Here is a 56,698-nt window from a genome sequence, read left to right as displayed (position 1 = left end):
CACGTGATCATGATGCGGGCGAGCCAGCGGCGTGCGCCGAAGCGGTACAGCGCGAGATTGCTCGGCACTTCGAACACGCAGTAGCCGGCAAACATGATCCCCGCGCCCCAGCCGAACTGCGTCGCCGTCAGCCCGAGATCGCGGTTCATCGTGAGCGCGGCGAACCCGACGCTCGTGCGATCCAGATAGTTAAAGAAGTACGCGAGCGCGAGCAGCGGGATGAAGCGCCACGCGGCCTTGCGCACCGCGCGTTGCTCGATCGACGCGTCGGTGTCGCGATCGGCGGCCAGCGCCGGGGAAGCGGATGTCATGGTTGTCTCCGTGGATGCGGCGATCCTCTGCCGCGCGGCGCGCGGCCGGGACGCCTTTGTTCGTTCGATGAATCGCGGCTGCGCTACGCGCTCGCCACTTCGTTCGCCGACGGCGCACCGCCCGGTCCGTCGCCGTGCGCGGCGACGTCCGCGCCGTACCGCCCCGCGACGACGCCGGCATCGATCAGCGCACGCGCGTCGTCCGGCGTGTAGCCGAGCTCGCCGAGCAGCGCGCACGTGTCCTGGCCGAGCGCAGGCGGCGCCGAGCGCAGCCGCAGGCGTTCGCCCGCGAGCGTCAGCGGCAGCAGCGCGGTGCGCGTGTCGATCGGCCGCCCGGCGCTGCTCGCGTCGGCTGGCAGCGTCACGGCTTCGAGGCCGCCCGTGGCGAGCAGATGCGGATCGTCGAACAGGTCCTGCGGCTTCGTGATCGGCGCATACGGCAGGCCGGTCGATTCGAAGATCGCGCCGATCTCCGCGGCCGAGTACGGCGCGAGCCGCGAACGTAGTTCCGGCAACAGCCATTCGCGCGCCTGCACACGCAGGTTGTTGGTCGCGAGGCGCGGGTCGTCCTTCAGCGCGGCGAGGCCGAACGCATCGCAGAACAGCGCCCACTGCGTATCCGACACGACCGCGAGAAAAATCTGTTCGTCATCCTTGACGGAGAACACGTCGTAGACGGCCCACGCGGAAATCCGGCTCGGCATCGGCGATGCGGCCTGCCCCGTCACCGCGAACTGCATCATGTGCTGCGCGACGAGAAACACGTTGTTCTCGAACAGCGAACTCTGCACCTGCTGGCCGCGGCCCGTGCGCTCGCGCTGCGCGAGCGCGGCCATCGCGCCGATCGCGCCGAACATGCCGCCCATGATGTCGTTCACGCTCGCGCCCGCACGCAGCGGCCGCCCTTCGGGGCCCGTCATGTACGCGAGGCCGCCCATCATCTGCACGACCTCGTCGAGCGCGGTGCGATGCTCGTACGGCCCCGGCAGGAAGCCCTTGTGCGACACGTACACGAGCCGCGGATTCAGCGCGTCCAGCTGCGGGTAGCCGAGCCCGAGCCGGTCCATCGTGCCGCTCTTGAAGTTCTCGCTGAAGACGTCCGCCGTCGCGACGAGCCGCCGCACGATCTCCAGCCCGCGCGGATCCTTCACGTCGACCGCGACGCTCTTCTTGTTGCGGTTGAACATCCCGAAGAAGCCCGCGCCGGACCCGCGCAGCGCCCGCGTGCTGTCGCCCGCGATCGGCTCGATCTTGATCACTTCCGCGCCGAGATCCGCGAGCAGCATCCCGCACGTCGGGCCCATCACCATGTGCGTCATCTCGATCACGCGCACGCCTGCGTACGGCAGCGCGGCAACCGGTTGCCGATCGTTCATCGTGCGACTCCCGTCATGCATCCTTCCGGTTGCGCCGCCGAGGGCACGCGGCCATCCGCATAGCGAAAGCCCTTCGGCAGCCCGGCGTCCGGCACGTGGCCGTACAGCGCGTCGGACGGCAGCGCCGCATGCAGGATCGCGCGCGCGGCGAGCAGCGCGTCGACGTCGACGCCGGTGTCGACTCCCATCGCTTCGAGCAGGAACACGAGATCCTCGGTGACGATGTTGCCGGTGGCGCCCGGCGCATACGGGCAGCCGCCCAGGCCGCCTTGGCTCGCGTCGATCGTCGTCACGCCCACGTCGAGCGCCGCGACGACGTTCGCGAGCCCCTGCCCGCGCGTGTTGTGGAAATGCGCGCCGCCGGCCCTGTCGCCGACTTCGCGTTGCAGCCGCGTGAACAGCCGGCGCACCTGCGCGGGATTCGCATAACCGCTGGTGTCGGACAGGCCGATTTCGTCGACGCCGCATTCGGCCATCGCGACGGCCATCGCGATCGTCTCGTCGTCGGAGACCGCGCCGGCAATCGTGCAACCGAACGCCACCGACACGCCGGCCTCGATCTGCACCGACGGAAACCGCGCGTCGCGCAGCGCGACGATCGCGCGCACCTCGTCGATCATCTGCGCGGGCGTCTTGCGGATGTTGGCCAGCGAATGCGCTTGCGTCACCGAGACCGGCAGCGTCAGCTTGTGCACGCCCGCGTCGAACGCACCCTCGGCGCCGCGCAGGTTCGGCGCGAGCGCGGCGACGTGCAGCCCGGGAATCGCGAGCGCGTGCGCGACGACTTCGCGCACGTCGGCCATCTGCGGCAACAGCGTGGCCGGCACAAACGACCCGACCTCGATCTCGCGCAGGCCGGCCGCGGCCAGCGCGGTGATCCAGCGCAGCTTGGCGGCCGTCGGCATCACGGTCTTGATGCTCTGCAGCCCGTCGCGCGGGCCGACCTCGCTGACCAGCACCTTCGAGTTTTCTGAAACCTTCATTCGATACCCCATCGTTCTATCTGAAAGAACATAGTTCTGTTTGACAGAACTTTAAGCGTGTGTCGAATGGGCGATAAGCGGGGTATACCCGCGGAATCGCGCTTTTCTGGAACTTGAGTTCTGTCAGATAGAACGATATAGTCCGCCGACCATCATTCGAAGGAATCAGGCCGTGCCCAGGAATCCAGCAGATCACGCCGGCGACGCAGCCGATCCGGCGACGGAAGAGGCGTCCAGCGGCGTCGCGGTGCTCGACCGCGCGTTCGCGATCCTCCGTGCGTTCGGCCAGACCGACGACCGGCTGTCGCTCGCCGAGTTGTCGCGCCGCACCGGGCTGTACAAGAGCACGATCCTGCGTCTGCTCGCCGCGCTCGAACATGGCGGTTTCATGCGCAAACTCGACGACGGCCAGTACGCGATCGGGCACGAGCCGCAGCGGCTCGCCGCGCTGTACCAGCGTTCGTTCCGCGTCGGCCCGGTGGTCGAGCCGCTGCTCGAGACGCTGAGCCGCGAACTCGGGGAAACGGCATCGTTCTATGTGCGCCAGGGCGACGTGCGCTCCGTGCTGTATCGCGTCGAGCCCGCGCGGGCGGTACGCGTGTCGATCCGCGTCGGCGAGGAGTTTCCGGTCGGCCAGGGCGCATCCGGGAAGGTGCTGCTGGCCTTCACCGACACGCAGGACGCCCGCTGGAACGACGTGCGCGAACAGCTGTGGGCCGCGTCGTACGGCGAGCGCGACCCGGAAACGGCGTCGGCTTCCGTGCCCGTGTTCGGCGCGGCCGGCGAATGCGTCGGTGCGCTAACGGTATCAGGCCCGAAGTCGCGGCTCGCCGCCGCGCCGGCGATGACGGCGGCGCTCGCGATGCTGCTGCCGCTCGCGCAAAAGGCGACCGTCGCACTCGGCGGCGCGGGCGCGCGCTACGACGCGCCGGCCGTGCGCGACAGTCTCGCGCGGCTCGCATCGTCGGCGGACGACGCCGCCCGGTCGTAGGGAGCCGGTTGCGCGCGGCACGCGATACGGCAGCGCGAAAGACGGCCGCATGCGACACTGGCCGCCGATGCGCGCAGCGCGCCGTTCTCAGGCGACGCACCATGCGTGCAACCGACCACCGGACCCGCCCGAGGAGACCCCCGCGATGAACGCCGCGCGCACCGCCAGCTGGTATTTCGATTTCGTTTCGCCGTTCGCCTACCTGCAACAGGAACAGTTCGACCGGTTGCCGCCCGCCGCCGCGTTCGAGCCGCGGCCGATCGTGCTCGGCGCGCTGCTCGCGCACTGGGGCCAGAAAGCGCCGGCGGAAATCGCGGCCAAGCGCGTGTTCACCTATCGGCATGCGCAATACCGGGCGGATAAGCTGGGCATTGCGTTCCGGATGCCGCCCGCGCACCCGTTCAACCCGATCAAGCCGCTGCGTCTCGCGATCGCGATGGGCAGCTCGCGCGACGCGATCCGGCGGATCTTCCGGCATATCTGGCGCGACGGCCAGGACGTGTCGACGCCCGCAGGCTTCGCCGCGCTGTGCGAAGCGGTCGGCTTTCCGGAAGGCGTGACGGCCGTCGAGGCTCAGCCGGTCAAGGACGCGCTGCGCGCGAACACGGATCGCGCGATCGCCGAGAACGTGTTCGGCGTGCCGACCTTCGCGCTCGACGGCGACCTGTTCTGGGGCGAGGACGCGACCGACATGTTCGTCGACTGCGCGACGTCGCGCGCGTGGCTCGATTCGCCCGAAGTGCGCCGCATCAGCGCGCTGCCCGAAGGGATCCGGCGCGGCTGACGGCGAGCCGCCGCCACCGCGCCGCCCGCTTCAGCCGTCGCGCCCTTCGACGAGCGCCGGCACCGCCTCCCGCATCATCGCGGCGAACCGCACGAGCCGCGACGGATAGAACTGCGCATGCGGATAAGTCAGGTAGACGGGCAGCGCCGCGGCCTGCCATTCGGGCGCGAGGTGCACGAGATCGCCGCGCGCGAGATCGTCGGCCAGCATCCACGACGATCCGACGCACGCGCCGACGCCCAGCAGCGCCGCGCTGCGCAACGCATACAAGTTCGCGGTCGTGATGCGCGGGCGGATCGGAATGCGTCGCGTGTCTCCGGTGGTCGCATGCGTCAGCGCGAGTTCGGTGCGGTAGTACGTGCGCAACGCGAGCCACGGCAGCGCGGCGAGCGCGTCCGGATCGGCCGGCACGTCGGCGCCGCTCAGCACGGACGGCGCGGCGACCACGAAGCGCGGCACCTTCGTCAGCCGGATCGCGACCACGCCCGGATCGGTCGGTTCGCCGACCTGGATCGCGCAATCGATGCCGCTGCCGACGAAATCGCGCACCTCGTCCTGCAGCAGCCACTCGACCGACACGCGCGGGTAGTCGCGCAGGAACTGCGCGAGCGGCGCAACGAAACGCTGCTGGCCGAACGCGTGCGGCACCGCGACGCGCAGCAGCCCGTCCGGCTCCTCCTGCGCGCCGCGCAAATCCGCCTCGAACGCCGCCCAGCTCGCCAGCAGCTCCTTCGCCTGCTTGAAGCACCGCTCGCCGTCGACGGTCAGCCGCATCGTATGGGTCGTGCGTTGCAGCAGCCGCATGCCGAGCGAATTTTCCAGCGCCTGCAGCCGCCGGCTGATGGTCGGCTGCGTCGTGTGCAACTGCACGGCGGCCGCCGACAGGCTGCCGGCCTCGACTATGCGCACGAAGGTTTCCATCAGCTCGAAACGATAGCCAGCGCCGTCCACCGGCACCGCCTGAATGCGCCGAGACCCGCCAGCAGCGGGAGAGGGAGAGGATTTTTCGGTCATTCGTCGAGCGTATAACAAATCTGCGCCGGGTGGCACTACCGTCGCCGGCCGCGTACCGCCACACTCGCGTCCATCCCATTCTTCAACCCAGGATGTACGCGATGTCCACCCCGACCCGTCTCGACGCCGCGCCCCGCGCGGCGCACGCTCCGGCCCGTCCGGCCGCCCATTCGATGCCCGATCGCCGGCTCGTGCTGCTGCTCGCGGCCGCCGCCGGCCTCGGCGTCGCCCCGCTCTACTACGCGCAGCCGATGCTCGGCGCGCTCGCGCCCGATCTCGGCGCGTCGGCGCGGGCGATCGGCTTCGTGCCGACGCTCACGCAGCTCGGCTATGCGCTCGGCATCCTGCTGCTCGCGCCGCTCGGCGACCGCTTCGACCGGCGCCGCGTGATCGTGATCAAGGCCGCGGCGCTGGTCACCGCGTTGCTGCTGGCCGCCGTCGCGCCGTCGCTCGGGCTGCTGCTCGCGGCGAGCTTCGCGATCGGCCTCGCCGCGACGATGGCGCAGGACGTCGTGCCGGCCGCCGCGACGCTCGCGCACGACATGCATCGCGGCCGCATCGTCGGCACGGTGATGACGGGGCTGCTGCTCGGCATCCTGCTGTCGCGCGTCGTGGCCGGATTCGTCGCCGAGACGGCCGGCTGGCGCGCGATGTTCGCGCTCGCCGCCGCCAGCGTCGCCGCGATCGGCGCCGTGGCCGCACGCGGGTTGCCGCGCTTCGAGCCGACCACGCGGCTGCCGTATCGCGCGCTGATCGGCTCGCTCGGCGCGCTGTGGCGCGAGCATTTGGCACTGCGCCGCGCCGCCCTCGCGCAGGGGCTGCTGGCCGTCGGGTTCAGCGCGTTCTGGTCGACCCTCGCGGTGATGCTGCACGGCGCGCCGTTCCACCTCGGTAGCGCGGCCGCCGGCGCCTTCGGCCTCGCGGGCGCCGCCGGCGCGCTGGCCGCGCCGATCGCCGGGCGCCTGGCCGACCATCACGGCCCCGAGCGCGTGACGCGGATCGGGATCGGCATCGCAACGGTGTCGTTCGCGTCGATGGCCGCCGCGCCGCTGATGTCGCCGCATGCGCAGCTCGTGCTGCTCGCGGTCGCGACGATCGGCTTCGATCTCGGCGTGCAGGCCACGCTGATCGCGCACCAGTCGATCGTCTACCGGATCGATCCCGCGTCGCGCAGCCGCCTCAATGCGGTGCTGTTCGTCGGCATGTTCATCGGGATGGCGGCCGGCGCCGCGATCGGCAGTTTGTTGCTCGCGCAACTGGGCTGGAACGCGGTGACCGCGCTGGCCGTCGTGACGTCGCTGGCCGCGCTCGCCGTGCGGGTGTGGCGCAACTGAAGTCGGGCATCGCGTAACATCGGCGGGCAGGCCCACGGGGCTTGCCCGCTTTTTTTTAATTTTTGATCGGCGCGCGCATGACGCTGCGCCGCCCGGCAGATTCGCGCGGCTGTAACGCCGCAATCGTTCATCCGGCGCAAGGTCCGCGCCGACTGACCGAATTGTCCAGTTCACCCAAATATTTTTCCGGCGTCCGTGCACGCGCGCACGCAAACGTCGGACGATTCGTCCCTGCCGCACCACCCGGCGCGCTCCCATCCGGCCCCTCCACCGAACCCCGTTTTATCAGGGGAATCCCGGTATTTTTTCGCATTTTCTTCGAAATAACGGGTGACATACTTGCCCCCCGTTGCGCTCCGTGCGAGCGCGCTTTCCGATCCAGCCGGCCGCCTGTCATGCGCTGCGCGTCCGCCCGGGTCGCACAGGACATGAACAATTTCGACACGACGATCCAGGTCTTCCTCACTCACATGACGTTCGGTCCGTTGATGAATCACGCGATCCGCGTGATCGCGGGCCTCTACACGTTCAAGGGCTTCGTGCTCGTTCCGGTGCTGTGCTGGCTGTGGTTCCAGCCGGGCCCGAACCGCGAGCGGCAACGCGAGCTGGTCGTCGCCACTATCGCGAGCGGGCTCATCGCGCTCGCCGTCGGCCGCGTGCTCGCGCAAGTGCTGCCGTTCCGCGTGCGGCCGATCTACAACCCCGACCTGCACCTGCACTTCCCGTCGGCCGGGTTGCGCGCGGCGACGCTGCAGACCTGGAGTTCGTTTCCGAGCGATCACGCGATGCTGTGGATGGCGATCGCAACCGGCATCTTCATCATCGCGCGCCGCGTCGGCATCGTCGCGCTGCTGTATTCGGTCGTGTTCATCTGCCTGCCGCGCGCGTATCTCGGCTTTCACTATCCGACCGACCTGATCGCGGGCGCCGCGATCGGCATCGCGATCGCATGGCTGCTGACGCGCGACGCGATCCGCGCGCGCTTCGCCCCGCAGGTGCTGGAGATGATCCGGCGCTTCCCCGCGCCGGCCTATACGCTCGCGTTCCTGCTGTGCTTCGAGTTGATCACGCAGTTCGACGAACTGCTGACGCTCGCGCAGTCGGCCACGCGCACGATGTGACGGGCAGACGCGCGATGCTGCCGCTGCTGATGTCGTTCCGTCGCCCCGGCGCGCGCTGCCGGCCATGCGCGGCCGCGGCACGCCGTGCGACGGCCGCGCCCGTCAGTCGCAATCGGGCGCGCCGAGCGGAAAGAACGAACGATACGGCCGCGCCTCCTCGACCGCGCGCGCAAACGACGGCCGCACGAGCAGACGCTTGCGGTACGCGATCACGTTCGCGAACGCCGGATCGATCCGGTGCGTCCAGTCCGCATAGAACAGGAACGGCGCCGCGCCGCAATCGGCGAGGCTGAAACGGTCGCCGGCCGCCCATTCGCGATCGGCCATCGTCTTGTCGAGCCACGCATACGACGTGTCGAGCATCGCGCGCGCGTCGGCCACCCCGCGCGCATCGCGCTCGGCTTCCGGCCGCAGCGCATCGAACACGACCTTCTGCTGCGGCGTCGCCACGTAGTTGTCGAAGAAGCGGTCCATCGTCCGCACCTCGAGCGCGGCGTGCGGATCGTCGGGCAGCAGGCGCATGGGGCCCGGATGGTTCAGGCCGAGATACTCGATGATGATCGACGCCTCGATCACCGTGCGGCCCGCATCGACGAGCACCGGGAAGCGCTTCAACGGCCACAGCCTGGTCAGTTCCTGCATCGGCTTCGGATCGTCGTGCGCGAGCACGCGATACTCGAACGGCGTGCCGTTCTCGTACAGCGCGGTCAGCACTTTCTGGCAGTAGGACGAAAACGGATGGGCGTAAAGCGTCGGCATCATCGTGGAGGCTCCTGGGGTTTCGGCGCCGCGTCAGGCGGCGCCGCATGATCGGATACCTTGACGACGCTCGGCGCCCCGCCGTTTCGACATCGGCCCGATATTTTTTCGACGGACCGCCTGGGCCGCTACGAGCGACCGTCCATCACGACGCGCCCTTCGGCGCGCCAGCGCAGCATCCCGCCGCCGAGATTCGCGACCGCGTCGAAGCCGGCCTTCTTCAGGATCACCGTCGCCTGCGCGGAACGGCCGCCGGCCCGGCACACGGTCACGACCGGACGGTCGCGCGCGACTTCGCCGGTGCGCGCGGCCAGTTCGCCGAGCGGGATCGGCGTCGCGCCCGGCAGATGGCCGAGCGGGCCCGCGAACTCGTCCGGTTCGCGCACGTCGACGACCTGCACGGCCGGCAGATGATCCTCGAGCCATTGCGGATCGATTTCCCAGAAGCCGGCGAACGTGTAGACGAGCGGCGCCCAGTCGGCGGCCGCCTGCGCATCGGGCGCGTTCGCGGCGACGCCGCACTGCAGGTTCGCCGGCACCGCGACGTCGATCTGGCGCGGATGCGCGAGCCCGAGGTTGCGCATGTAGCCGGCGAAATCGTCTTCGCTGAGATCGCCGCCGAGGCGCGGGTTGAAGCGCCGCTCCTCGCCGACGCTCGTCACCGTGAGCCCGCGATAGTCGTGCGCGGGATACAACAGGCACGTGGCCGGCAGCGTGAAGAGCCGGCCGTGCACCGCGCGATACAGCGCGCGCGGGTCGCCCTGCTGGAAGTCGGTGCGGCCGGTGCCGCGGATCAGCAGGCAATCGCCGGTGAACGCCATCGATTCGTCGTCGAGCACGAGGCTGACGCAGCCGCTCGTGTGGCCGGGCGTCGCGCGCACCGTCAGGTAGCGCGCGCCGAACGCGCAGCGCTCGCCGTCGTTCAGGTAGCGGTCGGCGCCTTGCGCGCCGCTCGCGGCCGAGATCGCGATCGCGCTGCCCGTGCGCTGCTTCAGCAGCCACGCGCCCGTCACGTGATCGGCATGCACGTGCGTGTCGACGGTCGCGACGAGCCGCAGCCCGAGTTCGTCGAGCAGCGCAGCGTCGCGGCGCACCTGCTCGAACACGGGATCGATCAGCAGCGCTTCGCGCGATGCGGCGTCGGCGAGCAGATACGTGTACGTCGACGATTGCGGGTCGAAAAGTTGCCGGAAGATCATGGCTCGGTGCTCCGTCGCGTGTTCTTCAGGGGGTGTAGTCGGATCGGGACGCTGCATGGCGTCGTCGGGCGCCGGCGCCGGCATGACGACAGCGCCGCCGTGCGAGCGGCATCGCGCCCATTCATACAGCGTAGAACAAAATGCCCGCGCCGCCGCGCGTCCCCTACGCGGCAACCGATTCCGTCGACGAATCCCGCACCGCGGGACGATTCGCCGCGCCGGGACGGCCGCGCACGCTGCCTTACACTACCGCCTGTTCTCGTCCCCGATCACAGGAATGCCCCCGACATGTCGATGACGATCGATCCGAAGCAGGCCGCCGCGCTGCTGGCCGTCGCCGACACCGGCAGCTTCGAGCAGGCGGCCGTGCGCCTGCACGTGACCGCGTCCGCCGTCACGCAGCGGGTCCGCGCGCTGGAAGCGAGCCTCGGCACGCCGCTCGTGCTGCGCACGCGGCCATGCCGCCCGACGGTGGCCGGGCAGCGCGTGCTGCAGCACCTGCGCCGCGTCGCGCTGCTGCAGGCCGACCTGCAAAGCACGCTCGCGGCCGACCGCGAATCGCCGATTTCCGTGACGATCGCACTCAACTCCGACAGCCTCGGCACATGGTTCCTGCCGGCGCTGACGTCGGTGCTCGCGGGCGAGCGGATCCTGTTCGAACTGATCGTCGAGGATCAGGATCACACGTTCGCGCTGCTCGAAAGCGGGATGGCGGTCGGCTGCGTGACGACCGAGCCGAAGCCGATGCGCGGCTGCATCGCGACGCCGCTCGGCACGATGCGCTACCGGCTGCTCGCGGCCGCCGCGTTCGCGGTGCGCTGGTTTCCGCGCGGGCTGAACCGCACGAGCGCGCGCCACGCGCCCGTCGTCGCGTATTCGCGGCGCGACACGCTCCAATCGTCATTCCTGAAGGAGAAGTTCGGCTTGCCCGAAGGCGCGTACCCGTGCCACTACGTGCCGGGCACGCATTCGCACTTCGCGGCGGTGCGGCACGGGCTCGGCTACGCGATGGTGCCGGAGCCGCTGATCGGCGCCGCGCCGCTCGATGCGCAGGGGCTCGTCGATCTCGCGCCCGCGCATCCGACCGACGTCACGCTGTACTGGCACGCGTGGACCGTGCAGTCGCCGACGATGGCGTCGCTGTCCGCGCGGGTGGTCGAAGCAGCGCGCAGGCTGCTCGCGCCGTTGCCGTAATGCGCCGGCGGGCGCGCGGGTGAGCGACGCTGCCGGCGCGGTACGCACGGCGACGAGAAAGTCGGCCGCGCCGCCTATACTTTTCCCATCGGCCTCGCGAACGCGCCGCGCGGCCGCTCATCCAGGTCCGGCCGTTCCCTTTCATGTGAGGAGAACATCATGTCCCGCCGCTATATCGATTGCCGCGAGTTTCCCAGCGCGACGCATTGCTCGGTCGCAATCTCCGCCGACTCCGACAACGAACTGCTGGAGGCCGCCGTTCAGCATGCGGTCTCGGTGCACCAGCACACCGACAGCGCCGAACTGCGCACGCAACTGAAATCGCTGTTTCACGACGGCACGCCGCCCGCCGACATGCCGCGGCAAGCGTGATCCGCCGGCACGGCAGGGTCGCCGGCAACGCGCCGCGCGCGTCACTCCTCTGCGTCTTGCGTGATGCCACGCCGCGCCGGCCCGTCGCCGGCCGGCGCATTCCGCGTAACGCGTTATGCGCGACGCTGCGCGAAATACGCGCCGACCGCGCCGATAAAGGTGTCGATATCCGCGCGCGACACGTCGCAATGCGTGACGAAGCGCGACGCATACAGCATCTGCGTGAGGATCCCGCGTTCCTTCAGCCACGCCTCGAGCGGCGCGCAATCGGCTTCGGGGAATTGCGCGAACACCATGTTCGTCGCATGCGACAGCACCTTCACCGAATCGATGCGGGCGAGGCCGGCCGCGAGATGCGCGGCATTCGCGTGATCGTCCGCGAGCCGCTCGACGTTGTGATCGAGCGCATACAGGCACGCCGCCGCGAGAATGCCCGACTGCCGCATCCCGCCGCCCAGCACCTTGCGCCAGCGCTGCGCGCGCTCGACCAGCGCACGGCTGCCGACCAGCACCGAGCCGACCGGCGCACCGAGCCCTTTCGAGAAGCAGATCGACACGGTGTCGAACGGCGCACACAGCTCGGCGATCGGGCGCCCCGACGCGACGGCCGCGTTGCACACGCGCGCGCCGTCGAGGTGCGTGGAGAGCCCGCGGCTGCGCGCGAACGCGACGGCTTCCTGCACATAGCCTTCCGGCAACACCTGGCCGCCGATCGTGTTTTCGAGCGCGAGCAGGCGCGTGCGGGCAAAGTGATTGTCGAGCGGCTTGATCGCCGCGGCGATCTTCGCGAGCGGCAGCGTGCCGTCCGGCGCGTTCTCGATCGGTTGCGGCTGAATGCTGCCGAGCACGGCCGCGCCGCCGCCTTCGTACTTGTAGGTGTGCGCGAGCTGGCCGACGATGTACTCGTCGCCGCGCTCGCAATGCGACATCAGCGCGGCGAGGTTGCTCTGCGTGCCGCTCGGGAAGAACAGGCCGGCTTCCTTGCCGGCCCGCTCGGCCGTCACCGCCTGCAGGCGCAGGACGGTCGGGTCGTCACCCCAGACGTCGTCGCCGGTTTCGGCGGCGGTCATGGCGGCCAGCATCGCCTGGCTCGGACGTGTCACGGTATCGCTGCGTAAATCGATCATCGCTGTGCCCTGAGTAAACGCGAGCCGGAACCGATGCGCCCGGCCCTGCCGAAACGAGACTGAGAGTGTACGCAATTCGCGCGGCGCCTGCCGGCCGTCGCCGCGCACCGCGATGCCGCACGCGCGACGTCGTTCCGATGACGCGACGCGCCATATTGCCGCACGTGCGGCAGGCCGCCACGCCGCGGCCGCATGCGCCGCGAACGGCCTTCTTGATACGAATCAACGATTTATCGCGAAACAACGCACGACGGGCTGGACATCTGCGACGAGTTGGCGCATTTCGCGGTGCAACATCGCAGCCCATACTCCAGCCAACCCCGACGCCCGTCCGCCGGGGGCCGCCGGCACCCGCCGGCGGGTATCGTCAGCCTCGGTCATCTGGTATGGACACCGCACTTTCGGCCCTCGATCTGGCCCGCCTGCAATTCGCGTTCACCGTCTCCTTTCACATCGTCTTCCCTGCGCTGAGCATCGGCCTCGCCAGCTTCATCGCCGTGCTCGAATATCGCTGGCTGAAGACCGGCAAGCAGTATTACAAAACCCTCTGCCTGTTCTGGTCGAAGATCTTCGCGGTCGCGTTCGGGATGGGCGTCGTGTCCGGCGTCGTGATGAGCTATCAGTTCGGCACCAACTGGTCGGGCTTCTCGAGCTTCGCCGGCGCCGTCACCGGCCCGCTGCTGATGTACGAGGTCATGACCGCGTTCTTCCTCGAAGCCGGCTTCCTCGGCATCATGCTGTTCGGCTGGAACCGCGTGAGCCCGCGCGCGCACTTCGGCGCGACGCTGATGGTCGCGATCGGCACGCTGATCTCGACGTTCTGGATCCTCGCGTCGAACAGCTGGATGCAGACGCCGCAGGGCTTCGAGATCGTCGACGGCCGCGTCGTGCCGACCGACTGGTTCGCGATCATCTTCAACCCGTCGTTCCCGTACCGCCTGTTCCACATGGCGATCGCCGCGTTCATCGTCGCCGCGCTGGTGGTGGCCGCGACGGGCGCGTGGCACCTGCTGAAGGGCCGCCGCGACAAGGGCGTGAAGAAGATGTTCTCGATGGCGCTGTGGCTGCTGCTGGTGCTCGCGCCGCTGCAGGCCGTGATCGGCGACCAGCACGGCATCAACACGCTGAAGCACCAGCCCGCGAAGATCGCCGCGATCGAAGGGCTGTGGGAAACCGAAAAGGGCGGCACCGCGCTCAACCTGTTCGGCATTCCGGACATGAAGGCGGAAACGACCCGCTACGCGGTGAAGGTGCCGCACCTCGGCAGCCTGATCCTCACGCACAGCTGGGACGGCGAGATCCGCGGGCTGAAGGCCTTCCCGCCGGAAGACCGGCCGAATTCGACGGTCGTGTTCTGGAGCTTCCGGATCATGGTCGGCCTCGGCTTCGCGATGATCGGCCTCGCCGCGCTCGCCTGGCTGCTGCGCCGCCGCGGCCGCCTGTATGAATCGAAGTGGTTCCAGCGCTTCGCGCTCGTGATGGGCCCGACCGGTTTCGTGTCGCTGCTCGCGGGCTGGGTGACGACCGAAGCCGGCCGCCAGCCGTGGGTCGTGTATGGCGTGATGCGCACCGCGCAGGCCGTGTCGCCGCTGTCGGTGCAGCAGGTCAGCCTGTCGATGATGACGTTCGTGATCGTGTACTTCCTCGTGTTCGGCACCGGCGTGTACTACATGCTGAAGCTGATGAAGGCCGGCCCCGCGCTGCCCGACGTCAAGCACGACGACAAACCCGATACGCGCCCCGATCACACCGCGCGCCGCCCGATGTCGGCCGTCGACGAGCTGATCGAGACCGTCTGAGCCCACCCCATTCGCAAACGAGAAAACCTATGGACGTCACCGTAATCTGGGCCGCGATCATCGCATTGGGGCTTTTCATGTACGTCGTGCTCGACGGCTTCGACCTCGGCATCGGCATCGTCTTCCCGTTCTTCCCGGACGAGCAGGAACGCGACCTGATGATGAACACGGTCGCGCCCGTGTGGGACGGCAACGAGACGTGGCTCGTGCTCGGCGGCGCCGGGCTGTTCGCGGTGTTCCCGGTCGTCTATTCGACCGTGCTGTCGGCGCTGTACCTGCCGCTGATCTTCATGCTGGTGTGCCTGATCTTCCGCGGCATGTCGTTCGAGATCCGCGCGAAGGCGCGGCGCACGAAGCAGCTGTGGGATCTCGCGTTCATCGGCGGCTCGGCCGGCGCGACGCTGTTCCAGGGGATCGCGCTCGGCGCGTTCCTGCAGGGCATCGACGTGAAGGACGGCGTGTACGCCGGCGGCGCGTTCGACTGGCTCACGCCGTTCAGCCTGCTGACGGGCCTCGGCCTGATCGCGACCTACGCGCTGCTCGGCTGCTGCTGGCTCGTCGCGAAGACCGAAGGTGACCTGCAGCGCCGCCTGCATCGCGTCGTGTGGCCGCTGACCGTCGTGCTGCTCGGCTTCATCGCGGTGATCAGCCTGTGGACGCCGCTGCAGGATCCGGCCATCGCGCAGCGCTGGTTCGATTCGGGGTTGTTCTGGCGCCTGCTGCCGGTGCCGTTCCTGGTGGCCGCGTGCGCGGCGTGGATGCGGCGCGCGGTGCGCGACCGGCACGACATGACGCCGTTCGTGCTCGCGCTGGCGCTGGTGCTGCTCGGCTACGTCGGCCTGCTCGTCACGCTGTTCCCGTATGCGATTCCGCAGACGATGACGATCTGGGAAGCGGCGGCGCCGCGTTCGAGCCAGACCTTCACGCTGGTCGGCGCAGCGGTTATCCTCCCGATCATCATCGCCTACACGACGATGGGCTATTGGGTATTCCGAGGCAAGGTGCGCCATGAAGACCAGCATTACTACCACCACTGATTCCACCGCCGGCCAGCCCGGCGCGCCGCGGCCGCGGATGCGCGGCTGGATGTGGTTCGTCGTTCTGTGGGCGGGCGGCGTGATCGGCGCCGTCACGCTCGGCTATGCGTTCAAGATCTTCATGAACCTGACGCTGTTTGCGGTGAAGTAGGCGGAGCGGCCGCCCGGTCGAACGATGGACCGGGCGGCCGTTTTGTCGTGGATGGCTGCGGCTTCAGCCGGATGCATCAAGCCGAACAACGCATGAATCCGCCATTTGGGCAGAAATCCATACAAATCACATCGCCGATGTGAACGAAATATATAGATTTCTACCGAAATACGAACCACGCGGCTGAATCACCCCACCGCGCACTGCGCGTCTACCCCCGCCCGCGCAACGCCGCTTCGATCTTGCGATCGGTCTTGTACTGGCTCAGCGCATACACCGACCAGATCGCGGCCGGCAGCCAGCCGATGATCGTGAGTTGCAGGAGCAGGCAGATGATCCCGGCGATCGGGCGGCCGATCGTGAAGAACTGGAACCACGGGAGCAGCAGAGCAAGCAAAAGGCGCATGAACGATCCTCTCGGTACGTCGTTGAACGGGTGACACCCGGCCAATATGGCGGGTTGCGCGCCCCGTTTCAAGCCCGGCCACGACGCTCGTCGCGCGAAACCCCGTGCCGATCCGCCTCGCTACGCCGAATCGGCCAGCCACTGCGCGACGCGCGCGACGAGCCGATCTGCTTCGTCGAAGCACTCGACGCCCGCGACCTGCGGCGCACCGCAAATCGTGAACACCGGCTTGCCCCACTGCAACCCGAGCGCGATTTCGGACAGCGTGCCGAGCCCGCCGCCGACCGCGATCAGGCACACCGACGCACGTGCAACCAGCGCATTGCGCGTGATGCCGAGCCCGGTCGGCAGCGCGACGCTCAGGTACGGATTCGCCAGCGCGGCGTCGTCTTCCGGCAACAGCCCGATCGCGCAGCCGCCGGCCGCGTGCGCACCGCGCGCGGCGGCCTCCATCACGCCCTGCTTGCCGCCGCCGACGAGCGCGACGCCCGTCGCCGCCACCGCGTGCGCGATCCGTTCCGCGACGCGCATCTGTTCATCCGTCGCGTCGCGCGGGCCGATCACGCCGACCGGCATCCGGTGCCGGTGCGTGCCGCGTTGCCGTTGCGCGAGTCGCGCGAGCGCGTCGCGCGCCGGTTCGGACCACACGCTTTCAATGACGCCGTTGCCGAACAAGGCCTTCCCCCAGTGCAAGAACGCAGGTACAGATGGCCGTCAGCACGATCGACAGCACGGCCGCCTGCGAGAAATCGGTTTGCCCGTCCGACAGCTTCAAATACATCAGCAGCGGCAGGATGTTGATCTGCGTGCCGGCCAGCGCGAGCGCCGTGCCGTACGTGCCGAGCGCGATCGCAGTCACGAGGCACCACGCGGACGCGACCGACGGCCACAGCTCGCGCCACGCGACGTCGAGCCATGCGCGCCACGGCCGCGCGCCGAGCGTCAGCGCCGCCTCGAGCGGCCGCCGGTCGAGATTCGCGAGCGTCGGGTAGATCATCAGCGCGACGCGCGGGATCAGGTAGTACGCATAGGCGACCGCGAGCCCCGGCATCGTGTAGATCGCGCCGCCGACCACGGTCGGATCGGCGCCCAGCGCGGCCAGCAGCGTGGTCACGAAGCCCGCGCGGCCGAATGCGAGGATGAACCCGTACGCGATCACCAGCCCGGAAAACGCCAGCGGCACGCCGAGCAGCGCGAGCGACCAGTGGCGACGGGCCGGCGACTGTCCGGCGAGCGCGAACGCGACCGGCACGCCGACGGCGACCGACAGCGTGCCGGCGCCCACCGCCAGCGCCAGCGAGCGCGCGATCGCATCGGCGACGAGCGGATCGCGCCACACCGCCGCGAACGCGCGGCCGCCGCCCGCGCATGCCGCATCGACGAGCGCGGCCAGCGGCAGCACGAAGCACACCGCGAGCAATGCGGCCGCGGGCAGCGCGCCGAAACGGCGCAGCACGCCGCGCTCGGGTAAGGAAGCCTGCATCCCGCGCCCCTTACTGGCCGAGCGTGGCCTGCGACCAGAACTGGTCGACCTCGGCCTTGCGCGCCGCCGCCTTCGCGACATCGAGCGGGCGCACCTGCGGCGCGTTCGGCAGCTTCGCCGCCACGTCCGCCGCGACCGGCGTGCCCGGCACCGCCGGACGCACATAGCCTTGCGCGAACAGCGCCTGGCCGACGTCGCTCATCACGAGGTTGAGCCAGAGCTGCGCGGCGGACGGATTCGGGCCGTTCTTCACGAGACTCATCGCATACGGCGCCGACACGCTGCCGTCCTGCGGAATCACGACGTCGGCCGCGTCGCCCATGCCGTCCGCGTACTTCGCCTTGAGGCCGTCGTTCTCGTAGCCGATCAGGATCGGAATCTCGCCCTTCACGAACTTCGCGTACGGCGTCGTGCCCTCCACGCGCAGCACGTTGCCGGCCTGCTTCAGCTTGCCGAAGAAGTCGGCGCCCGGCTTTGGGTTCTCGACGCTGCCGCCGTTCGCATACGCGGCCGCGAACACCGCGACCTGGCCCTGCCCGGTCGAGCGCGGGTCGAGATAGACCACCGCGTTGCGGTACTCGGGCTTCAGCAGGTCGGACCAGCGCTGCGGTACGTTCTTGACGAGCTTCCGGTTGACGAGGAACGCGATGTTCAGCGAATGCACGGCGAACCAGCGGGCGTCGGGCGCGCGGAACACGCCCGGCAGCTTGTCGAAGTTGACCGGCCGGAACGGCGCGACGACGTCCTTGCCGGCGGCATCGAGCGCCGACGCCGCGAAGTAGTACGCTGTATCGGCCTGCGGACGGCGGCGCGACTTGTCGAGCGCGACGACGGTCGCGGCCGAGCCGATGTCGTTGTACGTGATCTCGACCTTCGGGTAGCGCTTGCGGAATTCGGCGAACAGCGCCTTCCAGTTCGCCCATTCGGGGCCGGTGTCGAACGACACGACGAGCCCTTCGTCGGCCGCCTTCGCGTACAGCGCGTCTTCGCCCGGATACAGCGGCGCGGCCTGCGCCGCCGCGCAGGAAAGCGCCGCGAGCGCGCACAGCGCCAGCACGCGGGCGCGCATGGCCTTCACAAAAAGGGAGCCTGCAAGCATCGTGAATCTCCGTTGAACGAAAGAGGTCATTGCGCGGCCGGCGACGCCGGCAGCACGAGCAGATGGCAAGGGTCGATCGCGATGCTGCGCGCGGCGGGCTCGCGCCCTTCGCACAGCAGCACGTCGGCCGAGCCGTCCGGAATGAAGTCGTAGCGCTGCGTCGCGCCGAAATAGCGCACGTCCCCGCGACGGCCGTCGATGCGGTTCGCGCTGTGCCCCGGCGGATCGGCCTGCACGTGTTCGGGTCGCACCAGCACCTCGATCTCCGCGCCCGGCCGGTGCTCGCCCGTTTCCGCGCGCAGCGTCGCGAAACGCACGTCGACGGTGCCGTGCGCGAGCACACGGCCGCGCAGCAGCGTCGAATGCCCGACGAAGCGCGCGACCTGCGCGGTCGCCGGGCGCTCGTACAGGTCGCGCGGCGTGCCGGCCTGCAGCACGCGGCCGCCGTCGACGATCGCGACGCGGTCGGCCATGCTCAACGCTTCGTCCTGGTCGTGCGTGACGAACAACGTCGTCGCGCCGCAGGCGCGCTGCAGTGCACGGATCTCGTCGCGCAACTGATGACGGATGCCGGCATCGAGCGCCGCCAGCGGCTCGTCGAGCAGCAGCAGCTTCGGTTCGATCACGAGCGCCCGCGCGAGCGCGACGCGTTGCTGCTGTCCGCCGGACAGCATCGCGATGCCGCGCGTCGCATGCGCGGACAACCCGACCCGCTCGAGCATGTCCAGCGCGCGCCGGCGCCGCACGTCGGCCGCGACGCCGCGCATCCGCAGCCCGTACGCGACGTTGTCGACGACCGACAGGTTCGGAAACAGCGCGTAGTGCTGGAACACCATCCCCACTTCGCGCCGCCACACGGGCACGCCGGCCACGTCGTCGCCGCCGATCGCGATGCGGCCGCGCCAGCCGTCGAGCAGCCCGGCCGCGAGCCGCAGCAGCGTGGATTTGCCGGACCCGCTGCGCCCCATCACCGCGAGCAGTTCGCCCTGCGCGGCCGACAGCGTGATGTCGTCGACGCCATGACGGGCGCCCGGATACTGAAAGCTGACGTGTTCGAATTCGAGGCTCATGGATGACTCACTTCAGACGTTGCACGGTACCGACGGAGACCAGCGTCGCGAGCACGGCAAGCACGAGCAGCACGACGGTGGCCGCGCACGCCATCCCCGTCGCGCCGTAGAACGCCTGCAGCAGCACGATCGGATAGTTCCGGTAGCGGAAGCCGGCGATCAGGTTCGAAATCTGGAATTCGCCGATCGACAGCGCGGCCACCATCACGAGGCCGGAGAACAGGCTGTGCCGCAGGTTCGGCAGCACGATCGTGACGAACTGGTGCAGCGGCGTCGCACCGAGCGTCGCCGCGCAGGCCTCGAGCCGCGCGAGGCCGAGGTGGCGCAGGTCGCCGAGCAGCGTCTGCAGCAGATACGGCAGCGTCAGCACCGCGTGGGCGGCGATCATCAGCGGCAACGTGCCGAGCCACGGCAACGTGTCGCCGCTGAAGATCGCGATGTAGCCGAAGCCGAGCGTCAGCGCCGGCACGGCGACCGGCATCAGCATCACGACGCGCGTCGCGAACCCGCCGCCGGCCTGCGCACGATGATGGAGCGCATACGCGAGCGGCAGGCCGATCACCGCGTTGAGCGCGCAGCACGCGAGCGCCACCATGAAGCTCACGCCGAACGCGCGCGTGAAGCTCCGGTTCGCGGCCAGGTCGGCGAACCAGTGCCCGGTGACGCCGGTGGGCAGCAACGTGTTCGTCCACGATTCGCCCACCGCGCCGATCAGCAGCAGTGCGATCGGCAACAGCAGGTAGAGGCCGAACACCGCGAGCAGCGCCTGCAGCAGCAGGCGCCCGACGGGCGGCCGGGCCGGTTTGTTACGACGAATCGGAATACCGTCGGCGATGGCCGGGGCGGTTGACTCAGACATGAAGACACTCGCAGACGATCGGGAAAAACCTCGCGCAACGCCCGCCGGCCGGGCCCGCATGCGTTGTCGAAGCCGGCGCAGTGTGCGGTTTCGACATGGCATCGTCATGAAAAAAAAGTAAAAAGCCCGCATCGACCTGTGCAAGGACGGAACAGCTCGCGATGAAGCATCTGTATCCGAACGTGGCTGAGCTGCATGCCTTCGCCACGTCCGCGAAGTACCTGAATTTCTCGTACGCGGCGCGCGAACTGGGCCTGACGCCAAGCGCGGTCAGCCGGCAGATCGCGAACCTCGAGGCGCTGTTCGGCGTGAAGCTGTTCGTGCGCGAGGGGCGCGGCCTCGCGCTTACCCGTGCCGGTCAGGTCTATCACGCGCGCGTCGTCGGGCCGCTGCGCGAAATCGGCAACGCGTCGATCGAACTGCTGAGTGCCCGCGAGAACAGCGACCTGCTGACGATCGCCAGCGTGCCGACGTTTACGACGAAGTGGCTGTTGCCGCGCCTCACGCGCTTTCTCGCCGCCGCGCCGGGCGTCACGTTGAGTTTTCGCCGTCATCTCGCGCCCGGCGACGTGTTTCCGTTCGGGCTCGACGCGGCGATCCGCTACGGCGACGGTGGATGGGAGGGCGTACGAAGCGACTATCTCGGCGGGCGGACCTTCGTGCCCGTCTGCTCGCGCGAATTCGCCGACCGGCATGCGCTGCGTGTGCCCGCCGACGCGGCGGCGGCGCCGCGCCTCGTGCACGAGCAGGCGGAGATCGCGTGGTCCACATGGGCGGAACGTCATCGCGCGGCGCAAATGAACGCGCTGGCGGGGCCGCGCTTCGAGCAGTATTCGGTCTTGATCCAGGCCGCACAGGCCGGACTCGGGATCGCACTCGTGCCGCGCTTCCTGATTCTCGACAATCTCGCGGCGGGCACGCTGGTCGAGCCGTTCGACGCGCCGGTCGACGTGGCCGCGCAGGGACACTACCTGTGCTACGCGCCGGAGCGCCTCGACACGAGCGATGCGTTGCGGCGCTTCAGGGAATGGATGCTGGACGAGGCCGGGCGCGCGTAAGGCGACGCGCACCGTCGCATGGCTGCGCGCGCCCCTAGCCCGACGGACACCGCCCCCGGCGGCATCCGGCCTGCAACGTCAACGCCCGATACCGAGCCCCGGCAGCACGCGCGTGTTCTCGGCCACGACCGCCTGCAGCAGGCGCGGATCGGCGCCGAGCAGTGCGAGAATCGTCGGCGCGACCTGCTTCGTGCCGACGAGATCGTTCACCGTGCGCGCACGACGAATGCCCGGATACGACACGAGCAGGCCGAGGTGGCTGTCGTCCGGCGCGTTGCCGCCGTGCTCCTCGTCCTTCTTCGTGCTCGACGTGTAGATCACGCCCGGATTCGGCTGGACGACGATGTCCGGCGCGCGGCCGTTGGCCGGATCGCCGAAGCGGTCGGCCAACGCCGCGCCGTACAGCACGTACGCCTGCGGGCCGTCCGCGCAGATCCCCGGCGCGTTGCAGCCGAGATTCGCCTTCAGCGCCTGCACGACGGCCGTGCGCTGGCCGCGGTCGCGCAGCCAGATCAGCCCGACGTCGTCCGTCTGCACGAAGCCCGTGCCGACCAGGCCCGATCCGTCGTTCAGGTTGCCCGTCGTCGTGTTGTTCTGGCCGAAGTTGCCGTTCGGGTCGATGAAGTCGTTCGCTTCGAGCAGCTTCGTCAGCGTGTCGCCGTTCTTCACGAGCTTCGTATCATCGCTCGGCGACTGGCCGTGCTTCGACGTGACGATCACGGCCGTCGACGTATACAGGTTCGCCTGCTTCAGCGCCGCGACGACGTGGCCGATCGCGTCGTCGACATACGTGATCGCATTCGCGACCTGCCCGTTCGGCGTGAAGTCGGCGTCGAGATAGCCGCCGCCCTTTGCGACCGGCGCCTTCTGCGCGACGCTCAGCGTCTGGAAGTTCGCGCCGAACAGCGTCGGCACCGGCGCGGTCTTCGTGCCGGTCGAATCGCGGCCGCCGATCTGGTTGATCAGCGCCTGCACGTGCAGGTTGTCGAAGCGCGCGGTGTGCGAATACACGTCGGTGTAGGCGGTGTTCGTCGCCGGGTCGATCGAATTGATCTCGGTGCGCATCAGGTCGTCGACGCCGGTGCCCGACGGGCCGTTCAGCCAGTCGTAGCCCCACGCGTGCTTGTCGGCCCACGCGGTGCGCGCATTCGGCACGCCGGCCTTCACGGCCTCGAACACCGTGTTGGTCTTCACGTAGTTGTGCGGATAGACCGGCACGCACTGGCCGTTGACCTTCGCATGCGGGATTGCCTGCGGATTGAACGCGCCGCCGCCGTCGAGGTGCACGAGCGCACCGCCGTTCTGGGCGTCGATGCCGGTCGTCTCGTCGAACACGACGTTCCAGCCCTGCTTGCCCGAGCACGTCGTATCGCTCGGCGCGTACAGGTTGCGGTCGTACGACACGTCGTAGAACAAGCCGGCCGTCTTCGGCGAGCCGCCCGTCACCAGCGCGGCGAGGCCCGGGAATGAATCCGACAGCCCCGGCGTGTACGCATTCGCGTAGGTCACGCCGCTCTTCGCGAGCACCGCGATGTTCGGGCACGTATTCGCGCCGATGCAGCGCGCGAGATCCTGTTCGTGCAGCCCGTCGATGCTGAGCAGCAGCACGTGCTTCACGACGCGGCTCGCGCGGCCGTTGCCGTCCGGTTGCGCCGCATGCACGCCCGCGCCGACGAGCGCCAGCGCAGCCGCCACCATCACCGCCGTTTTCCGTTGCTTGATGAACCTGGAAATCATCACCCCACCTCACCGATTGATGTTGAACTACGTGACTTGCCATCAGGCGCGCAAAATATCGCCGGATCGTGCGGCGGTCGGATGAAGCGGGGCTTTCTGTTCTCTGTCAAACGTAACCAATCGCAAATGACACGAAGCGGTCGCCATGCGCGGCCGTCGCGTGCGCCGGGATTTTTTTTCGGGTTGGCCCGCGACTATTGGCGTGGCATAAAGGGTTTTCCCTGACCCGGAGCACGAGTATGTCGACCCTGGAAGCCCTCCGGTTCGTGCTGGACGATGCACGTACCCCCGAAATCATTCGCCATCACGTCGTCGACGCGCTGCAGTACGCGTTGCGCAACCACGGACCGGTGTTCACCACGAAGGAAGTCGAATGGCTGACGCAGTGGGACGACGCGCGTCTGCCGCTGGCCGCGAGGAAGGAGCTGGACAAGCGCGAGCCGGCCGTCGCCAGCCGCTGAAAAAAACCGCCGTGCCCGGCGGATGCGGGCGCGGCGGCGGATCACGGATGGTGGTAACGCTTACTGCAGCCCGAAGTCGACGCGGGTCGTCGCGCCCTTGTCCGAGATGCCCTTCGCGTCGAGCTTCGGCGCGACGACGAACATGCGGCTCGAGTCGATCTTGCCGTCGAGATACTGGCGCACGGCCTGCGCGCGCTGCTGCGCGAGCGCCCGCAGCGCGTTGTCGTCGGCCGGCGCGTGATCGGCGAGCGCCTGCTTCATGTCCGCATCGGGCAGCGTCTTCTGCAGGCCGACGAGGTTGCGCGGCTTCTTGAAGTCGGCGGCCTTGTACGCGCGCGTCAGGTACTTCGAGTATTCGGCCTTGTCGACCTTCACCGACATCGGATCGACGCTCTCGCCCTGGCCGATCACGTCCTTCAGCTTCTGCTGGCGCACCAGCCGCTCGACGTACGCGTCGCGCAGCCCCGGCGTGTCCTGCGCCGGATCGACGCGGCCGATCAGGTCGAGGCGGATCGACGGCTTCTCGGTCAGCATCTTCACGACGGTGTCGAGCTTCTTCTGCTGCGCGTCGGTCAACTGGTACGAGCCCGGCGCGAACTCGACGTAGCCGAGATCCTCGCCGCCACCGCCGCCGAACGCATTCGCGAGCAGCGTGAACGGCGACGTGACCGCCTTCGCGATCAGGTTCAGCACCGCGTGCCAGATCAGCCCGCCGACGCTGAATTCCGGATTCGACAGCGAACCCGACACCGGCAGGTTCACGTCGATCTGGCCGCGCGTGTTCTTCAGCAGCGAGATCGCGAGCTTCACCGGCAGCTTCGTCGCGGTGTCGTTCTCGACGTGATCGCCGAACGTGAGCTGGTCGATGAAGATGTGGTTGTTCGCCGAAAGTTGGTCGTTCGCGAGCTGGTAGTGCAGGTCGACGTTGAGCTTGCCCTTCGTGATCGGATAGCCCGCGTACTTCGCCGAATACGGCGTCAGGTTGGTCAACTCGATGTCGTGCGCGGTGGCCGTGAGGTCGAGCGCCGGCTTCTCGATCAGCGGGTTCACCGTGCCCTTGATCGAGATCGGCCCGTTGCCCGCGAGGTTCGCGGCGACGTCGACCGGCGCGGACGTCGTCGAATCCGTGCCGAACGCACCGACCGTGCCCTTGATCGCGACGAGGTTCGCCGTGTAGTTCGGCTTGATGAAGTTGTCCGTGTACGTGACGCGGCCGTTCTGCAGCACCAGTTCGCCGAAGTGCATCCGCACCGGGTTCTGCGGCTGCGGCGCGGCCTTCACGACCACCGTCGCCGACGCGGCGGCCGGCACGGACGCCTGCTGCGCGGCTGCGGCCGAGGCGGCCTGCGCGGCGGCCGGCGGCGTCACGCCCGGCGACAGCGGCACCGGCTCGCCCTTGCTCGCGTCGCGCGTGAGCGACTGCGCGGGACCCGTCTCCTTCGCGACCACGTCCTTCAGGTTCAGCCGGCCCTGCGCGTCGAGCAGCACGCGACCGTAGAAGTTCGAGAACGTCACGCGCGCGGCGTCGACGTCGGTGCCCTTCTCGTCATAGTTCGCCTTCAGGTTCGACAGCGCGAGCGAGCGCCAGCCGGCGAACGGGTCGGACGTCGCCTTGTCGAGCATCCGCACGTCGACCAGCGCGACGTCGCCGCGGTAGGTCGCGCGCGGCGTGTCCTTCGCCTGCGCGAACGTCAGGTTGCCTTGCGCGTTGAGCAGCGCGCTCGCGATCGTCGCGTTCAGCGCGCTGCCAAAGTACGGCTCGAACGCGGCCGCGTCGAGGCGGTTGCCGTTGATCTTCAGGCCGAGCTTCAGCGGCTGCGCGGTCACGTCGCCCGTCACGTTCAGCGAGCCCTTGCGGTTCAGCGTCGCCTTCAGTTGCACGGGCAGCGGCTTCGTCAGGTCGTCGCTCACCTTCTGCACCGACAGGTCGAGCGGCTTGATCGCCAGCTTCACCGGGCGCGGCGTCGACAGGTCGGTGAAGTTCGCGGACGCGTCCTTCACGTTCAGCGCGTCGATCCGGTAGTGCCACGACGGCGCGGCGGCCTGCGCCTTGCGCGCGACCGTACGCGGCGGCACGGCCGCCTGCGCGGGCTCGCCCAGCGCCGCGAGATCGATCTTGCCGTCCTTCAGGCGCTTCACGTCGAGCGCGAGGCCAGTCGCGTCGACGCTCGCGATTTCCGCGGTGCGCGCGGCGACGTCGACCTTCGCGATCTTCGCGTTCGCGTCGGGCAGCACGATCGCGGGCGCCTTGTTGTCCGGCGCGGCGATCTTCAGCGATTTCAGGCTCACCGTGCTGTCCGCGACTTCCGCGGCGAGCGGCGTCTTGCCCCAGTCGGTTTTCGCGTTGACGGTCGCGCCGAGCGTGCCGTCGAGCACGCGCGCACGCGTCGCCTCGCCGAGGTACGGCTGCAGCGCCGGCAGCGCGAGCGCGGCGACCGTCAGCTTCGTGTCGGCCTGCTTCACCGCGAGATTGAACGTGCCTTCGGCGTTCACGTCGCCGCCGCGCGACAGCGACGTCGACAGCGTGTATTTCGCCGGCGTCTTGCCCTGCAGCGTGAAGCCGTCGAGCGTCGCGGCGAGCTTCGTCAGCGACAGCGCGGTCGGCGTCGCCGGCACGCGGTCGTCGACGTTGATCGTGCCGCCGTCGATCGCGACGTGACGGATCGTCAGGTCGAGCGGCGGCGTTTCCTTCGCGGCGGCGCCTTCGGCCTTCGCACCGCTGGCGCCGCTGGCCGCGGCGACGGTCGCGCCGGACGCCGCGGACGCTCCGGAAACGGCGACGGCCGACGCGGCCGGCTTGCCGGCTTCGACCTTCGGCGCGGCGGCCGGTTGCGCGACGAGCTTCTCGACGTTCAGCACGCCCTGCTTGTCGCGCGACAGGTCGACCACCGGCTGGTCGAGCCGGATCTCGTCGAAGTGCATCGCGTTGCGCAGCGGTTCCAGCCCGGCCGCCGCGACGTGCACGCCGCGCGCGGCGAACAGCGGCGCGGACGCGCGGTCGGTCACCTTCGCGTCGTTCAGGTCGACGGTGCCCGACACGCGCAGCGCGGGCGTTTCGCCGCTCATCACGAAATTGACCGTGAGGTTGCTGCTCAGCAGCCCGCTCGTCACGGCCACCGGCAGCTTCGCCGGCACGTACGAGATCAGCTTCGGCACGTCGAGGCGGTCGAACTTCAGCACGATCTCCGATTCGCGCGACTGCGCGAACGGCTTGGTCCTGCCGTCGATCGAGATCGGGCTGCCGTCGAAGCGCGCGCGCAGCTTCGGCTCGACGAAGATGTCCGTCTTCGAGGCCAGCGTCGCGATGTACGGAATGCCGAGCGTCCAGTTGTCGACCACGTGCTTTTCGTTCAGCAGGCGATCGTCGAAATCGATCCGGCCGTCGTTGACCTGGATGTTCGACACCGAGAATTGCGTCGGCTTGCTATCGGGTGTCGGCGACGGCGACGAGAACTTCTCGATCAGGTCGGTGAAGTTGAAGCGCTGCGCGTCGTAGCGGACGACGTGAAAACGCGGCGAGTCGAGCCGGATCTCGTTGACGATCGGTGCGCCGCGAAACAGCGACGACCACGACGGCCTCACGACGAGCTTGCCGATGTCGATGAAGTCGCCCTGGCCGCCGCGCTCGCCGAGATGGATGCCGTCGGCTTCGAGGTTGAGCGTGTACGGGTTCAGCGCGATGCGCTGGATCGTGGCCGGCCGGTCGAGCTGCTTGCTCAACTGCTGTTCGGCGACATGGCGGATCAGCGGCGGCGCCGCGAAGAAGCCGAGCAGTCCAAACAAAACGACGAAGATCAGCAGGCCGATGCCGATACGCCGGGTCCGGTGCGAGCGTGCAACGCCACCGAGGGCATGGAGGGTCGAGGGTAGGGTTTCTTTGTCTGCGCTTGCCATGCTTGAATGCCTCGGGAATGGATGCCGGGCCGCACCGGACCAACCGGGCGGCCGCGCACGCTATCCCGAAAGTATAGGCTCAGGAGGTGACGGTACGGCGGTCGGGCGCCGCCGCGCCCGCCGGTCGGACAACGGCGGCGGTCAACCGTTCATTTCCGGACGACGACGGGCGGCATCCACGACCCATCGCTCGCCTGCGGCTTCGGCGCGTACAGCCGCAACGCGAGCGCGAAATCGGTACGCGGCGCCGGCAGCCAATTGGCCGCATGCGTGCCGCCCGGCGACGCCGATACGACGATGTCGATCGAGCCGTCGCGGTTGCGGCGCAGCCGGTCGCGATCGCCGAGCGAGCGCCGCGCCGATCCGACGTCGGGCAGCGCACCGTTGGTCGTGTACGGCGTGAGCGTCCAGAATGCGCGTACCGGCGGCAGCGCGCCCGGCGCGAAATGCAGCACGTAGCGGTTCGCGCCGTTCAGCGCATGACCGTCGCTATCAACGCGGGTGACCGCGAGCGTCTCGTCGTCGCGCGTCGCGGTGCCGAACTGCGTGAAGGCGGCGTACGCGCGCAGCGCGTAGTCCTGGCCGTACTTGCCGGCCGTATCGCCGATCCAGGTCCAGCCGTTCGCATTCAGCAGGTTCGACGGCGGCGTCGCGAGCCGCGCGCGCGCCTCGGCCACGCCGGCCGTCGCGGCCGTGAGACGGTCGCCCGTCCACAGTACCGGATAGCCGGCCGTCACGCCGATGTCGCCGAGCGATTCCTGCGCGTGCGCATCGTCGGCCGGCGGCGGATTGTCCTGCAGCGCCCGCGCGAAGCGCGTGAAGAACGCCTTCGGATCAAGCGCGGCCACCTGCTCGGCCGGCGTGCCGCCGCCCACCGCTTCGGACGGCGCGCTGCCCGCGTGGACCGCGACCGACGCGCCGCGCTCGGCACCGGTGTAGACCGACAGCGGCACCACGCGGATCGCGCGCTGCAGTTTCTTCACGTTCGTCAGGTCGCGCCCGCCGCTCGTCTGCAGCCGCACTTCGAGCCACGCATTGGCGGACGGCACGTCGACGCGCACCACGCCCTTCGGCAACGTGCCCTGCCATCCCTTCGCGGCGAAGGCAATCGTTTGCGCTCGCCCGGCGCCACGCGTACCGCGTGCCGCGACGCTCGACGACGACCACAGCACGTTCGTCCACATGTCGAGTGCGCGTGCGTCCCAATAGCGGCCGCGCGTGTCGGGCAGCGTGACGATCACGGGTTCGGCGGCGACGTCGAGCCAGCCGGTCGAGTCGAGCGTGTCGACGCCCGGCAGCGGCGGATTGACCGCGCCGACAGGCGGCAGCGCCTGCGCGTGGCGCAGCGTGTTGAGCGGCGCCTGCCCCGGTTGCGCGCCGTCGCCGCCCGTCGCCGCTTCCTTCGCGACGTCCATCAGCACGAGCGGATACGCATAGATATAGGAGTCGGCGACTTCCGCGCGCATCCAGCCGGTCTTGCGCTGGATCGCATCCGGTTGCGACGCGCATCCTGCAAGCAACGCCGCAATGGCCAGCGACGCGCACGCGCGTCGCAGAGAAACTGATTCTCGCTGGTTTTCAATCATCGATTACTGGCCGAATATCGTTCTTTTCAGTCAACGCCTTGTTCGTCTCGCGAACGGCGAAGCAAGGCACCCCAGCGTGCCCGGATGACCGTTCGTGACGCTTCGTAACGGTGGGCGCTGATGTCAGGCCGGTATCATAGCGCCTAAGGGCATCCCCCAATATGCCGAATAACGGGTAAAACGCTAGCCGAACCGTCAACGATTCTGAAATATTTCATGGGATTCAGCAAAAATCTGGAACGGTTGGCAGGCGAAGATCGTCGGCGAGGATTGACAAATGGTGTCACTATTGACACCATAGGCTATGGCAAGCGAATGGAAGATCCTCGACCAAATGAGGCGCGAGCCCGCGAATGTGCGCTTCAACGATCTGTTCAAGATCTGCGAGGCCCACTTCGGAGCGGCCCGTCAATCCGGTTCCAGCCATGCTATTTTCAAGACACCGTGGCAAGGCGATCCTCGAGTGAATATCCAGAATGATCGCGGGAAGGCAAAGGCCTATCCGGTGCGGCAGGTTCTCGACGCGATCGATCGACTGAAGGAACAGAAATCATGAACCAAGACCACTTTACGTACCGCGTAACGTGGTCCCCGGAGGACGGGGAGCACGTCGGCCTCTGCGCGGAGTTCCCGTCTCTTTCGTGGCTCGATGCAACGCCCGAGGGCGCGCTGGTCGGTATTCGGCGGCTCGTCGCCGACGTCGTGCACGAGATGACGGCGAATGGCGAGACGGTGCCCGAGCCGATCGCCGACCGAACCTACAGCGGTGAATTCAAGGTCCGCATCCCGCCGCAGGCGCACCGCGCGCTGGTCATCCAGGCCGCCGAGCAGGGCGTCAGTCTCAATCGCCTCGCCAGCGCCAAGCTCTGCGCCTGAGCACGCACCCACCCGCCCCGGCCACGATCGCCCGGCTGTCCGTCCGGAAGCCGGGCGCTCGCTTTTTCCGCGTTGTGACACCCTGTGTGCATCGGCATGCGTCGCATCGTCGCCGACGCTTGACCTTACCATCATGGGAATGTTGATACTGGAACCATTCGCGGTACGAACCGCGCTTTTGGGAAATCCGACATGACTGAACCACTTGCCTCCGCGGCGCTGCAAACGATCGAACTGAGCGTCGACGGCATGCATTGCGGCGGCTGCACGGGCCGCGTGCAGCGCGCGCTGGCCGCCGTGCCGGGCGTCGTCGATGCGGCGGTCGATCTCGACACGCATGCGGCGACGGTCACGGCGCAGGACACCGTCGCGGCGGGCCAGCTCGTCGGCGCCGTCCGGGAGGCTGGCTATCGCGCGGCGGTGCGCGAAGCGGCCATCGAAGCCGGCGCGGCCACGCATTCGGCGCACGCGTCGCGCGACGAAACGCCGTCCGCGGCTTCCGGGCTTCCTCCCGCTGCTGCGACGATCGAACTCGACATCGACGGGATGACCTGCGCGTCTTGCGTGTCGCGCGTCGAAAAAGCGCTGGCGAAGGTGCCGGGCGTTACGCGAGCGTCAGTCAACCTGGCGACCGAACGCGCGACGGTCGATGCGTCGGCCGGTGTTTCGGCCACCCAGTTGGCGGACGCCGTGAGACAGGCCGGTTATGGTGCGACGCCAACTGCGTCGGACACCGTCGTCCCGGCCGCCGCCACTGCATTGCCCACCGCGCCCACAAGCATCGAACTCGACATCGACGGGATGACCTGCGCGTCATGCGTGTCGCGCGTGGAGAAGGCGCTCGCGAAGGTGCCGGGCGTCACGCGCGCGTCGGTCAACCTCGCGACCGAACGCGCGACCGTCGACGCGTCGAACGCCGTATCCGCCGCACAGCTCGTCGACGCGGTGAAGCAAGCCGGCTACGGCGCGACACCGGCAGCCGTCGCGGCTCCGCCCGCCACTTCCGCTGCCACGCCTGCTTCCACCGTCGTCGAACTCGACATCGGCGGCATGACCTGCGCGTCCTGCGCCGGCCGCGTCGAAAAAGCGCTGGCCGCCGTGCCGGGCGTCACGCGCGCGACGGTCAATCTCGCGACCGAACGTGCGTCGGTGCACGGCGCCGGCGCACTCGACGCCGCCACGCTGATCGCGGCGGTCACCACAGCCGGCTACCATGCATCGCTTCCGGCCGCGTCGCCCGCCGGCGCACCGGCCGGCGCCGACTTGCAACCGTCCGGCCCCGCGCAGGACCTGGACGCCCGCAAGCGCCGCGAAGCGATCCGCGAACGCAACCTCGTGATCGGGGCCGCCATGCTGAGCGCGCCGCTCGTCGCGCCGATGCTCGCCGCGCCGTTCGGCATCGACCTGATGCTGCCCGGCTGGCTCCAGCTCGTGCTCGCGTCGATCGTCCAGTTCGGCTTCGGCGCGCGCTTCTACCGCGCGGCCTGGCATGCGGTGAAGGCGCGCACCGGCAACATGGACCTGCTCGTCGCGCTCGGCACGTCGGCCGCGTACGGGCTGAGCCTGTGGATGTTGCTGCGCGATCCCGCGCATCCCGGCCATCTGTATTTCGAGGCGTCGGCCGTCATCGTCACGCTCGTGCGCTTCGGCAAGTGGCTCGAATCGCGCGCGAAGCGCCAGACCACCGAGGCGATCCGCGCGCTGAACGCGCTGCGGCCGGACCGCGCGCGCGTCGTCGAGGATGGCGTCGAACGCGACGTGCCGCTGTCGCAGGTGCGCGTCGGCACGCACGTGAGCATCCGGCCCGGCGAGCGCGTGCCCGTCGACGGCCGCATCGTGTCGGGCCGCTCGCACATCGACGAATCGCTGATCACCGGCGAAAGCCTGCCCGTGCCGAAAGACGACGGCGATGCGGTCACGGCCGGCTCGATCAACGGCGAAGGCGCGCTCGTCGTCGAAACCACCGCGATCGGCGCGGAGACGACGCTCGCGCGCATCATCCGCCTCGTCGAATCCGCGCAGGCCGAGAAGGCGCCGATCCAGCGCCTCGTCGATCGCGTCAGCGAGGTGTTCGTGCCGGCGATCCTCGGCATCGCCGTGCTGACGCTGGTCGGCTGGCTGATCGCCGGCGCGGGAATGGAAACCGCGATCCTCAACGCGGTCGCGGTGCTCGTGATCGCATGCCCGTGCGCGCTCGGTCTCGCGACGCCCGCCGCGATCATGGCCGGCACGGGCGTCGCGGCCCGGCACGGCGTGCTGATCAAGGACGCGCAGGCGCTCGAACTCGCGCAGCGCACGACCGTGATCGCGTTCGACAAGACCGGTACGCTGACCGAAGGCAAACCGTCCGTGACCGCGTTCGACGCCGTCGGCGTGCCGCGCGGCGAGGCGCTCGCGCTCGCGGCGGCCGTGCAGCGGCAGAGCGACCATCCGCTCGCGCGGGCCGTGGTAGCCGCGCATGAAGCGGACGTGGCCGCACAAGTCGGCGCGGCGGAGCCGGCCGTCGCGACCGATGCGCGCGCGGTGGCCGGGCGCGGCGTGGAAGCGCACGTCGGCGGGCAGCGGCTCGCGCTCGGCAGCACGCGCTGGCGCGACGAACTCGGCATCGCGGTGCCGCCGGCGCTCGACGCCCGCGCGGCGGAACTCGAGCGCGCCGGCAACACGATCTCGTGGCTGATGCGTGCCGACGCGCCGCGCGCGGTGCTCGCGCTGATCGCCTTCGGCGACACCGTGAAGCCGGGCGCCCGCGACGCGATCGCGGCACTGGCGGCGCGCGGCGTCGCGAGCGCACTCGTGACGGGCGACAACCGCGGCAGCGCGGCGGCCGTCGCGGCGGCGCTCGGCATCGGCGAAGTGCATGCGCAGGTGCTGCCCGACGACAAGGCGCGCGTCGTCGCCGAGCTGAAGCGCACGCACGGCGGGATCGTCGCGATGGTCGGCGACGGGATCAACGATGCGCCCGCGCTCGCCGCGGCGGACGTCGGCATCGCGATGGCGACCGGCACCGACGTCGCGATGCACACGGCCGGCATCACGCTGATGCGCGGCGACCCGGCGCTCGTCGCCGACGCGATCGACATCTCCAAACGCACGTACCGCAAGATCCAGCAGAACCTGTTCTGGGCGTTCGTCTACAACCTGGTCGGCGTGCCGCTCGCGGCGCTCGGCTTGCTGAACCCGGTGATCGCGGGCGCGGCGATGGCGTTTTCCAGCGTCAGCGTCGTGACCAACGCGTTGCTGCTGCGGAGATGGAAAGGCCGCGCGCGGTGAGCGGTGAGCGGTGAGCGGTGAGCGGTGAGCGGTGAGCGGTGAATGGCGGATGGCCGGATGGGCCGTTCGGCGGTCGACGCTCGACCAACAGGGCGGATAGGGACGCATGCCGGCGTTGGCCGGCGACGCGGCGTGCCGAACCGGCCGCATGTGACGACGCATCGCCGGCCGGCGGATTCAGTCCGACACGACCGGTTTGATCAACGTCGTGGTGATCGGCACGAAGCCGCACGCGCGATACAGCGCGCGCGCCGCCGCGTTGTGATTGAACACCGACAGCCCGATCTCGGTGACGCCGTAGCGGCGCGCCTCGGCGTCGAGTGCGTCGAGCGCACGCGTGGCCCAGCCCTGGCGGCGCCGGGACGGGACGATGTCGAGGTCGTAGATGAACAGCGTGCGGTTCGGCCCTTCGGGGACGATCGCGTACCAGAGGTCGCCCACCGTGTCGCCGCTGGCGCCATCGATGAGCGTGACGAGGGTCTGGCCGGCGGTCAGCAGGCCGTCCGGCAGCAGCGTGTCGAAACAGGCGCGCGCACGATCGGCCGCGTCTTCGACAGCATTTTGTCCGGAGGAAACGAGATCGCTCGCGTAGCCGTCGATAGCTCGCGTGCGGTACGCGCGGAATTCGCCGGCCGTCATCGGCCGCATCTGCAACATGGCCCGGTCGCCGTGAACGGAATCGGACTTCCAGTGTAGCGGGACAGTCGCACCGGCGCGCGATGCGGCGGTGGAGAACGGGCAGGCAGGTGCGGCGAACGCCGCGCCGAATCAGCGAATCAGCGAATCAGCGAATCAGCGAATCAGCGAATCAGCGACGGTACAGGACGATCGGCACGAGGTGCGCACGGCGCACGCGCTCGGCTTCCGCATGACGCGCAGCGTACGAGTACTCGGCGTCGAGCGGCAGGTGCGGGGAGACGAACAGGTCGTCGATTTTTTGCAGCAGGGCGAAGATGAAGCTCATGTGAGACTCCTGACAGACGTGGCTAGGGTTTTCCCTTAGATGACCTCCATTCTAAGGGTTTTCCCTGAATTCTGCCAGTGAGCTGCATCGGTTTGCCGCAGGCGCGCGACAGCCGATCGCCGGCGCGGAACGGCGATCCTTGCTGCGTCGGGCTTCCAGGATGGGGTCGAAACGATCAGCGCGCGCGGTGAGCCCGCTTCCCGACGGCCGCCTCGCGGTTCGCGTTGCGCTGAAGCCGGTCGACTTGCGACAGAAGCGCTTCGTGGTGCTCTTCGAGCGTCATCAGCGTGGCCTGCTGCGTCGACAGATCGGCCGCGAGGCGATCGATCCGCTGCTGCTTGGTGGCGACGTCCTGCTTCAGGTGCGCGATCTGGCGCGTTTGCAGTACCAGCGCGACGAGCCCCGCCAGCACGACGACGGCCAGCGCGAGCAGCAGGCGGTTCACGCGGCGCATCTCGCGATCGGCCGCGCGCGTCAGGCCGTCCACGTCGGACTGCAGCGCGGCGATCCGGTCGGTCAGCGGGCGCAGGTGCGTGTCCGGATCGAAGGCCGGCGTGGGCGGTTGCGTACGCTCCGACGAGGGCTTGGTCACGAACGATGCGGCGGAGCCCACCGGCTGCGTGACCGGCGACGGCGAAGCGTCGGGATGCCGGGTCGTGTCGCGGGGCTTCGCGGAATGCGGGGTGATCGCCGGTTCGGACGGCTCTGCCGGCGTCTGCGGCTCGACCCGTGCAGCGACGACCGGCGGCGGGTTCAAGTCAGCCGCTTCCGGCTTCGAATCGATGCGCGTCGGAACCGGTGCGGCCTGCGTCGCCGTCGCTTCGCTTGCGCCGGCAGCCGCCCGGCGCTTGCCGCCCGAAGACGAACGGCGTTCCTTCGCGGCATCACCGGAAGATTTCCCTTCGCGGGATTTGACGCCCGCCGCCTCGACGGCAGGCTTCGCGACTTCGCCCTCTGCCGCTTGCGATTCCGCCGCCTGCGCCGCCTCGCCATCGGCAGCTTGCAGTGTCGTGTTCGTCTTCGCCTTCGCGGCGCCATCGATCACCGGCACGTCGACCTGCGTGACGACGCGATCGCCGGCAGGCAAATCCGCTGCCTCCGTTGCACGATCCCCTGCAGATGTACCGTTGACGTTCGCGGCCAAACCGCCTTCAGGCGTCGAAACGACCACGGTCGCCACATCGAGCGTCGCCGCCCCTTCAGCTTCCGCCAGCCCCGCGGCAGCCGCATCCGCCGGCGGGCTGAATCCGTCCAGCGTGGCCTGTCGCCCGTCGTCGGCGCCGGCCGACTCATCGGCTCCCACGATCGCTTCATCGCGCACCGCAACCGGCATGCGTTCGCCGGGCTCGAGCACCGGATCGCCGAACAGGTCGAGCGTCCGTTCGTCGCGCGGCGCGTCGCCGGCCGCTGCGCTGCCGGATCGCGCCGTCGCCCTGGCGGACGTGCTGCCTGCGGCTGCGGCCGAGCGCTGGCGCGAACGGGCCGACGAACGGGCGGAACGGGAACGGGAGCGAGGCGTGGAAACGGATTCGCTCACGTCTGCCAGATTATCGTCCAGGGACATCCAGTGAAATCCTATTGTTCTTCAACAAATCAATAACTTGCGTCTTCAATCCATCCAATTTGCTCTGACTCCATCCAGCCTGTCCAGTCATCCCCGATGGGCTACGTGATGGGCCAAAAACCGATGCTAACCGACAAACAAGCCAAAGCGCTCAAACCAAGCGACAAACCCGTCTTCGACGGCAAAGTGACTGGACTGCTGCTCACTCCAACGAAATCGGGCTGCAAGTGGGCCTCGCCGTGTGACTGGCAAGCGACGCAGGCCTCGGCACGTACCCTGAAATCTCCATCGCTGAAGCGACGAACGTGCCGATCGGCAATCCCGCTGGCAGGCAAAAAAGCATTCGGTTAGTCGCAAATATCGACGTATTTTCCATTACCGTTGTATCGACGATCACTCGCGGTCGCCGACCGCGAGCGCCCACGGTCCGTCGCGTGCGCACTTGCTTGACCGGCTCGCGGATCGCCAGCCCACACTAGCCCAACCTTGAAGCCTGCGGCCGGCACGTTGCTGCGCTACCGCTCGACCAGCGGCGCCGGAACGTGTAAATACGGAAACGTCGCGGGGATCGTGTCGACCGTCGTCTCGCACAGCATCGGCAAGCTCATGATTCGACACGCATAATCGTGCGCCGGCAATGTAGCCACATCGCCGAGCGTTACGCAACGATCGACCCTGTCGACCGATGCAACAGGCGCGTCAGCGCAGCTGGGCACACTAACCGTCAGCGTCGCCAGCCCGCGCCGCTTCAGCATCGGCAGATACCGCGCGAACTGCACGACATCGCCGAGCCCCTGTTCCGGCCAGACGATGAGCGACTTCCCGTCGAGCGTCTCGCCCCCGCCGCGGCGCAGGCAGGTCCGGCGTAACGTGATTCGATGCATCAGCGCCCCAATGCGACGAGAGTTGGTAGCGGCCTCGTAAAGCCGCAGCCCTCCTCGTACTGCCCCATCGCGAGCAGGAGCAGGGTTCAGGTTGAATATCGTCGGTACACGGCCAGGATCGAGCGTCAACGCACGTCTCAGACACGCGACGGCCTCGCTCAGGCGGCCGGCGTCATGCAGCAAGCGACCCAAGTTGTTCCCGGCTTCTGGTCGACGTGACGGGTGATGCTTCGCGAGTTCGATCGCCGGGACAGATGGGAAGCGATCTATCCGTCCACGAAGATCAACGATCTACTGGATAAAATTCTGCTCTATTCGCGGTACGTAGCCAGTCAAGTGCCAGCGGCCGTCGGGTTCGAGGCGGAAGCTCAGCTTCTCGAACATCGTGGCGCCGCTCGCCAGCGTCGTCGCGTAATCGACGTTCGCGTAGAGCCCGTCGGGCATCCCGCTTGCGTGCTCGTAGCGGATGCGCGCGACCTGCGCCCAGCCACGATGGCTGACCGCGCCGACCGACTGGCGTGCTTGCTGCATCTGCGCCGTGAACTGGTCCTGCTTGATGCGCGCCTTGAGGAAGGGTGCGGCGTCGGTCCATACCGCGCCGTACAGGCCTGAATCGAGCTGCTTGAATACCGCATCGGAATCGCGGAGCAGCGTGTCGGCCGATTCACTGGAAGATTGCGCGTGTGCGCCGATCGCGATCGATGCGGCGGCGCAGCCACTCAGCCATTTTGCGCGGGTAAGGGTCGGGCGTGGGTTCATTGTCGGGGTCCGGAAAGGTCTGCGCATTACGCGTCGCGATAGAGAACGGCGATTGCATCCGTATAGGCCGCGACGTTCTCGGGGTTGTAGATGCTGACCGAGTCGAGCACGTATTTCGATTTTCCGCGGTACTCGTCGAGGTTCGCGTCGTGCTCTGAAAATGCCTGCAAGAGTGCCCATCCCCCCTCCTGACAATTGAAGTCCGGATAGAAATACCCGGCCTTGCCGAGGAACGGCGAGTTGTGGATCAGCGGATAGTCGCCGTACAGCAACTCGTAATACAGGTAGTTCTGCGCGTTCTCCCACGTGTGCGACACCACCGCGTCGCCGTACGCGGCCATGAATTCGTACACCGCGTAGCGGCTTTCGAACGTCGTGATCCCGTGGTTCACGATGTCGAGGCTCTTCGCGAAGTGCACGAACGTCGGATGTTCCTTCAGGTGCAGCGTGTTGCATACGCGCACGAATTCGAGGAACGCCGGCTTCGCGCGATACGCTTCCTCGGTCACGAGCATCGGGATGATGCTGGTCTTCACCATGCAGATGTTCGGCTCGAACATCGTCACGCGCCACCGGGGCTTGCCGGGCTGATAGCCGAACGACAAACCGGCGCCGAGCGTCGCGCGCGCCTTGTCGAACAGCATCGGGTGCCAGATGTGCGGGACGATCGTGACCGGTGCGCGCAAGCCCGTCTGGTAGTAGTGCAGGCACGAGCGCTCGAATTCGGGAATCGTCCACACCGCGTCGTACGGCGCGCCCGAGAACAGGAAGCCCGACGGCTTGTCGAACATCGCGCGCTCGATGTCGATCACGTAGTCGTTGCCGACGCGCATCGTGACGACCTTGCCGCCGCGCTCGCGGAACGCGCGCAGGTAGTCCGCGCCGAATTGCGCGCTCATCTCGATCAGCACGTCGCAGCGCTCGAGCGCTTCGTCCATCGACAGCAGCGGCACGTTCCACTCGCCGAGCATCATCTGCGGATCGGCGACCTGTTCGCCGCCGTTGACCATCACGGCATCCGCGACGAGCGGCGACTGGCGCAGCAGCAGGATCAGCAGCAGGCAGTTCTGGAAAATGCCGTTTTCCCACAGCGACTGGCCGGCGCCGCGCACGAACAGCGACACGCCGACGACGAGGCGTCCGCGGGCGCGAGATACTGGTCTGGTGGTCGCCATTTCCGTTTATTCCTCCAGGTTGAACCGCTGGGCGCTTGGCGCTTGAGAATTCCGATATCGACCATTCACAAGTCGACTCCCGATTTCATCGAGCGTGCCAATTCCTGGCCATTGATTCGACCGAGCATGGCAAAACACCGAAGCAGTCGCACTGATGATGTATTGTGTGTTTCCGCCTGTTTTTCCATCGCGTCCGTCAGGTAACTGCGCATACTCGTTGCGATAGCGGAACGCCTGCCATACAACGCGCTTGCAAGTCCGGCCGAAAAGGCACGCCTCGCGTCGCCGTGTATCTTTCTGTCCATGTGCGGATCGATCACCGCATTGGCGATACGCTCGAATTGCTGCATCGAGCGCCCTACCGATCCACCTGCGGACTGCTCTGTCATTCTCAACCGGCTCGGCTTGCCAGTGTAGTAGCCTTGCACCCAGTGAGCCCCGGCCAGCGAGGCGGTGCGTAATGCGTCGGCGCTTTCTATTCCCTCCACCACCACCTGTGATGCCTGGTCTCGGGCACTAGTCACCAATTTCTTGAACTGCTCGAGATGTATCGCGTCGTATTCGCCCGTCGGTAACATTCGACCAGAAATCTTGATGATTTCGGGCGAAGAAATCACCGCGCGATTCTCCACGCTGAACCCGTCGCCAAAATCGTCCAGGGCGATACTGCAGCCGATACGCCGCAGGTGCTCGACAAATACTCGACCTGTTACGGGTGACAACTGCGTAGTTTCGGTAATCTCCACCACAAGACGAGACGCTATGTCCGGTCTGCCTTCAAGCAGCCGAAGAACCGATGCCCATCCTCCGATCTCATTCGCACTTTGCGCGGAAATATTGACGCCCAATCGAATGTTGAAGTTCGACTCCAGGAACTCGATGGCCATGCCAATGACATAGCGGTCCAGGAAGCGCATGAGTCCAAGCCGTTCCAGACTGGGAATAAACGCCGACGGATATGTGATCGGTTGATCGTCGGTGCCGCGAAGTCGCACCAGGCATTCGTGATACAAAACCCGTTCACCATCTTGTACGCTCAAGATCGGCTGAGCGCACAGCATCAATTGATCGCAAGCTGTCGCAGCCAGCACTACGGCGGCCGTTCTCAGGTCCGGCGTCCCGTAAGATCCTGTATCCCGTGCAAGGGCATATTGCACCATCGCCTTCGTGCAGTAGCTCATGTCGTCGTCATACACTCGGACGAAAAACGTGGCGTCCCGCGAACCTTGGCGAAAACCGGCACAGAAACCCGAGGCTCCGAAAAATCCTGTCGCCCCGCAGCCACGGGCCGGTGCGATGCATGAACGGCGATACACCGACGACGAAGCGCTCGCCCTCGCCGGGCGCTGGACGCACATGGGCGTCCGACACGCGTATGGGCCGGTTCATGCGGCCAGGCGCTCAACGAACGCGTCCAGGTTGGCGGGGTTGTCGATCGAGACCGATCGCAGCAACCGGTCAGCTTTCGCGCGATAGTCGTCAAGCCGCTCGTCGTGATGCAGCCACGCTTCGAGCAGCGCCTGGCTGCCCGCGACGGAATCGAAGTCGGGGTAGTAGTAGCCGGCATCTCCGAGCAGCGTCGAATTGTGGATCAGCGGATAGCCGCCATATAACACGTCGTAGTACAGGTAGTTCTGCGGATTTTCCCAATGGTGCGACACGACGGCATCCGCATGGCGCGCCATGAAGCCCGGCAGGTCGGTGCGCGGTTCGAACGTCGCCTTATGTCGGCGTACGAGATCTAGGCTGTTCGCGAAATGCACGAAGGTAGAATGTGCCTTCATGTGTATCGAATTGACGACGAACAGATGCTGCACGGCCTCGGGATGCGCGCGGTAGAACTCGTCGCAAACAAGCATCGGGTAATGGCAGGACTTCACAACTGAGATGTTTGGTTCGAGCGTCGCGAGACACCACGCGCGGCGACCAGGCCGATAGCCGAACGTCATTCCTTCGCTCGCCAGCGCGGCAATACGGCGATCGAGAAAGTACGGCGACCAAAGATGCGGAATCGTATGGACCGGCGCGCGCGTGAGCGTGCGCAGCAGCGGCACGTCGATCTTTTGCGATTTTTCGAGTACCCACACTTCGTCGAACTGCGTGCCGTTGAAGATGTGTCCCGAAGGCTTCTCGAAGATCGGCGTTTCGGCGAGGCCACTGTACGTATGGCCGACGTAGCACGCGACGAGCTTCGTGCCGAGCGCCTTCACGTGCCTGAGCCATTCGGCCGGCAGTTGTGCACCCATCTCGATCACGACGTCGAGCTCATGCGCGACGTCGACGGGTTTCACGAGCGGGATGTCGAGGCCGTCGAGGTCGAGACCGGCCGGCAGCGCGTTCGCGTCCCCGCCGTTCAGGAAATAGACGGGGCCGATGCGGTCCGAGTGCTTGAGCATCATCGCAAGGAACGCGATGTTCTGGTGAATGCCGTTTTCCCACAACGACTGGCCGTCGCGCGCAAACAGCGAGATGCCCACACCTGGGCGCAGCCTTTTGCGATTGTGGTTGAGGGAACATCCGAGCGGAGAATGCCTCATGGTTCCACCCGGAATGCGTGGCGTAGTTGAAAGCTATCCATAAAACGCCCCACTTGACGAGGCAAAATTATTAGCGGTTGAGCAGGGAAATCTCCGGGCGGATGCCGACAGGATCGGCATCCGCCCGGAGCTCAAATCAACGCTTTACCATTGATATGAGACGCCAGCGCCATAAGTGCTGGCGCTCCCGCTGATCCCTACCCCGATCTTCGCTTTCAGGTTGTCGCTGAAGCGAACGGATACCCCGAGCGCAGTCGCTGCATACCCTTGGTAACTCCCCCCTCCGATCCCCACCGCAATCGTCTTCCCGGGGTCGACTTCGGGAATCATGGTCAACGCGGTTGCCGCGGCGATCCCGGAGTAGGCACGACGTGCTACCTCATTGACGGTCGACTGGACACCCCACAACTGGTTCATGTTCGCTGCATCCGTTCCGTTGATGCCAGGCGCCACGTTCGTCAACCGACGCTCATTGCCGGGCGATCCGAACGACACCGTGTTGGGCTGCGAAGCCACCGAACCCGCACCGATTGCCACGGCATTCGAAGCGCTCGCGACACTGCCCTGTCCTACCGCAGTCGTATTGGCGCCCGAAGCAGTCGATCCCTGGCCCAATGCAGTCGAGTTGTCTCCTGTCGCGGCTGCGGCCTGACCATCCGCCTTCGAGTTAGCGCCCGAGGCGATCGCGCCCTGCCCCTCTGCAGTCGAGTTTTGCCCGGATGCAACCGCGCCTTCACCCACCGCGGTCGAGTTCGCTCCGGACGCGGATGCGCCTTGACCGACGGCCGTCGAGTTCGGTGCCGCGGTGGCCCCGGTGCCGATGGCGGTGCTACCGTCCGTCGTCTGGGTCTTGATCGACGTGAGCGGCGCCACTGCGGTTGAAAGCGATGCCAGGCTGTCGTTGGTTGTGGACAGTCCGGTCGAGAGCGACGTCACGTTACTGTCGGTCGTGCTCAATCCCGTCGACAACGAGGCAATACTGCTGTTTGTCGAGCTGAGGCCGGTCGACGTTGACGTCGACAGCGACGCGACACTGCTGTTGGTCGTGCTCAGGCCCGTCGACAGTGAGCTGACGCCGGTGGATGCGGATGTCGAGAGTGACGCCACGTTGCTGTTCGTCGTGCTCAGCCCCGTCGACAGCGACGCGACGCTGCTCCCGGTTGCGCTAAGGCCGGTCGACAGCGAGCCAATGCCCGTCGACGTGGACGTCGACAACGATGCCAGGTTGCTGTTGGTCGCACTCAATCCCGTCGACAGCGAGTTGACGGTTGTCGACGTCGAGGTCGACAACGACGCCACCGTGCTGTTGGTCGTGCTCAGGCCAGTCGACAACGAGCTGATACCCGTCGAGGCCGAGGTCGACAGCGACGTCACCGTGCTGTCCGTCGTGCTCAGGCCAGTCGACAACGAGCTGATGCCCGTCGAGGCCGAGGTCGACAGCGACGTCACCGTGCTGTCCGTCGTGCTCAGGCCAGTTGACAACGAACTGATGCCCGTCGAGGTCGACGTCGACAGCGACGTCACCGTGCTATCCGTCGTGCTCAGGCCAGTTGACAACGAACTGATGCCCGTCGAGGTCGACGTCGACAGCGACGTCACCGTGCTATCCGTCGTGCTCAGGCCAGTCGACAACGAGCTGATGCCCGTCGAGGTCGACGTCGACAGCGACGTCACCGTGCTGTCCGTCGTGCTCAGGCCAGTCGACAACGAGCTGATGCCCGTCGAGGTCGACGTCGACAGCGACGTCACCGTGCTGTCGGTCGTGCTCAACCCGGTCGACAACGAGCTGATGCCCGTCGAGGTCGACGTCGACAACGACGTGATCGAGCTGGTCGCCGACGAAAGGCCCGTTGACGCTGATGTCGACAGTGAACTCAACTGACTGTAGTTCACCGCGTCGGTTGGATTCACGCCTGCGGCGACGTTAGTCAATGTGACCGGCGTAGTCGCGCCGACACTACCCAACGTCACCGACGTATGCGCTGCGTTGTCATACTGCACAGAATTTGCTACGCCCGTCGACAGCGACGCTACCGAGCTATTCGTCGCGCTCAGACCCGTCGACAGCGACGCTACCGAGCTATTCGTCGCGCTCAGACCCGTCGACAGCGACGTCACCGAGCTATTGGTCGAGCTCAGACCCGTCGACAACGAGGTCACGCCGCTTTGAGCCGTGCTGATCCCCGTCGACGCCGACGTCGACAGCGAGGTCACCGTGCTATTCGTCGTGCTCAGACCCGTCGACAACGACGTCACTCCGCTTTGAGCCGTACTGATCCCCGTCGACGCCGACGTCGACAGCGACGTCACCGAGCTATTCGTCGAGCTTAGACCCGTCGACAACGAGGTCACGCCGCTTTGAGCCGTGCTGATCCCCGTCGAGGCCGACGTCGACAGCGAGGTTACCGAGCTATTCGTCGCGCTCAGGCCCGTCGACAACGACGTCACGCCGCTTTGAGCCGTGCTGATCCCCGTCGACGCCGACGTCGACAGCGAGGTCACCGTGCTATTCGTCGCGCTCAGGCCCGTCGACAACGACGTCACTCCGCTTTGAGCCGTGCTGATCCCCGTCGACGCCGACGTCGACAGCGAGGTCACCGTGCTTTTGGTCGAACTCAGACTTGTCGACAACGAAGTGACGCCGCTTTGCGCGGTGCTGATCCCGGTGGAGGTTGACGTCGACAGCGAAGTCACGGAACTGTTGGTTGAACTGAGTCCCGTCGAGAGCGACGCAATTGAACTGCTTGCGGATACAGCACCAGCAGCCGCAGTAGACAGGCTTGTCACGCTCGAAGCGACGGCAGTAATCGCTTGATTCGTCGCATAAAGCTCCGATCCGTTAATCGCGTCAGTGCTAGTGGACGATATCTGCCCTGCACCAACATTGGTGATGACTCTTTCGTCACCAGGGGAACCCACGCTAACGATCCCATAGGCGCTTATCCCGGCAAAAGTATATTGGACACCATTAATTGTCGTGCCCAGCGCTGGGGTAGCCATACCATCGGCTATCGACCCATACCCTAAAGCCACAGAGTTAACAGCATTAGCTGTAGCTCCATAACCAATTGCAGTGGCGCCTTGAGATGTCGCAGTAGCATGCGCACCAATTGCCGTGGCGTTCGCTGCGCTGGCAAACGTGAACGCACCAAGCGCTGTCGCATATAGACCCGAAGCGGTAGTGTCCCAGCCGATGGCAACTGCCGGCCCCATTGTCCCAAGTACGCTCGAACCCGAGTTCGCTGTAGCAGCTGAACCAATTGCAATATCCCCAGCGGTAGATGCATTGGTTACCCCATTATTACCACCAATTGCGATCGCACCTGTCTGAGCGGCCGCTCCGAGGCCAGCCGAATATTGCGCCAGAACAGTATGTGGGCACGCAATCAGTGCAACGGCCATCAGCGCAACTACGCTCCTCTTGTTCGGCTTTCCGCGAGCCGAGTCGTTTTCTGAGGCGGCCACCCAGGCGCCAAGCGCCTCGTTCCAAATTGTCCTGTAATTCTTGTTCATTTAGATCCCCGTCGATATCGAGCCGCAGCTTCCGCCAATCGACCCTTTCACATAAATCTGACAAATTAAAAAATGTCGACCTTTCAACGGCGAGCTAAATGCCAAACCCACTCACCGGCTAGCGTCGATTTTCCAATTGACCGCCCGGCCCAGGGCTGAACAATTTTCACGAAAATGCACCAATCCGGTGAATATGTGTCAAGGTTCGTCAGATCGAATATCGCCTGCCGTTTAATTTATTGGCGCTCGATGGCAACAAACGACCGCTCCAAAATGACTGACCATACGTCACGCCAACCCCGCCTTTTCTCCGGGTGGCAGTAGTTCTGTCTGATGTTTTCAAATTTTTTTCGCGTCCACGAAGCCCGCAAAAATTCAAAAAGCACGGCACGGCGAAGCGTGACAATATTTCAGAAAGACAGACATCCATGGACGAACATCTGATCGCACGGAGTAGTCAATGAGCGAGTATGCGCACCTGCTATATCCGGCCGCACTGATAGCAGTGGCGTCCGGGTGAATTTAGAGAATGCCCCGCCACCTCTCGCCATTGCTTGAGGAAGCGTCAGCCGTGTAGATAATTTGCTTCCACCTTTCTAGGACACGTCAATGCAGACCTATCAAAATTATCTCGATTTGAAGAAGCGGCTCGATCACGAACTTGAGATTGAGAAATTGAAAATGATTGACGCCGTGATATCAGAGATCAGGATGTGCGTGAAATTGTTCAACTTGACCGCACGCGACGTATTCCCCCCTGAACATCAACGCCAGCGAAAAAGAAGGGCCAAATACTACGATCCGGTGTCCGGATGCACGTGGTCAGGAGTCGGTCGCGAGCCGCACTGGATTAAAGGGAAAAACCGGAAAGAATTTTTGCTGAGCCCGGTCGCGCACGATGAGACTCAGAGAAGCCTCCGCTCCGGTGAGCCATTGTCGCCCCTTCAAATGGGTCGCGATCACACGTTACTAGATTAGCATTTCAGAAATGCACTTGATCCTGAAACACATCAGATTAACTCAGAATCAGAACCACACCTCAACCGAAGGTGGTTGATTTTCACCACACAAAGGTGAAATATTCGCTTCACACGAACGATATATGAAGATTTTGTTTTTGGACGAGCGAGCAGTATATGGTGATCTCGCGCGCCTCCTCTGTCAGCAACGCGAAAATGATGTGGTCGCCGTCAAGAACGGCGCCCAGGCTGTGCGCGCCCTTCAACAAGCGATGTTCGATCTCGTTATCTTGGAATTGACTGTGCCGGCCATGCCGGGGCTCGACCTCATCCGCTGGGTTCGGCATAACCTCGGCAAGCAAATTCCCGTCTTGGCTTTGTCCGGCGTATTGTCGGACTGTTCCACCGCGGATGTACTCAACGCTGGCGCAGATGACTGGATCCGCATGCCGATGAGCAAAGAAGATTTTATCGCCAGAGTGGATGCTGTAATCCGACGCACGAACATCTCTGAAGAATCAGATGACTCCGTCTTGGTCGGAAATTACCTGGTTCCACGCGGCGGTCGAAATATCTTCGTCAACAACGAGCCAGTTAAAGTGACAAGGAAGGAGTTCGAGATCATCGCCACGCTTTTCAGAAATGTCGGGCGCGTCGTTCCCCGCGACCACCTAATAACGTTTGTCTGGGGAGACGCAGGCGACACGTCCTCGCGCTCGCTTGACACCCATATCTATCGCGTGAAAAACAAGCTGCGACTGAATGGGGAGCATGGCCTCCGGCTGCAGTCGGTGTACACCTTCGGATATAGACTCGAGAAGGTTTAAGCAGCACGCCCAGTCATGAGCCCGCTGCATCGTCTACTTTCCGGGCTGTGCATGGCGGAATGCGGCGCTCGTTGGCGGACGGAGCCGCCGGACACTGCGATCGATGCAACTATTGGAGGGTCCTGTCTTCCGTGGCGACCTGAGCCCGGCGTGTCACGTCACGCAAAAGGATGAAGAGTATCGTCGCCCCAATAAGATCGAAGGCTCCAAATGCTCCAAAGAAAAGCCCATATCCAAACCGGTCGGCAGTCGAACCCAACAGCAACGAAAATCCAAGACCTCCAATCGAGGCCACCATACCGGCCAGTCCGGCTGCAGTCCCTACCTCATCCGGTTCGAAGACGTCTGCACACAGCGTATTGAGAAGTACGGAGATCATCTGATGTGCAAAACCACCCATGCAGAACAGAACGATTGCTTGAAGCGGCGTAGCGACTAGGCCAATACACGCGGGCCCGAACATCAAAACGGCTCCGAGCGCTACGCCGGCGACGCGCGATCCGATTAGCGGTACGCGAAAGCGGTTGGTCAGAAAAGGCGACAAGTATCCGCCGAAAAGGCCGCCCAGGTCGGCTGCGAGGAAGGGTAGCCATGCAAACAGTGCAATGTGCTTCAAGTCCATGTGCCGTTCCGTTGCCAGATACAGCGGAACCCAGAAAATCAGGGTCTGCCAGACGGGCTCGGCAAAGAAGCGCGCCTGGGCTATCGCCCAAAAACGGCGCATTCCAAGGACCTTCCACATGCGCCGGATTCCTTCATGCCACTCGGTGCGGACTGACATTCGCTTACCGGGAGGCTCAACCTGTTTCGTCTTGACCAGCCCCCGGTACTGCCCTGGCGAGCGGTAGACAAAATACCAAATTGCCGACCATACGAAACCCAGTGCGCCGGTAATGGCGAACGCGCTTTGCCAGCCATACTCGCGAGACAGGAACACGACGACCAGCGGCGCAAAAAGTGAGCCGAGTGATGTGCCAGCGTTGAAATAACCGACCGCAACCGATTTTTCGTGGTCTGGAAACCATTCGGCAACGATTTTCATCCCGGCGGGAATCGCGACAGCATCGGCGGCGCCTTTTACCGCACGCAGTGCAGCCAGCGATAGCCATCCACCGGCCACGCCGTGCAAGATACCCGCAAATGACGAGATGCCTACGAATATGGCAACGCCAATCCGCAAGCCGATCAAGTCTATGACCAGCCCGCATATCGGTTGCATGACTAAATAGCCCGCCTGAAATGCACCGACCACGTATGCGTATTGCTGCGTACTCATGTTCAAAATGAACTTGAGTTCCGGCGCCATCACCCCAAGCGCGTTGCGGGACAGATAATCGATGATGGTACCGAGGCAGCCGAGCGCCACGACCCACCAGCGCAGGCTGTAGGCTTGTTTCATAAATTTTCCGTACAGGCGGCCTACGGGGCGGAAGGTGTGTCGTTCCCGACCGGGAGCAGGATTTCGACGTGATATCTCGCCGTGGCGATCATCGGCTTCCTTTGATCAACTGGGATGGTGACGCAGCCCATCGGCGTTTGAAAGCGGTCGAGAAATGGCTCATATTGTTGAATCCGCATGCCAGCGCTACGTCGGTTACGCTCCCGTGCCCCTGAAGCAACAGATTCTTCGCACGCTCGAGGCGAGCTTCCATCACATATTGATGTGGTGGTAAACCGGTGTACTTTCCGAACAGGCGCATGAAACCATACAAATTTGACTCGAAGCCCGCGGCACTAGCGATCTCTCGGACTCGAAGCGTTGAATCCAGCCCAGCGTGAATGAATTGCAATGCCCGGTCCATAATCGCATCCGCGAGCCCCATGTTGCACTCCCATGTGGTATTTCGGGCCAGCGCCGTGAAGCGGTAAAGCGCCGAGAGCGCCAACCACTCGGCATGTTCGACGCCAGTAGGCGTGCCCGATGACGCGTCCCGCACGATCTCGTCAATGAGTTGCACCAGTATGCGATCGTGGATACCCGCAAACCACCCATGGAGCGGGATCGGCATCCGGCCGGAGGTACCCTGAAGCCAATCGATATTGATAATGAGATGGCTTTGCTCGAGGTTGACGCCCCATCGATAATTCAACGCCGCATTAGGTGGACCATACGCCACACTGCTATCTGAAGCGTCGGCGTGCTGCCAGCGGCCGAATCGATTAAGGCTCTCAACCCGCTCGTGAGGCTTTCGATACAAGCAAAGAAGCAGGTTCGATTCGAATCGCAAATCCCGGACTTCCCCCTCTTCGCGGATCTGATAGTTATGCACTTGAATCCCATCCCACGGTGACGCCACTGGTGCGCTTTTCCATGTATCTGGTAGCGCTGTCAGGATGCGACCCTCTGAGGGAGAGGCGTTGGAACACGGAAACTGCGTGGCCGGATTGGCGTCCATGATCGGATCAAAAGTGGCATGCAATGTTGCAATAATTGGAACATGTTTCGACCATAAAGGCGAGTATTGATTCGCAGTGCGAAGGCCCGGCCTCGAGGGAAGCGAGGATCGACAGGGATTCGCAGTAGTTTGGTCAACAGCAACGCGTGAAATGCATCCCGGACTGCAGCCTCTTGCCAGTCCCGCGGCAGCAGCCAGCAACTCACGCACGAGCCACATCCCATTTTGGCAGGAAGATCGCGCCAGCGAATGCAGGTCTTCAGCACGAACAGAATGCCCGTCAGCGCTGCGCGATTCAGCACGGGCTTGCGACGCGGATACTTGAACCGACGGGGACTTGGCCGGTGGTAGAAGTGGCTCGATCAGGTTCCACAACGCGTCGTCAATGATCCGTCTGCCCATCTCCTTGATCCGGCTGTCGCGACGGCTCAGGGCTAACAGGTCGAGAGAAACGTTGACAGTAGCTACGCGTCGACGTTGCAGCCAAGGCAACACCGTGGTTCGCGAATGCGCCTTCCGGGGCGCATCGCTACAAGATACGGTGGATACCGTTGTACTGAACTCTCACCCATCAACGGAGCAACGTCATGCGACCGAGGATTTTTTTTGTCCGCGATGCTATTCACCTCAACGGCATTAGGGTTCATCCCGGCGAGAGCCAGCGCGGAGCCGTTCACGATCACGGTCGATGACCTCCATCGCGGGCACTTTACGAACGAACACGTGTACGGAGGTTTCGGCTGTCACGGTCAGAACGTTTCGCCGCGCATTTCGTGGGCTCACGTTCCGCGCGGCACGAAGAGCATCGTCGTGACGATCTTCGATCCCGATGCGCCGACCGGGGGGCTCGGCTGGACCCACTGGGAAATCGTCAATATTCCACCTTCGGCGTCGTCGATCGAAAAAGGCGCTTCCGGCAATCCGAAGCTCATGCCGAGCGGCGCTGTCGAGACATTGACGGATTTTGGCGAATCCGGATACGGTGGGCCCTGCCCGCCTCAGGGGGCGTCGCATCGATATGTCGTGACGGCGTCCGCCCTGAACGTGGCAAAAATCGACGTGGCGCCGGCGGCAAGTCCCGCAGTCGTCGCTTATCAGATGCACGGGAAAATCATCGCTCAGGCAAAGTACGTTGCCAGATATCATCGCGTCTCCACTACCGATTGACGGTTGGATTACGCCAACGACATTCCACCAGCGACGTCCAGGTTGCCGTCGCGCTCGACGGCATCAACCAACGCCCCGGACCGACGACTCCCTCCGCCCAGCGCATTCGTGCTGACAGGCCTGCTATTCGTCGCCCCCCAGCCCGTTCCCGCCGTCGAACCGCGTGACGCCCGGCAGCGCGCGCAGCTTGTCGCAGATCGCCTTGTATTCGCCTTCCGACACCCGCGCGAGCGCGATGCGCACCTCGTCCTGCTCGCCCGTGTCGTCGGCACGCTGCACGATGAACTGCTTCACGCGCGCACTGTCGGGGCCGAGCGCCGCGTGCAGCGAATCGAACGTCAGCGTGCCGCTCGCCACCGTCAACGCGAGCTGGCGCCGCTGGCGCACCGTGAAATAGCGCCGCTCCAGCGGCTTGATGCCGGCCAGGATGATCAAAATGATGATCGTCGCCGAAATCGCCGCGACATAGAGCCCGCCGCCCACCGCGAGGCCGATCGCGGCGACCGACCACAGGCTCGCGGCCGTCGTCAGCCCGCGCACGATCTCGCCGCGCAGCAGGATCGAGCCCGCGCCGAGGAAGCCGATGCCCGACACGACCTGCGCGGCGATCCGCGACGGATCGAGCACGACGTGGTCGCTGGTGCCGAGCACGTCGGCGAAACCGAACGCCGACACGATCATGATCAGCGTCGAGCCGACGCACACCAGCATGTGCGTGCGCAGGCCGGCCGCCCACGACAGGCGCTCGCGCTCGAAGCCGATGACGCTCCCGAGCGCCGCCGCGAGAACGAGCCGCATCACGAGTTCCAGGTTGCTGAGCATCCGATTTATCTCCTTTTTTTGGTGCCGGCCGCGCGGAATGTTTTATCCTTGGCCCCGGCCGCGCCGATTCTCCGGGCCGCCGACACGTTTCGATCCAAGCGCTCAACCCCGCCATGCCCGTTTCCGACTCCGCTTCCGCCCAGGCCGCCCAACTGCGCCACCATTTCGCGCACGTCGTCTTGCCGATCTGGCGGGGTTCAGGGTTCGACCCGGCATTGCAACTGCCGTTCGAGGCCGTCGATCCGGCCACCCATGCGCCGCTGCCCGTGACCCGTTATCGCGCAATGGCGTGCGCCCGGCAACTGTTCGTGTTCGCGCAGGCCGGCGACACCGCGCACGCGGCCACGCTGTTCGACGCGCTGTGCCGGCACTTTCGCGACGCGCGCCACGGCGGCTGGATCTACAGCGTCGACGCGCAGGGCGCGCCGCTCGATACGACCAAGGATCTCTATACGCACGCGTTCATCGTGTTCGCGTGCGCCGCATGGCATGCGGCGTCGGGCGACGCCGCTGCGCGCACGGTGGCCGAAACCACCGCCGCGCTGATCCAGGACCGCTTCGCGCCGCGCCACGGCGACGCGTTGCTCGATGCCGCGCGCCACGCCGATTTCTCGTCATCCGGCAGCGGCGCGCTGCAGAATCCGCTGATGCACCTGACCGAAGCGTGGCTCGCGGCCGCCGATGCGTTCGGCGACCCGGCGTTCGACGATGCGCTCGCGCGCACCGCGCAGGCCGTCGAGCGCACGTTCGTCGACGCGGCGACCGGCTGCGTGGCCGAACTGCCGCTCGGGGCGGCCGACAACCGTTTCGAGCCCGGCCATCAGTTCGAGTGGTTCTATCTGGTCGACGCGGCCGGTGCGCGGCTCGCGCAGACCGGGCTCCCCGCCGCGCTGTCGCGCGCGTTCGCGTTCGCCGAGCAATACGGCGTCGATCCGCAGACGGGCGGCGTGTGCGCGGCGCTCGACGCGCAAGGCGCGTGCATCGACGGCACGCAGCGGATCTGGGCGCAGACCGAATACCTGCGCGCACTCGCGACGCACGGCGGCACGCCGGCCTCCGCGCCGCTCGCACGCCAGATCGAGCGGTTCGCCGCGCGCTTCCTGCATCCGCGCGGCTGGTTCGAGTGCAAGACGGCCGACGGGCAGGTGTCGCGCGCCGACATGCCGTCGACGACGCCCTACCACCTCGCGACCGCCTACGCGGCGCTGCCGGCCGGTTCGTAACCCGTCGCAGCGAACGACGGCGCCGCGCGATCGCCGCGTGCGGCGCGCCCGTCGCCCAGTTCGAACACCGACACCGCCTGCATCAGGTGCGCGGTCTGGTCGTTCAGCGACGCGGCCGCCGCCGCGACTTCCTCGACCAGCGCGGCGTTCTGCTGCGTCAGCTGATCCATCTGCGTGACGGCCTGGTTCACCTGCTCGATCCCGACGCTCTGCTCGACCGACGCCGCCGTGATCTCCGACATCGTCTGCACGACGCGCGTGATCGACGCCGACACCGTGCGCATCGCGTCGCCGGCGCGCTCGACGAGCGCCGCGCCGCCGTTGATCTGCGCGACCGAATCCTCGATCAGCGCCTTGATCTCCTTCGCCGACTGCGCGCTGCGCTGCGCGAGCGAGCGCACTTCGCCCGCGACCACCGCGAAGCCGCGCCCCTGTTCGCCGGCCCGCGCGGCCTCGACCGCCGCGTTCAGCGCGAGGATGTTGGTCTGGAACGCGATGCCGTCGATCACCGAGATGATCTCCGCGATGCGCCCCGAGCTCTGCGCGATGCCGCGCATCCGGTCGATCACGCTGTCGACCACGCCGCCGCCGTGGCTCGTCGCTTCGAGCGCCGCGTCGGCCAGCGCGCTCGCCGCGCGGGCGCTGTCGGTGTTCTGGCGGACAGTCGCGGTCAGTTCCTCCATGCTCGCGGCGGTTTCCTCGAGCGACGCGGCCTGCGTGCCCGTGCGCGCCGACAGGTCGGCGTTGCCGCCCGCGATCTCGCCGGCGCCGAGATGGATCGCGTCGGACGCCTGGCGCACCGTGCGCACGGTGCCCGCGATGCTCGTCTGCATCGTGGCGAGGCCGCGCAGCATCCGGTCGATCTCGAACACGCCGCCCGCCTGCACGGCTTCGTCGAGACGGCCCTGCGCGATCCGCTCGAAATGGCGGCCGGCCTGCTCCAGCGGCGCGACGACCGCGCGCCGCGCGGCCGCGTAGATCGCGACGCTCGCCGCGAGCATCGCCACCAGCAGCACGATGCCGACCGACTTGAACCACAGCATGCCGCCGTCGATGGTGTCGAGCGCCGCGCGGCTCGACGTGCCGCCGTAGTCGGTAAAGCGATGCAGTTCGGCGATGTACGCGTCCTGGAAGCCCTGGGTCGGCTGGTCGAGGAACGCCTGGATGTTGTCGGCGTCGAGGAACTGCACGAGTTCGCCCAGCGCGCCGCGCAGCGCGCGATAACGCTCGGTGAGCGCCGCGACGCGCGTGCGGTTGGTGTCGTCGACCGGCTGCGCGGCCGTCAGCGCCGCGAACGCCTTGTCCGCTTCCGCGAGCGACGCGCCCGCATGGCGGATGATGTCTTCGGGTTTCGGGCCGCCGCGCACCATCCGCGTGCCGGCCCGCGACAGGTTGATGCGCGCGTCGAGCAGTTGCTCGGTCGCGCGGCTGGCCGCGTCGACCTGCGAGATCGCGACGTTCGACAGATCGTCGACGCCGCGGCGCGTCGACGCGAGCGTCCAGAAGCCGAGCGCTTCGATCGCGAACAGGAAGAGGCAGAACACGGTCAACACGCCGAGCAGACCCGACGCGAGCTTGATTTTTCCGAACATGGGGGAATTCCTGAAGAGCGGACGATGAGGCGATGCCCCGGCATTAGCGGCATTTCTTCGTCGGACTTTAGGCGGAATGGCCGCCAATGCAGGCGAATCGCCCGCAAACGCGGAGATCTTGCGTATTCGGCACAATAATCGCGTCGCATCGCGCCGGGATTTGCACGAAACGCGGACGAATTTCCTTGCTTATCCGGAGCCCCCTTCCTAGAGTTCAGCGCAAGCGGGCACTCATTTCCAAGGACGTTCAATGACCGACATCACGGACCACGCGCGCGGCGCATTGCGCGCGCAGCCGTTCAGCATGCTGCTGGGCACGCAGCTGATGCATATCGGCGACAACGAAGTGTCGCTGTGTCTGCCGGTGCGCGAGGAATTGCGGCAGCAGCACGGTTTCGTGCACGGCGGCGTCATCAGCTATCTCGCGGACAACGCGCTGACGTTCGCCGGCGCGCTCGTGCTCGGCCCGCGCGTGATCACCGCCGAATACAAGATCAACTACCTGCGGCCGGCCGTGAACGGCACGCTCGTCGCCCGCGCGAAGCTCGTCTACGCGGGCCGGCACCAGGCGACCTGCCAGTGCCACGTGTTCGTCATCGACGGCGACCACGAACGGCTCGTCGCGATCGCGCAAGGCACGATCAACCGCGTCGGCGACGGCAAGATGCCGGATGCGCCGGCGGAAACGGCGTGAGTTGCCGAGGCCGAGCGTTGATGCCGCGCTAGCGTTTCATCGCAGCCAGATAAACCGCATCACGCTCGCGGCGGCCCACCGCGACCACCAGCACGATGACTTCCGCGTCGCGCACTTCGTAGACGAGGCGATAGCCGACACCACGCAGCTTGATCTTGTCGCGATCCGGGTGGCCATGCAATTTGGCTGACGGGATGCGGGGATGCTCCAGCCGCTCCGCGAGCCTGGCCTTGAATTGATCGCGCACGGTGCGATCGAGCTTCTTCCACTCCTTCAATGCAGGTTCGAGAAAGGCGAGTTCAAAGGTCATTCAGCTTGACCTTGACGACCTTCTCCTTGGCGCGCGAATCGGCCAACGCATTGTCTTCGATGTCTTCCAAACGTTCGACCATCGCCTCCCACGTCTTCGCGGGAATGCAGTAGAACGCGGGTTCGTTGTGATTCAGGATCGCGACCGGAAAACCTTCGCCTGCGGCAACGGTTCCCATCGGATTCCGCTTCAGCTCCGAGACGCTCGCCGTCACGCTCGCCAGAATGGTGTGGGGCATGTCTGCTCCTTTTTCGATCGAGCGTCGATTGCACTTCATTTGATACTAAATTTAGCATCAAAATTAGTTCTCGGATGCGCTGGGCACTCGACCGTCGAGGAGCGGAAGCAGCCTCCTGAAAGACGGCCCTAGTCGGCGTCATCCCCCGCCAACGGCAAAAACCGCGGCGCCACCCGCGCCCGCACGTTCCCGTGCTCATCCGTCCGATAGATGCCGCGCGCCGCATTGTGCGGATGCACGGCCGCGTCGGCCACGCTCAGCACCGGCGCAAAACACGCGTCGGTGCCTTCGAGCAGCGCGCGCCAGTGCGCGGACGGCTGTTGCGCGAACACCTCAGCGAAACGCGCCTTCAGCGCGGGCCAGCGCGCCCGGTCGTACTGCGACGCGGGATCGACGTCGGTCAGCCCGAGCCGTTCGACCAGCAGCGCATAGAACGGCGGTTCCAGCGCGCCGATCGTCACGCATTCGCCGTCCGCGCAGCGATACACGTCGTAGAACGGCGCGTCGTGGAACAGGCTCGGCTGCGCGCCGTCGAGCAGCCCGTTCGCGCGTGCCCACAGCGCGAGCGAACCAAGCATCGACACGATGTCGACGATCGCGCCATCGACCACGCGCCCCGGCCTGCCGCCGCGCACGTCGAGCAACGCACAGACGATCCCGAACGCGAGCCCGAGCGCGCCGCCCGCATCGCCGACGACGGTCGGCGGCACGCCCGGCCGGCCGTCGCGCGGCGCGGACAGCGACAGCAGCCCGGTCAGCGCGACGTAGTTCAGGTCGTGCCCCGCCGCGGCCGCGAGCGGGCCGTGCTGGCCCCAGCCCGTCATGCGCCCGTAGACCAACTTCGGATGGCGGCGCGCGCAAACGTCGGGCCCGAGGCCGAGCCGCTCCATCACGCCGGGGCGCAGCCCCTCGATCAGCGCGTCGGCGTGCGCGATCAGATCGAGCGCCGCGTCGCGGCCGGCCGGTGCCTTCAGGTCGAGTTCGACGATCGTCTTGCCTTCGCGCAGCAGGTCGCCGTCGCGGGCCCGCAGCGCGTCCGGCGCACTGGTGCGGCCGGACGGGCGCGCGACCAGCGTGATGCGCGCGCCCATGCCGGCAAGCATCCAGCCCGCGAGCGGACCGGGGCCGAGACCTTCGAATTCGATGACGTGGATGCCGGAAAGCGGCGCGTTTAATGGCATGGCGGCCTCGCTGAAATGCAGTCGGGACAGGAGCGGCGAAACGTCCCGATTCTATGTGAATGCCTGCGCGCGCCGGTTTCGCGCGGTTAGGACCTGTTCACGCTAATAACGGGCTTGCGCTGGCCTCACGAATGAATTTCTCCAAACAGCGGAATGTTCCCTAGCCGACCACGTCGCACGCACGCTCGGCGAGCGCCGCCCGCATCGCGCGCACGATCGCGTCCCGATGCGGGTCGATCCGCTCGACGGGCCCGGCCACGCCCATCGCCAGCGGCAGCCCGTTCCAGCCGTCCGCGATCACCATCGAAATCATCGCGGCGCCCTGCGTGACGGTATGCGCCGAATACGAATAGCCGAGCCGGCGGGTCTGTTCGACCTTGTCGAGCACGACGTCCTCGTCGATCGTCCTGCCCGACTTCCCGATCCGGCGGATGCTGCGCGACACGAGCCGGCGGATCGTGCTGTCCGGCTGGAGGCTCAGCAGCGCCCAGCCAAGGCCCGACATGCAGATCTCGCGACGCGTGCCGATCGGCGCATAGAAC

General features: G+C 66.5%; 51 protein-coding genes and 2 pseudogenes (2 of these 53 cut by a window edge). 19 read left to right on the top strand and 34 right to left on the bottom strand.

The features are described from left to right. The 3 genes from KR541_RS21155 to KR541_RS21145 all read right to left on the bottom strand — a co-directional run. On the bottom strand, positions 1-311 hold the 5' portion of the coding sequence (locus KR541_RS21155) for an MFS transporter (protein WP_050012177.1). Its footprint begins 997 nt before the window's first position; only the first 311 of its 1,308 coding nucleotides appear in the window; it begins with the start codon at positions 309-311; its stop codon lies off the left edge, out of view. 83 nt (positions 312-394) lie between these two features. Next, positions 395-1,687 (bottom strand): CaiB/BaiF CoA transferase family protein, encoded by a 1,293-nt coding sequence (locus KR541_RS21150; protein ID WP_089489864.1) that lies wholly within the window; start codon positions 1,685-1,687, stop codon positions 395-397. Next, positions 1,684-2,670 carry a hydroxymethylglutaryl-CoA lyase gene (locus KR541_RS21145; protein ID WP_050012179.1) on the bottom strand — a complete coding sequence of 329 codons (987 nt, stop codon included), beginning with the start codon at positions 2,668-2,670 and terminating at the stop codon, positions 1,684-1,686. The genes KR541_RS21150 and KR541_RS21145 overlap by 4 nt, the downstream gene beginning before the upstream one ends. Before the next feature lie 172 nt (positions 2,671-2,842). Between KR541_RS21145 and KR541_RS21140 the strand changes: the two genes are divergently transcribed. After that, complete coding sequence (locus KR541_RS21140; protein ID WP_050012180.1) at positions 2,843-3,661, top strand: IclR family transcriptional regulator; 819 nt, start codon at positions 2,843-2,845, stop codon at positions 3,659-3,661. Positions 3,662-3,806: 145 nt separating this feature from the next. Next, positions 3,807-4,445 carry a 2-hydroxychromene-2-carboxylate isomerase gene (locus KR541_RS21135; RefSeq protein WP_089489866.1) on the top strand — a complete coding sequence of 213 codons (639 nt, stop codon included), beginning with the start codon at positions 3,807-3,809 and terminating at the stop codon, positions 4,443-4,445. Between the two features lie 30 nt (positions 4,446-4,475). Here the strand turns inward: KR541_RS21135 and KR541_RS21130 are convergent, their stop codons facing one another. Further along, positions 4,476-5,459 carry a LysR family transcriptional regulator gene (locus KR541_RS21130; protein WP_080334160.1) on the bottom strand — a complete coding sequence of 328 codons (984 nt, stop codon included), beginning with the start codon at positions 5,457-5,459 and terminating at the stop codon, positions 4,476-4,478. Positions 5,460-5,560: 101 nt separating this feature from the next. Between KR541_RS21130 and KR541_RS21125 the strand changes: the two genes are divergently transcribed. Next, positions 5,561-6,793 carry an MFS transporter gene (locus KR541_RS21125; RefSeq protein ID WP_216089766.1) on the top strand — a complete coding sequence of 411 codons (1,233 nt, stop codon included), beginning with the start codon at positions 5,561-5,563 and terminating at the stop codon, positions 6,791-6,793. Positions 6,794-7,221: 428 nt separating this feature from the next. Then, positions 7,222-7,914, top strand: a complete 693-nt coding sequence (locus KR541_RS21120) for a phosphatase PAP2 family protein (protein WP_089490018.1) — start codon at positions 7,222-7,224, stop codon at positions 7,912-7,914. Between the two features lie 102 nt (positions 7,915-8,016). Here KR541_RS21120 and KR541_RS21115 read toward each other — a convergent pair whose 3' ends face one another. Both KR541_RS21115 and KR541_RS21110 read right to left on the bottom strand, forming a co-directional pair. After that, the gene (locus tag KR541_RS21115) at positions 8,017-8,676 is read right to left on the bottom strand and encodes a glutathione S-transferase family protein (RefSeq protein WP_124631326.1); all 660 of its coding nucleotides are present in this window, start codon (positions 8,674-8,676) and stop codon (positions 8,017-8,019) included. A 125-nt stretch (positions 8,677-8,801) separates the two neighbouring features. After that, positions 8,802-9,872: a rhodanese-like domain-containing protein gene (locus KR541_RS21110; RefSeq protein WP_050012186.1), complete on the bottom strand. Its 1,071-nt coding sequence runs from the start codon at positions 9,870-9,872 to the stop codon at positions 8,802-8,804. Between the two features lie 288 nt (positions 9,873-10,160). On the opposite strand from KR541_RS21110, the gene KR541_RS21105 reads away from it, so the two are divergent. Together KR541_RS21105 and KR541_RS21100 are read left to right on the top strand one after the other, a co-directional pair. Then, entirely contained in the window at positions 10,161-11,066 is a 906-nt protein-coding gene (locus KR541_RS21105) for an HTH-type transcriptional regulator ArgP (protein ID WP_050012187.1), read from the top strand. Between the two features lie 159 nt (positions 11,067-11,225). Continuing rightward, the gene (locus KR541_RS21100; protein ID WP_034205979.1) at positions 11,226-11,438 is read left to right on the top strand and encodes a DUF1059 domain-containing protein; all 213 of its coding nucleotides are present in this window, start codon (positions 11,226-11,228) and stop codon (positions 11,436-11,438) included. A gap of 113 nt (positions 11,439-11,551) precedes the next feature. Here KR541_RS21100 and ltaE read toward each other — a convergent pair whose 3' ends face one another. Beyond that, on the bottom strand, positions 11,552-12,565 hold the full coding sequence (gene ltaE / locus KR541_RS21095; RefSeq protein WP_050012188.1) for a low-specificity L-threonine aldolase: 1,014 nt from the start codon (positions 12,563-12,565) through the stop codon (positions 11,552-11,554). Between the two features lie 386 nt (positions 12,566-12,951). Between ltaE and KR541_RS21090 the strand changes: the two genes are divergently transcribed. The 3 genes from KR541_RS21090 to KR541_RS21080 are packed head-to-tail and all read left to right on the top strand — an operon-like array spanning position 12,952 to position 15,552. Beyond that, positions 12,952-14,364: a cytochrome ubiquinol oxidase subunit I gene (locus KR541_RS21090; RefSeq protein ID WP_089489867.1), complete on the top strand. Its 1,413-nt coding sequence runs from the start codon at positions 12,952-12,954 to the stop codon at positions 14,362-14,364. Positions 14,365-14,393: 29 nt separating this feature from the next. Beyond that, positions 14,394-15,401, top strand: a complete 1,008-nt coding sequence (gene cydB, locus KR541_RS21085; protein ID WP_216089765.1) for a cytochrome d ubiquinol oxidase subunit II — start codon at positions 14,394-14,396, stop codon at positions 15,399-15,401. Further along, the gene (locus KR541_RS21080; RefSeq protein ID WP_050012191.1) at positions 15,373-15,552 is read left to right on the top strand and encodes a hypothetical protein; all 180 of its coding nucleotides are present in this window, start codon (positions 15,373-15,375) and stop codon (positions 15,550-15,552) included. Before cydB ends, KR541_RS21080 begins: the two co-directional genes overlap by 29 nt. Before the next feature lie 211 nt (positions 15,553-15,763). Here KR541_RS21080 and KR541_RS21075 read toward each other — a convergent pair whose 3' ends face one another. From KR541_RS21075 to KR541_RS21050, 6 genes are all read right to left on the bottom strand, one after another. Next, positions 15,764-15,958: a YqaE/Pmp3 family membrane protein gene (locus KR541_RS21075; RefSeq protein WP_034206306.1), complete on the bottom strand. Its 195-nt coding sequence runs from the start codon at positions 15,956-15,958 to the stop codon at positions 15,764-15,766. A gap of 120 nt (positions 15,959-16,078) precedes the next feature. Then, complete coding sequence (locus KR541_RS21070; RefSeq protein ID WP_089490019.1) at positions 16,079-16,534, bottom strand: TIGR00725 family protein; 456 nt, start codon at positions 16,532-16,534, stop codon at positions 16,079-16,081. 76 nt (positions 16,535-16,610) lie between these two features. Beyond that, positions 16,611-17,441 (bottom strand): ABC transporter permease, encoded by an 831-nt coding sequence (locus tag KR541_RS21065; RefSeq protein ID WP_050012193.1) that lies wholly within the window; start codon positions 17,439-17,441, stop codon positions 16,611-16,613. A 10-nt stretch (positions 17,442-17,451) separates the two neighbouring features. Then, the gene (locus KR541_RS21060; protein WP_063278322.1) at positions 17,452-18,510 is read right to left on the bottom strand and encodes an extracellular solute-binding protein; all 1,059 of its coding nucleotides are present in this window, start codon (positions 18,508-18,510) and stop codon (positions 17,452-17,454) included. A 56-nt stretch (positions 18,511-18,566) separates the two neighbouring features. Continuing rightward, on the bottom strand, positions 18,567-19,610 hold the full coding sequence (locus KR541_RS21055; protein WP_050012195.1) for an ABC transporter ATP-binding protein: 1,044 nt from the start codon (positions 19,608-19,610) through the stop codon (positions 18,567-18,569). 7 nt (positions 19,611-19,617) lie between these two features. Continuing rightward, positions 19,618-20,469, bottom strand: a complete 852-nt coding sequence (locus KR541_RS21050; protein WP_050012196.1) for an ABC transporter permease — start codon at positions 20,467-20,469, stop codon at positions 19,618-19,620. Between the two features lie 161 nt (positions 20,470-20,630). Here KR541_RS21050 and KR541_RS21045 point away from each other — a divergent pair, with 161 nt between their 5' ends. Beyond that, on the top strand, positions 20,631-21,527 hold the full coding sequence (locus tag KR541_RS21045; protein ID WP_050012197.1) for a LysR substrate-binding domain-containing protein: 897 nt from the start codon (positions 20,631-20,633) through the stop codon (positions 21,525-21,527). 78 nt (positions 21,528-21,605) lie between these two features. Here KR541_RS21045 and KR541_RS21040 read toward each other — a convergent pair whose 3' ends face one another. After that, positions 21,606-23,264, bottom strand: coding sequence for an alkaline phosphatase family protein (locus tag KR541_RS21040; protein ID WP_216089764.1), 1,659 nt, complete (start codon positions 23,262-23,264; stop codon positions 21,606-21,608). Positions 23,265-23,503: 239 nt separating this feature from the next. On the opposite strand from KR541_RS21040, the gene KR541_RS21035 reads away from it, so the two are divergent. Then, positions 23,504-23,725, top strand: a complete 222-nt coding sequence (locus tag KR541_RS21035; protein ID WP_050012198.1) for a hypothetical protein — start codon at positions 23,504-23,506, stop codon at positions 23,723-23,725. Positions 23,726-23,785: 60 nt separating this feature from the next. Here the strand turns inward: KR541_RS21035 and KR541_RS21030 are convergent, their stop codons facing one another. Together KR541_RS21030 and KR541_RS21025 are read right to left on the bottom strand one after the other, a co-directional pair. After that, complete coding sequence (locus tag KR541_RS21030; protein ID WP_216089763.1) at positions 23,786-27,619, bottom strand: DUF748 domain-containing protein; 3,834 nt, start codon at positions 27,617-27,619, stop codon at positions 23,786-23,788. A gap of 149 nt (positions 27,620-27,768) precedes the next feature. Beyond that, positions 27,769-29,205, bottom strand: coding sequence for a DUF1254 domain-containing protein (locus KR541_RS21025; RefSeq protein WP_050012200.1), 1,437 nt, complete (start codon positions 29,203-29,205; stop codon positions 27,769-27,771). Positions 29,206-29,509: 304 nt separating this feature from the next. On the opposite strand from KR541_RS21025, the gene KR541_RS21020 reads away from it, so the two are divergent. From KR541_RS21020 to KR541_RS21010, 3 genes are all read left to right on the top strand, one after another. Beyond that, positions 29,510-29,761, top strand: a complete 252-nt coding sequence (locus KR541_RS21020; RefSeq protein ID WP_050012201.1) for a toxin HicA — start codon at positions 29,510-29,512, stop codon at positions 29,759-29,761. Then, complete coding sequence (locus tag KR541_RS21015) at positions 29,758-30,081, top strand: type II toxin-antitoxin system HicB family antitoxin (protein ID WP_050012202.1); 324 nt, start codon at positions 29,758-29,760, stop codon at positions 30,079-30,081. Before KR541_RS21020 ends, KR541_RS21015 begins: the two co-directional genes overlap by 4 nt. 192 nt (positions 30,082-30,273) lie before the next feature. Further along, a complete protein-coding gene (locus tag KR541_RS21010) occupies positions 30,274-33,351 on the top strand; it encodes a heavy metal translocating P-type ATPase (RefSeq protein ID WP_124631332.1) in 3,078 nt (1,025 codons plus the stop codon). 177 nt (positions 33,352-33,528) lie between these two features. On the opposite strand, the gene KR541_RS21005 is transcribed toward KR541_RS21010, so the two are convergent. The 9 genes and pseudogenes from KR541_RS21005 to KR541_RS20965 form a co-directional block, all read right to left on the bottom strand. After that, entirely contained in the window at positions 33,529-34,008 is a 480-nt protein-coding gene (locus tag KR541_RS21005) for a GNAT family N-acetyltransferase (RefSeq protein ID WP_089489872.1), read from the bottom strand. Between the two features lie 151 nt (positions 34,009-34,159). After that, positions 34,160-34,315, bottom strand: coding sequence for a hypothetical protein (locus tag KR541_RS21000; RefSeq protein ID WP_162838117.1), 156 nt, complete (start codon positions 34,313-34,315; stop codon positions 34,160-34,162). A gap of 175 nt (positions 34,316-34,490) precedes the next feature. Next, the gene (locus KR541_RS20995; protein WP_204384476.1) at positions 34,491-35,852 is read right to left on the bottom strand and encodes a flagellar hook-length control protein FliK; all 1,362 of its coding nucleotides are present in this window, start codon (positions 35,850-35,852) and stop codon (positions 34,491-34,493) included. A 542-nt stretch (positions 35,853-36,394) separates the two neighbouring features. Continuing rightward, a complete protein-coding gene (locus KR541_RS20990) occupies positions 36,395-36,892 on the bottom strand; it encodes a hypothetical protein (protein ID WP_124631333.1) in 498 nt (165 codons plus the stop codon). A 162-nt stretch (positions 36,893-37,054) separates the two neighbouring features. After that, a complete protein-coding gene (locus tag KR541_RS20985) occupies positions 37,055-37,522 on the bottom strand; it encodes a DUF4019 domain-containing protein (protein WP_050012205.1) in 468 nt (155 codons plus the stop codon). Between the two features lie 26 nt (positions 37,523-37,548). Then, on the bottom strand, positions 37,549-38,697 hold the full coding sequence (locus KR541_RS20980) for a DUF2827 domain-containing protein (protein ID WP_060733344.1): 1,149 nt from the start codon (positions 38,695-38,697) through the stop codon (positions 37,549-37,551). Positions 38,698-38,762: 65 nt separating this feature from the next. Next, positions 38,763-39,878: an EAL domain-containing protein gene (locus KR541_RS20975; protein WP_176016294.1), complete on the bottom strand. Its 1,116-nt coding sequence runs from the start codon at positions 39,876-39,878 to the stop codon at positions 38,763-38,765. 204 nt (positions 39,879-40,082) lie between these two features. Next, the gene (locus tag KR541_RS20970) at positions 40,083-41,234 is read right to left on the bottom strand and encodes a DUF2827 domain-containing protein (RefSeq protein ID WP_124631340.1); all 1,152 of its coding nucleotides are present in this window, start codon (positions 41,232-41,234) and stop codon (positions 40,083-40,085) included. A 144-nt stretch (positions 41,235-41,378) separates the two neighbouring features. Further along, positions 41,379-44,714 (bottom strand): annotated as a pseudogene (locus tag KR541_RS20965) (YadA-like family protein); the annotation flags it as partial. Between the two features lie 642 nt (positions 44,715-45,356). Here KR541_RS20965 and KR541_RS20960 point away from each other — a divergent pair. Both KR541_RS20960 and KR541_RS20955 read left to right on the top strand, forming a co-directional pair. Further along, positions 45,357-45,725, top strand: coding sequence for an H-NS histone family protein (locus KR541_RS20960; protein ID WP_081083370.1), 369 nt, complete (start codon positions 45,357-45,359; stop codon positions 45,723-45,725). Positions 45,726-45,849: 124 nt separating this feature from the next. Then, positions 45,850-46,533: a response regulator transcription factor gene (locus KR541_RS20955; protein WP_213346163.1), complete on the top strand. Its 684-nt coding sequence runs from the start codon at positions 45,850-45,852 to the stop codon at positions 46,531-46,533. Between the two features lie 109 nt (positions 46,534-46,642). Here KR541_RS20955 and KR541_RS20950 read toward each other — a convergent pair whose 3' ends face one another. The 3 genes and pseudogenes from KR541_RS20950 to KR541_RS20940 form a co-directional block, all read right to left on the bottom strand. Next, positions 46,643-47,932 (bottom strand): MFS transporter, encoded by a 1,290-nt coding sequence (locus tag KR541_RS20950; RefSeq protein ID WP_216089762.1) that lies wholly within the window; start codon positions 47,930-47,932, stop codon positions 46,643-46,645. A gap of 88 nt (positions 47,933-48,020) precedes the next feature. Continuing rightward, positions 48,021-48,929 (bottom strand): helix-turn-helix transcriptional regulator, encoded by a 909-nt coding sequence (locus KR541_RS20945; protein WP_185722712.1) that lies wholly within the window; start codon positions 48,927-48,929, stop codon positions 48,021-48,023. A gap of 125 nt (positions 48,930-49,054) precedes the next feature. Then, positions 49,055-49,331 (bottom strand): annotated as a pseudogene (locus tag KR541_RS20940) (transposase); the annotation flags it as partial. Positions 49,332-49,544: 213 nt separating this feature from the next. Here KR541_RS20940 and KR541_RS20935 point away from each other — a divergent pair. Continuing rightward, positions 49,545-50,096, top strand: coding sequence for a YbhB/YbcL family Raf kinase inhibitor-like protein (locus KR541_RS20935; RefSeq protein WP_124631379.1), 552 nt, complete (start codon positions 49,545-49,547; stop codon positions 50,094-50,096). A 123-nt stretch (positions 50,097-50,219) separates the two neighbouring features. On the opposite strand, the gene KR541_RS20930 is transcribed toward KR541_RS20935, so the two are convergent. Next, a complete protein-coding gene (locus tag KR541_RS20930; protein ID WP_050018272.1) occupies positions 50,220-50,918 on the bottom strand; it encodes an MgtC/SapB family protein in 699 nt (232 codons plus the stop codon). A gap of 113 nt (positions 50,919-51,031) precedes the next feature. Between KR541_RS20930 and KR541_RS20925 the strand changes: the two genes are divergently transcribed. Then, positions 51,032-52,141, top strand: a complete 1,110-nt coding sequence (locus tag KR541_RS20925) for an AGE family epimerase/isomerase (protein ID WP_176016298.1) — start codon at positions 51,032-51,034, stop codon at positions 52,139-52,141. Here KR541_RS20925 and KR541_RS20920 read toward each other — a convergent pair. After that, complete coding sequence (locus KR541_RS20920; RefSeq protein WP_050018270.1) at positions 52,114-53,733, bottom strand: methyl-accepting chemotaxis protein; 1,620 nt, start codon at positions 53,731-53,733, stop codon at positions 52,114-52,116. The two genes, KR541_RS20925 and KR541_RS20920, sit on opposite strands and share 28 nt — an antisense overlap. Positions 53,734-53,983: 250 nt before the next feature. Here KR541_RS20920 and KR541_RS20915 point away from each other — a divergent pair, with 250 nt between their 5' ends. After that, on the top strand, positions 53,984-54,427 hold the full coding sequence (locus KR541_RS20915) for a PaaI family thioesterase (RefSeq protein ID WP_050018269.1): 444 nt from the start codon (positions 53,984-53,986) through the stop codon (positions 54,425-54,427). 28 nt (positions 54,428-54,455) lie between these two features. Here KR541_RS20915 and KR541_RS20910 read toward each other — a convergent pair whose 3' ends face one another. From KR541_RS20910 to KR541_RS20895, 4 genes are all read right to left on the bottom strand, one after another. Beyond that, entirely contained in the window at positions 54,456-54,737 is a 282-nt protein-coding gene (locus KR541_RS20910) for a type II toxin-antitoxin system RelE family toxin (protein ID WP_050018268.1), read from the bottom strand. Continuing rightward, positions 54,727-54,975: a type II toxin-antitoxin system Phd/YefM family antitoxin gene (locus tag KR541_RS20905; RefSeq protein ID WP_048023838.1), complete on the bottom strand. Its 249-nt coding sequence runs from the start codon at positions 54,973-54,975 to the stop codon at positions 54,727-54,729. The genes KR541_RS20910 and KR541_RS20905 overlap by 11 nt, the downstream gene beginning before the upstream one ends. A gap of 128 nt (positions 54,976-55,103) precedes the next feature. After that, positions 55,104-56,156 (bottom strand): CaiB/BaiF CoA transferase family protein, encoded by a 1,053-nt coding sequence (locus tag KR541_RS20900; RefSeq protein ID WP_216089761.1) that lies wholly within the window; start codon positions 56,154-56,156, stop codon positions 55,104-55,106. 160 nt (positions 56,157-56,316) lie between these two features. After that, positions 56,317-56,698 carry the end of an IclR family transcriptional regulator gene (locus KR541_RS20895; protein ID WP_050013340.1) on the bottom strand. Its footprint extends 383 nt past the window's final position, so only the last 382 of its 765 coding nucleotides appear in the window; its start codon lies off the right edge, out of view; it ends in the stop codon at positions 56,317-56,319.

The sequence above is a fragment of the Burkholderia sola genome, from assembly GCF_905400185.1.
GTDB classification, from domain to species: domain Bacteria; phylum Pseudomonadota; class Gammaproteobacteria; order Burkholderiales; family Burkholderiaceae; genus Burkholderia; species Burkholderia sola.
The sequence above is the reverse complement of the archived record's forward strand: the minus strand, read 5'-3'. Positions and strand labels throughout refer to the sequence as shown.

Bases quoted from the DNA above. Each gene is read 5' to 3' on its own strand.
- KR541_RS21150 (WP_089489864.1), bottom strand. From the start codon at position 1,687: ATGAACGATCGGCAACCGGTTGCCGCGCTGCCGTACGCAGGCGTGCGC.
- KR541_RS21145 (WP_050012179.1), bottom strand. From the start codon at position 2,670: ATGAAGGTTTCAGAAAACTCGAAGGTGCTGGTCAGCGAGGTCGGCCCG.
- KR541_RS21135 (WP_089489866.1), top strand. From the start codon at position 3,807: ATGAACGCCGCGCGCACCGCCAGCTGGTATTTCGATTTCGTTTCGCCG.
- KR541_RS21130 (WP_080334160.1), bottom strand. From the start codon at position 5,459: ATGACCGAAAAATCCTCTCCCTCTCCCGCTGCTGGCGGGTCTCGGCGC.
- KR541_RS21125 (WP_216089766.1), top strand. From the start codon at position 5,561: ATGTCCACCCCGACCCGTCTCGACGCCGCGCCCCGCGCGGCGCACGCT.
- KR541_RS21120 (WP_089490018.1), top strand. From the start codon at position 7,222: ATGAACAATTTCGACACGACGATCCAGGTCTTCCTCACTCACATGACG.
- KR541_RS21115 (WP_124631326.1), bottom strand. From the start codon at position 8,676: ATGATGCCGACGCTTTACGCCCATCCGTTTTCGTCCTACTGCCAGAAA.
- KR541_RS21110 (WP_050012186.1), bottom strand. From the start codon at position 9,872: ATGATCTTCCGGCAACTTTTCGACCCGCAATCGTCGACGTACACGTAT.
- KR541_RS21105 (WP_050012187.1), top strand. From the start codon at position 10,161: ATGTCGATGACGATCGATCCGAAGCAGGCCGCCGCGCTGCTGGCCGTC.
- KR541_RS21100 (WP_034205979.1), top strand. From the start codon at position 11,226: ATGTCCCGCCGCTATATCGATTGCCGCGAGTTTCCCAGCGCGACGCAT.
- ltaE (WP_050012188.1), bottom strand. From the start codon at position 12,565: ATGATCGATTTACGCAGCGATACCGTGACACGTCCGAGCCAGGCGATG.
- KR541_RS21090 (WP_089489867.1), top strand. From the start codon at position 12,952: ATGGACACCGCACTTTCGGCCCTCGATCTGGCCCGCCTGCAATTCGCG.
- cydB (WP_216089765.1), top strand. From the start codon at position 14,394: ATGGACGTCACCGTAATCTGGGCCGCGATCATCGCATTGGGGCTTTTC.
- KR541_RS21080 (WP_050012191.1), top strand. From the start codon at position 15,373: ATGAAGACCAGCATTACTACCACCACTGATTCCACCGCCGGCCAGCCC.
- KR541_RS21075 (WP_034206306.1), bottom strand. From the start codon at position 15,958: ATGCGCCTTTTGCTTGCTCTGCTGCTCCCGTGGTTCCAGTTCTTCACG.
- KR541_RS21070 (WP_089490019.1), bottom strand. From the start codon at position 16,534: ATGCCGGTCGGCGTGATCGGCCCGCGCGACGCGACGGATGAACAGATG.
- KR541_RS21065 (WP_050012193.1), bottom strand. From the start codon at position 17,441: ATGCAGGCTTCCTTACCCGAGCGCGGCGTGCTGCGCCGTTTCGGCGCG.
- KR541_RS21060 (WP_063278322.1), bottom strand. From the start codon at position 18,510: ATGCGCGCCCGCGTGCTGGCGCTGTGCGCGCTCGCGGCGCTTTCCTGC.
- KR541_RS21055 (WP_050012195.1), bottom strand. From the start codon at position 19,610: ATGAGCCTCGAATTCGAACACGTCAGCTTTCAGTATCCGGGCGCCCGT.
- KR541_RS21050 (WP_050012196.1), bottom strand. From the start codon at position 20,469: ATGTCTGAGTCAACCGCCCCGGCCATCGCCGACGGTATTCCGATTCGT.
- KR541_RS21045 (WP_050012197.1), top strand. From the start codon at position 20,631: ATGAAGCATCTGTATCCGAACGTGGCTGAGCTGCATGCCTTCGCCACG.
- KR541_RS21040 (WP_216089764.1), bottom strand. From the start codon at position 23,264: ATGATTTCCAGGTTCATCAAGCAACGGAAAACGGCGGTGATGGTGGCG.
- KR541_RS21035 (WP_050012198.1), top strand. From the start codon at position 23,504: ATGTCGACCCTGGAAGCCCTCCGGTTCGTGCTGGACGATGCACGTACC.
- KR541_RS21030 (WP_216089763.1), bottom strand. From the start codon at position 27,619: ATGGCAAGCGCAGACAAAGAAACCCTACCCTCGACCCTCCATGCCCTC.
- KR541_RS21025 (WP_050012200.1), bottom strand. From the start codon at position 29,205: ATGATTGAAAACCAGCGAGAATCAGTTTCTCTGCGACGCGCGTGCGCG.
- KR541_RS21020 (WP_050012201.1), top strand. From the start codon at position 29,510: ATGGCAAGCGAATGGAAGATCCTCGACCAAATGAGGCGCGAGCCCGCG.
- KR541_RS21015 (WP_050012202.1), top strand. From the start codon at position 29,758: ATGAACCAAGACCACTTTACGTACCGCGTAACGTGGTCCCCGGAGGAC.
- KR541_RS21010 (WP_124631332.1), top strand. From the start codon at position 30,274: ATGACTGAACCACTTGCCTCCGCGGCGCTGCAAACGATCGAACTGAGC.
- KR541_RS21005 (WP_089489872.1), bottom strand. From the start codon at position 34,008: ATGTTGCAGATGCGGCCGATGACGGCCGGCGAATTCCGCGCGTACCGC.
- KR541_RS21000 (WP_162838117.1), bottom strand. From the start codon at position 34,315: ATGAGCTTCATCTTCGCCCTGCTGCAAAAAATCGACGACCTGTTCGTC.
- KR541_RS20985 (WP_050012205.1), bottom strand. From the start codon at position 37,522: ATGAACCCACGCCCGACCCTTACCCGCGCAAAATGGCTGAGTGGCTGC.
- KR541_RS20980 (WP_060733344.1), bottom strand. From the start codon at position 38,697: ATGGCGACCACCAGACCAGTATCTCGCGCCCGCGGACGCCTCGTCGTC.
- KR541_RS20975 (WP_176016294.1), bottom strand. From the start codon at position 39,878: ATGAGCTACTGCACGAAGGCGATGGTGCAATATGCCCTTGCACGGGAT.
- KR541_RS20970 (WP_124631340.1), bottom strand. From the start codon at position 41,234: ATGAGGCATTCTCCGCTCGGATGTTCCCTCAACCACAATCGCAAAAGG.
- KR541_RS20960 (WP_081083370.1), top strand. From the start codon at position 45,357: ATGCAGACCTATCAAAATTATCTCGATTTGAAGAAGCGGCTCGATCAC.
- KR541_RS20955 (WP_213346163.1), top strand. From the start codon at position 45,850: ATGAAGATTTTGTTTTTGGACGAGCGAGCAGTATATGGTGATCTCGCG.
- KR541_RS20950 (WP_216089762.1), bottom strand. From the start codon at position 47,932: ATGAAACAAGCCTACAGCCTGCGCTGGTGGGTCGTGGCGCTCGGCTGC.
- KR541_RS20945 (WP_185722712.1), bottom strand. From the start codon at position 48,929: ATGGACGCCAATCCGGCCACGCAGTTTCCGTGTTCCAACGCCTCTCCC.
- KR541_RS20935 (WP_124631379.1), top strand. From the start codon at position 49,545: ATGCTATTCACCTCAACGGCATTAGGGTTCATCCCGGCGAGAGCCAGC.
- KR541_RS20930 (WP_050018272.1), bottom strand. From the start codon at position 50,918: ATGCTCAGCAACCTGGAACTCGTGATGCGGCTCGTTCTCGCGGCGGCG.
- KR541_RS20925 (WP_176016298.1), top strand. From the start codon at position 51,032: ATGCCCGTTTCCGACTCCGCTTCCGCCCAGGCCGCCCAACTGCGCCAC.
- KR541_RS20920 (WP_050018270.1), bottom strand. From the start codon at position 53,733: ATGTTCGGAAAAATCAAGCTCGCGTCGGGTCTGCTCGGCGTGTTGACC.
- KR541_RS20915 (WP_050018269.1), top strand. From the start codon at position 53,984: ATGACCGACATCACGGACCACGCGCGCGGCGCATTGCGCGCGCAGCCG.
- KR541_RS20910 (WP_050018268.1), bottom strand. From the start codon at position 54,737: ATGACCTTTGAACTCGCCTTTCTCGAACCTGCATTGAAGGAGTGGAAG.
- KR541_RS20905 (WP_048023838.1), bottom strand. From the start codon at position 54,975: ATGCCCCACACCATTCTGGCGAGCGTGACGGCGAGCGTCTCGGAGCTG.
- KR541_RS20900 (WP_216089761.1), bottom strand. From the start codon at position 56,156: ATGCCATTAAACGCGCCGCTTTCCGGCATCCACGTCATCGAATTCGAA.